We start from the raw sequence: 48,468 nt of genomic DNA, 5'->3' as shown, positions 1-48,468 counted from the left end.
GCACCCCGCTACGACGTCGGCAAGACCGTCAAACGCGCCGAGACCCTCAAGGCCATCGGCAAGCCTGGAAGATCTTGGTAGATAAAGAACAAGCTGAGAACGGGCAGCAGATGTTCACGACTTCGGGATTCGGCATGGCGCGACGAGGATTCGAACGCTGAGTGAGCTTTCTCGTCGACGGGCACCTCGCCGCTGTATCCGAGTGGCAGCTGACCCGCCAACCCGGCGAACCTTCGTGGAGAGAACAGCTAGTCGGTGGGAAGGGTGTATGCGATCTCGGCGTTCAGCGTGAGGTAGTACGACACGTCGGAGGAACGGGCGTAGGAGCACACCAGACACGCACCGATGCCGGTGTCGGGGAAGTCCGCAGGGAACCCGAGTCGGAAGCTGGTGTATCCGCATACCCGGCATTCTTCGAGTTCGGTGCCTTCCCGGTCCGGGTTGTGCTTGGGGTGGTACGGCTCGGTGAGACCGGGGGCCCGTTCGGCGCGTGCGGCTGCTTCGTCGTCGCCGATGAACGCAAGGTATGTCTCTGCCCGCTCCTGTTCGTAGCGGTCTTCGACCTCGGCCTTAATCCACTGGCCATCGCTGTGGACTTCGGTCATCCGACCGAGGGCCGGGTGGCCGTCGAGAGCGAGGAGCGCGTCGATGTGGTGACGCTGCAGGTTGCCGCTCCCCCTGCCGTGGCGGGCAGCCTGGGTCTCATTGATGCCGTCGCAGAGAACTTCCGTATTGACGCAGATCTTCTCGGGGTTCTCGTGTCTGTCCGGCCACGCTATGAGGTAGGTGCCGTCCGGCTGTGCGTCTGCTTGCTTCGTGATGACCTTGAGCAGCTGGCGTGCGGACTTCACGTGGCCCTCCGAGCTCAGCTCTTGGCCAGGCCACTGCTGGGCGACGATGGCGGCGAGCCCGTTGCTGAGGGCCTGGTCGTAGGTCGCCTCGTGGCCGGGGACCTCAGGATCGGCGGCCAAGACGGCCGAACAGCGGGCGTATTGGTAGGCGCGGTTAGTCTGCATCAGACAATCATTGCGGCTGAGCGGCCAGCGCTGGGGGTTTCCGAGGTCTCGCCCTGAGGAACCGCACCGAGCACTGGTCACAGCACTAGCTCCCGCCAGACGTGCGCGATGGCGCGAAGCGCGGAGGCGCGGCGCCCATGGATGCTGAAGCCCGAGTGCCGCTGTCGCAATCGAACAGCGCCAGCCGGGGGTGCCTCCCGAAGTGGGGTTCTGGATCAATTTCTGTGGTCGATTACGTTGCGTGATCCTTCAGGGGCCAGCCAAGCTGCCCGCCAGCAGCGTCATCCTGGTGGTGTCGCACAATGAGCGGATGACGTATACCGAGGATGCGGCCACCGCACACGCCTGGGCGGCCCTGGGGGGCCGGAGCCAACTGGTTCAGAGCGTGTCCTTCGAGGGTGCGGGTGCTGTCCTGCCGTCGCGTCTGCCGGTGAGGGAACTGGCGCGGGCCAGCGTCGGAGTGGCCTCGCTGGCAGCGGCGGAACTGCTGGCGCTGCGCAACCGCGTGCCGGTGCCCGCAGTGCGGGTGAACGAGGCGGCGGTGGCCACCGCGTTCGTCAGCGAACGCCACCTGCGAATCGCCGGCCGGGCCCCGACGTCGTTCGCCCCGCTGTCCGGGTTCTGGCAGGCGGCCGACGGCTGGGTTCGCACCCACGCCAACTACCCGCACCACCGAGCCCGGCTGCTCAGCGCCCTGGATATCGCGGACACAGGAGGGGACCAGGTGCTGGTGGGTGTGCTCTCGAAGGAGCTGGCATCGCGACCGGCCGTGGAGGTCCAGGAGACCGTCTACGCGGCGGGCGGCCTGGCAGTGGCCGTGGCTTCCGCGCCCGCTGCGGCCGGACCCGCCCTGGTCGAGACGCGGCACGTGGGTCAGAGCAGCCCTCGACTGCTGGCGCCCGCATCCGTACCGGCCCAGGACGTGCGGGTCCTGGACCTAACCCGCGTCATCGCCGGCCCCGTCGCCACACGCACACTGGCGCTGCTGGGCGCCGACGTGCTGCGCGTGGACGCCCCCCAACTCCCCGAGGACCCAGATACTCACACCGACACCGGCATGGGCAAACGCTCCACGTTGCTGGACCTCAGCAGCCCCGGTGACCGGCACGCCTTCGAGGACCTTCTCAGCCAGGCGGACGTCGTAGTGACCGGCTACCGCCCCGGCGCCCTGGACCGGCACGGACTGACCCCAGACGTGCTCATGGACCGGTACCCCGGTCTCATCGTGGCCCAACTGTGTGCCTGGGAGTGGTCCGGCCCCTGGGCCGAGCGCCGCGGCTTCGACAGCCTGGTCCAAGCCGGTACCGGTATCGCCGCAATCGAGGCCACGGCCGACGGCCGCCCCGGTGTGCTGCCCGCACAGGCGCTGGACCACGGAACCGGGTACCTGCTCGCCGCCGCCGTCCTACGTGCACTAAGCGACCGCCAGACCACTGGCGGCGGGCGGCATCTTCGCCTCTCCCTGGCAGGAACGGCCTCCTGGCTGCTGCACGATATCCACCCCACCTCCGGGCAGGGCGAAGCCGACCTCTACGACCCCAGATCCTGGCTCACCGAGACCGAATCGCCCTACGGTCTGCTGCGTCATGCTCTGGCCCCGGTCCACTACGACGGCGCACCCGCGAACTGGGACCGTGCCCCGACCCAGTGGGGTACCGATCTGCCGAACTGGGCCTGAACGGGAGCAAGAGGCACGGCCGAGCCGTTGTGGCTTTTGGTCTCACCTTGGCTGGACCCCCTTCACGCCAGGAGGACCCGTTTCCGGAGGAGTGAGAAGCCAGCTCGGCCGTACATCTGACGCTTGATCATTTTGATCCGGTTGACATGGCCTTCAACGATCCCCGAGTTCCAGGGCAGGGTGAGACCCGCGATGACGGCGTCGAGATCACGTTCGAGGCCGTTGACGAAGGTGTGCATGCTGGGCAAGTCGTCGGTTCGGACCGCCGCCATCCATTCGCGGAGTCGACCACCCTGGAGCTGAGTGAGCATCTGGGCGAAGGCACGAACATGCCTGGTCAAAGCGTCCAGTTCAGGGCAGTGCACCAAAACAGACTTGAGTTTGAGCCGTTCAGTCTCCGGGAGGGCATCCGGGTGGGTGAGGATCCACCTGTTGACCGTCCGAGGTGTGGGTGGGCGTGTGTCCGTCGGCGTGGGTCCACGGAAGGAGCGAAGATGTGCGCGCACGGTTCCGTATCCGCCGGCGTATCCATGCTCCTTGATCTCCTCCCAGAGGGTCCACGCGTTCGTGCATCCCTCGGCCCACCGTTCGTGCAGGTACGGCTTGAAGTCGTCGAGTTTCGTAGGCCGGTTCTGCCACTGCCCATGAAAGAGGTCCTCTGGGGCAGCGGCGTCGGCGAGGCGTTTGACCGTCCGGTGAGTCATGTGGAGCTGGCGGCCGATGCCTCGCCTGCTGTGGCCCTCGGCCAGCAGCGCGTGCACGATTGCGTGCTTCTCACGAGTGCGGTCGGCGAACCGGTGCCCCGAAGGCCACGGTGACGTCGTCGACCCATCGGCTGACTGATGAGCCTTGGCGGACTCCTGGCGTGGCAGAGTGAACGGTACCCGCAGGCAGGCCCGATGCCGCGACACGCACCGCTCGGCGGCCTCGCCGAGGTTGTGCCAGAGGTGAAATCGGTCGGCGACCTGAAGGGCGGTCGGTGCCCCGGTTCTGGCGCCTTCGGCGAAGAACGGGGCACGGTCGCGGCAGATCACCTCGATCCCAGGGCGTTCGCTGAGCCAGGCTGCGAGCGTCGCCGATTCACGGTTCGGCAGCAGGTCCACCGGCCGGCCGGTCTCGACATCGACGAGCACGGTCCCGTACACCCGGCCTTTTCGCATCGCGTATTCGTCGACGCCAAGCACGCGCGGAGTCCGTGGTCGCGGGTCCGGAAGGGCCTCGACCAGCCGCAGAACCGTGCTGCGGCTGACCGAGATCCCGAAGACATCCGCGATGCGGGCGCCAGCCCGGCCGGCGAGCGCCAGGCCCACCTCGGCCAGGGCCGATCTCAGCCGTTCGGTCCACCGGCTGTGCCGACGCGTCAGCCCCGGGACCTGTTCGGCGAACGTCCGCCGGCCGCACGAAGCAGCCACGCAGATGAAGCGACGAACACGCAGGCACAGCACCACACGGCGCCCCACGCTCGGCAGATCAGCAGGAAACCGCAGATAGGAACCATGCACCCGGGTCGACCAAGCTCCACAGCCCGGACACACAGCTCCAGTGGCCCGGCATCTGACCCCAATACGAATCACCTCGTCGTCTTCATTCACCGACACCACGGCAACCTCTGGAGCCGACAGGAACAGCAACTCCTCCAAGCGGAGCAGAACCTCGTTCACAGCCGAGAACTGTCAGCCACGGCAGCAATCCCCACGGCTGTTTTCGGGCGACCTCCTGAGAGCCGCCATCAAGATCAACCGTCACGCAGAGTGGGCGCACCACAGAAAATGATCCAGAACCCGAAGTGGTGAACATCTGCTGTCGGTTCTCGCGTGAACAAAGCCAGTCTTATCGACGCGCTGGCGGCAGTAGGAGAGTGCGCCCTGATCAGCGCCGCCGGATCAGAAGCACCGTGGTGCTCACCACCAGGCCGGCGAACGTCGCAATGCCCAGTGCCGTCCCGACCGGCTCCTTGAGCACGGGATAGGCGTGGACGAGGAACGCTCCGAAGGCACACGCCATCAGCACGACCGCTAAAGCGATCACCACCATCGGCGCCACCCACGACTGGCGCTCCGCGCGCTCGGGTGCCGGGACAGGTGTACCGCCGGGCGGCTGCGGGTTCTGCGGAGCAGTGGTCATCAAGGCCCCCTTCGGGGTGGGTGTAATCGCGGTGACTGGTTACGCACGCAACTCCGCTGGGGTGCGGGGTGGCGGATGCCAGGCGGCTAGCTGGCTGAAGGGGCCATCGGCCATGCCATGCCGTCGTGCCGGAAGGAGAGGGCGGAGCGGCGTTTCCGCGAAGTGGAGACGCCGCTCCTGGTTCCCCTTGCCTAACGGGCAAGCGCTTCGGGCAGGTGGTTGCCGGCTACGAAGTGCTTGACCAGGTCCTGGTCGACAGGTGCAGCGTGGGCCGGCTGCCAGGTCGAGGGGGCAGCAGACAGGCGCAGGGGCTCGGGCAGGTGCTGGCCGGCGGTGTAGCCGAGGTACCGGGAGTAGGCGCACCAGGCGCGTGCGGAGGTGAGGGGGCCGGTGGCTGCGTGGTAGACGGCCAGGACGTGGGCGGAGAGCGCGTGATCGGCGCCGGCGGCGTAGCCCCACCAGTAAAGGGCGCTGTCTTTCCGGTCGAGGATGTAGAGGAGACAGGCGAAGGCGCAGGCGCCGGTGGCGTCGTAGTCGTGGTCGAAGGCCTCCATGAGTGCGGTGACGTCGTCCGCGCCCAGGACTGTCTCGCACAGGCGCCGGACGTGGTCGAGGGAGGCGGCGGGCCGGTCGGCGGGATCGGAGTTGGTGAAGGGAGTCGGGCGCCGTCGGGGGCCTCGTCTTGTCGCGGGGCGGGTGGATCGGTGGGGCTGTGCGTCGAAGGAGGGGGGCGCTGCGGCGGAGTCGGCGGGGCCGGTCTGGACCCGCTGTGGGCGGGTGGGTGTCTGGTCGATGCGTGCGAGGAGCCGGCGCATGAAGTCGTCGGTGTCGTGGGTGCTGAGCATGTCGTGCAGTACCTGCGCTTCGGCGTGCAGGGTTTCTTCGAGCATCAGGAATCTCCTCCCTTCCCCGGTTCGGGGAGATCCATGAGGGCGTGCAGGGCTTTGAGTCCGAGCGAGATGTTGGCCTTGGCGGCGTTGGGGGTGATGCCGAGACGTTCGGCGATCTCCGCGGAGTCCTTTCCCTCGAGGTAGCGCAGCCTGACGCACTCGGCCTGCTTGGGCGCGCGTTCCTCGAGGATGGCCCGGGCCTGGTCGAGTGGTTCGTACCCGCGCAGTTCCAGCAGGTCGTCGGCTGTGGGTGTGCGGGGCAGTCCGGATCCCGCTACGGGGATCTCGCGGTCGGCCAGGCGGGCCCGGCGCCGGTAGTAGTCGATGGCGCAGGTGCGCACCATCGTCATCGCGAGAGCCAGTGGGTTGGCGTGGGCTTCGATGACGGTCCACTTGGTGTGTATCTTCACCGCCGCGATCTGGACGACCTCGTCGGCGTCGTGCAGGTTGCGCAGGCGGCCCATGGCTACGCGCATGAACTCGCCCTTGTGTTCGCGGATGAACTCCTGGAAGTCCATCTGTTTCCGGAAGGGCTCCGGGATCTCGCTGGGCTCGGCGAGCTCGTGGCTCTCGTAAGGGCCGTTCACCGGGCCCCCTCGAGCAGTGGGCGGGTGTTCGGCATGGTGCGCGCAGTGCTGCGAAACGCGCGAGCCTGCGAGGCGATGCGGACGGCACAGGAACCAGAGGTCCCGTGGTCTGCGACGGTCAACCGGTAGACGCCGGCGTCTACCGGCGCGTACCAGGCCCTGATAAGCCTCACGGACTCCTCCTCTTCTTCAGGTGGACCCGGCGCGCGTCGTTGCGCTCCTGGGGTGTGTTTCACCCCCTACACCGTTCGGGTGACCGTCCTGAGTTAAGCGTGAGATGCACGTTCCATCATTCAGTGTGACCGTTCGATTACTTTTAGGCACTTGACCTGCGGCTATCAAAAATTCGGTGACGCAGATCACACCTTGCTTGCGCATGAATACGCAACACTTCCCTGACATGCACACTCCGCATTCCCGCCCAGGTCGAACCGTCTGCGAGTGGACCCCGGAGACCGTTCCGCTGCCGGCAGCAGAACGCGTGGGTGGTCTCCCCAACGCAGCCCTGCACCGCACGCCTGGCATGGAGGATGGTCGCGGGCTCTGCACAAGCCGCCGCCTGCCACCGGGTGGTTGCGCTACGAGAAGGCATGGGATGGGTGGGATGGGCTGTCTGGGATGGGAGCAGTGGGCTGCGCTGGGAACCTCCCCCGCTCAGCTACCAGATGACTGAGGGTGGAAGCTGACCCGGCCTTCAGGGCGGGGGTTCGAATTCGAAGAGGACACCGTCGACTGCGCCGCCGTCCTGCGCGATGGACGAACGGTTGTCCTTCAGGAAGCACCGGGGGTTGACCTACGCCGCCGCAAGTGGCCCTGGCACCGTGCGGCGCCGTCGCACTCGAGGACCTCTCCCCCGACCTCGCACACCGGCTCCTTGGCCCCGTGCGTCTCGCACTCGGCGACGTGCACGACTGGCCGGTACCCGCGTGGGCCGACACCTTGTAACAACACGCACGATGCACGCAAGACCAGTCCGGCACCCGGCGGGCAGGTGAGGACGTGGCCCGCCCGCCCTTGTTAGTTCTGTGGGTCCAGGGGACGCCAACAACAGAACGTCTTGTTCAGGCGGCCCAGCCGATGGAGGAGACGTTGCTGTACGCGTCGTACTCGGAGCCGATGTCTTCGATGATCTGATCCCAGATCGCGTCGAGCTCGGCCAGGTCTTCCTCGAGCCAGGCGTCGACGGCGCGGTCCCATACGCCGCGGACGTTGATGCTGCGGCTGGCCACATCGCGCTGGTGCCTGCGCTCGACCCCGGACTGGTCGACCGGGTTGATCTCCACCCGGGTCCCGCGGCCCTCGTTGTTCAGGCGGTGCTTGAGGTCGGTGGCCACGTTGCGGCGCCGCAGATCCCAGTACGCCGCGTCCAGACGGGACCGGTTCGCCTTGTTCGGGGTGCGCTCCTCCGCGAGCCAGGCCATCAGGGTGCGCGGGGAAACGTGGATACCGGCACGGTCCATAGCCTCGTATCCGGCATCGGTCTTGGTGAGGTAGCGCAGGCGGGCGGAAAGCCCGCGGTCGCTGTCCACCGGGGAGGCGATGCCGGTGACCATGTTCTCGATCGCCGCACCCAACGCGTCGGCACCCGGCACCCCGTGGGCGTTGAACATGCCGAGATCCATCCAACGACCCGCCATCAGCTGGTCACCTTGCCGACGGTGTACTCGCCGGACGCCTTCGCGTCACCGTGCTTGATCTTCATCTGTGCCACGCCTCGCCCCTCAGGGAAGACCTGCCGCCAGTCACCGGTGAGGTGGAGTTCATCGGTGCCCATCATCGCAACGACATCGAGACCGGCCTGGCTGGCCTTGTACGCCTTGCCCCACAGGTTCGCGTACGCCTGCGAGTGGATGATGTGCATCCAGTCCGGGCGGACCATCTCGCGGTTGTGGATCGACTCCCCCATGGTGCTGATGAACTTCGAGTACATGGCTTTGACGTACTCCAGCGTCAGCGTGTCCCGGTTCTCGATCGCCTCATCGCGGGCGGCGGAGAGCAGCTTGCGCAGCGCGTCCAGGAAGTTCTCCGTCGCCCCGGACGTCCACGACTCGTGGATGACCGGAGCATCCGTCAGGCCGTACTTCGGGCCGGCCAGGCGCTGGAGGAGGCGCAGGGTGCTGTTGGTGACCCAGAGGGCGCCGGGCTCGTCGCGGTCGCCGATCGGGTCCGGCAGATGCGCGTGCGTCCACTCGGCGGGGGTGATCAGGTGGACCCCGGAGCGCTTCGGCTCGACACCATCACTGCCGGTGCTGTGCTCCAGCTTCCCGATCGGCAGCCAGCACTTAAGCGCCGACAAATAGGCGGCGTTGACGTCCAGGGCGGTGACCTTGATGTCGCCGGGGGCCCGCAGGGAGTAGCCGGGGTGGTGGAAGCGGGGTCGGGCCTCCCAGATCTGGTCCGGGTCCTTCTTGGAGGGCTTCTTCAGGATGTCGGGCAGCGCCGGGTAGGCGGTGTAGTCGTAACGGGCGGTCGCCCGGGTCTCGTTGAACAGGTGCATCACGTCAGGAATCGCCCGCTTGATCAGCGCCTTCAAGGCCGCTTCCTCGTCCCCGCCGGCCCGCTCCGCTTCCTCCTGGACGGCGCGGCTGATGAGGAGATTGGTGTCGGCCTGGGCGCGGGCGGCGCTGCGGGCGCGGCGCTCCGGCCGGTTGTACATGGGCGACGGGGTCGGTGAGACGGGGGCGAGTGCCGCCGGAGCGGCAGCCGGTGCGGGCGCCGCCGTCGGGCTGGCGGCGGCGGGCGCGGTCTGCGGGGCGGCGGGGCCGGCGGGCTGGCACAGGGCGCCGGAGTGCAGCGGGCGGCCGTCCGTCGACTGGTAGGTCGTCTCGACACCGCAGCGGATGCAGGGGCCGGGGTCGCCCTCGATGGCCCGCCCGTTCGGGCCGCGCAGCGTCTCCGGGGCCGCGACAAACGCGGGCGGAACCGGGGCAGCTTCCGGGGCCGGATCCGCGGTGGTTTCGGTTGCGGCTGCGGGTGCGGAGGTGGCCGGGTAGATCTCGGCGAGGCCCTTGAGCAGCTTCAGGTACGGCAGGCGCCCGGGCGGGGTCGGATCCGAGTGCCCGGTCTCCCAGTTGGCAACCGTGGTGCGCCCGACACCGACCGCTGCGGCGACCTGGGCGCGGGACAGGTTCGCGGCCTCGCGCAGACGCTGACGCTCGGACGGAGGCGGGATCGAGGCGTTCAGCCGGGCTTCCTCAAGCAGCGCTTCCACGCTGTTCTCTTGACTCATGCCGCGACCCTAGCGCACTTGGGCGATTTCCGGCGTCAGATTGGGCGTTCAGTGTACATGTATTGTGCGTGTGCGCTACGGTCGTCATCGGCACAACGGGACAGGGGAACGGGAGGCAACGCCTCTCTGCCGCCCGGGCGCGGGCGCTTGGGATGTCGTGGATTCTTGGGGAGTGAGGGAGTGGGCATGCAGAGTGTTATCTCGCTTCGGCCGCATCAGGTCGAAGCCGTGGACGCGATCATCGAGGGCCTCTCGCTCCCCGTGGACGGCTCCGTGCCGGCGCAGGGGCGGCGCGGTCAGGTCCACATGTCCACCGGTTCAGGCAAGACGATCACGGCGGCCGTGGCCGCGCTGCGCATGGTCCCCCGGGGCATGGTTGGCGTCCTGGTCCCGACCCTCGATCTCCTGACCCAGACCGTGGAAGCCTGGCGGGCGGTCGGGCATAAGGCCCCGGCGGTCGCGGTGTGCAGTCTCGGGACCGATCCGCTGCTGGACGCCCTCGATGTGCGGTGCACGACCAACCCCACTCAACTCGCCCTGTGGACCGCTCAGGCCGGTCCCATGCTCGTGTTCGCGACGTACGCGAGCCTGTCCCCGTAGGGCCTCATCGACGACCAGGACGACGAGGAGAACTGCGCGGCTCCGGGAGTGCTGGAACGCGCGCTGCGCGGTTCCTACGGGCAGCAGATGCATCCGTTCGACCTCCTGGTGGTCGATGAGGCACACCGCACCTCCGGCGACCTGGGGAAGGCGTGGGCGTCCGTCCACGACCAGGCGCGCATCCCTGCCGAGCGGCGCCTCTACATGACGGCCACCCCCCGACTCTGGGAAGCAACGCCCGGGAGTGCCGGCGCGGACGAGACCGGCGGGCGCCTGGCCGCCTCCATGGACGACGTCGATCTGTACGGGCCGGTGCTGTTCGAGTTCGGGCTGATGGAAAGTGTCGAGCGCGGCGTCCTCGCGCGGTTCGAGATCGACGTCCTGGAGATCCGCGACCCGCAGGCACCCGGGCCGGACGCGTCGCCGGAGGAGCGGCGAGGCCGGCGCCTCGCCGCGCTCCAGGAGGCGCTGCTCAAGCACGCGGACGAGTCGGGGGTGCGGTCGTTCATGACGTTCCACGCCCGAACCCTGGACGCCATGGCCTTTGCCCGCGCGCTGCCGGAGACGGCGGCCGAGCTCCACGCGACCGACCCTGTCACCTATCCGGGGCGGGGCGGCGCGGAATGGCTGTGCGGCGAACACCCCGCCACACACCGCAGGGCCGGGCTGGACCGGTTCGCGGACGGCATCGACGAAGACGGCTGGATCACCGACCTCGGTGTCCTCTCCAGCTGCCGAGTACTCGGCGAAGGCATCGACATCCGAGGGAAGCGCGGGGTCGGAGCCGTGGTGTTCGCCGACACCCGCAGCTCGCCAGTAGAGATCGTGCAGATCATCGGCCGGGGCCTGCGCCAGAACCCCGGAGAGGGCAAGGTCAGCCGCATCATCGTGCCCGTCTTCCTGGAGGCGGGCGAGGACCCCTCCGACATGATGGCGTCGGCCAGCTACCGCAGCTTTGTCTCTGTCCTCCAAGGGCTCCGGGCACATGATGCCCGGGTCATCGAGCGCATGGCGCTGAGCACCACGACCGCCCGGGGACAGGCCACGTCCGTGGTCGCACTCGATCCCCTCCGCGAGGAAGGCGACCACGACGATGTCCAGGACGACGCCGACCACTACATCGAGGCCGCGGCGGCCGGCACCGAGGGCGGCACGGACGAGGAGACGGCCAAGGCCACCGCCCAGGAGGGCACGGACGACGACGCGACCGAGGAGGAACACCCAGGCGCCAACGTGCCGTTGCTCCGGTCCTCCCTCCCCCGGGACCCCGGAGAGGTCGCACTGTTCCTGCGCACCCGAGTCCTGCACCCCGACTCCGAGATCTGGCTCACCGGGTACAACGCCCTGCGCCACTGGGTACGCGAGCGCGGCGACGCCCAGTTGCCGCTGGACGCGTCCGCGGAGCTCGGCGAGGACCGCATCACGTATGCGCTGGGCGCATGGGTCAGCGAACAGCGCCGCGCCTTCCGGCTCGGCACGCTCAAGGCGTGGCGAGCCGAGCTGCTGAACGAGGTGGGCATGGTGTGGTCGGTCGCAGACGCCGGATTCTGGCGCAACCTCACCGCGGCCCGCACCTACCACTCGGTCCACGGCACACTCGCCGCCCCGAAAGACGCGATAGTGGAGGGGGTGGCGGTCGGTCAGTGGCTGGCCAACCTCCGCAAGGCCGGCGGGCTCGGCAAGGACGAGGTCCGGGCCGGGGAGCGGCGGGCGGCGCTGGAGGCCATCGACCCCGAGTGGAACTCGGACTGGTCGGTGGACTGGCAGCGGCACTACTCCACCGCGCGAGCCCTGCTCTTCGAGGAACAGGGGCTGACCGAGGTGCTGCCGGGGGTCCTCGTCCACGGATGCGACGTCGGCGCATGGATCAACCGCCAGCGCGAACACGCAGTGTGGGAGGGGCTGCTGCCCGAGCAGCGGCAGCGGCTGGAACTTCTCGGACTGGCACCCCTGCCCGCTGCCCCGAGCCCACATCGAAACCGTGGTCGTCGACGGCGAGGAGCACCCCGTGAAGTTGGGGGTATTTCTGACGAATTCCAAAACCCGCAGGGCCAAGCTCGCCGCTGACAAACTCGCTGTCCTCGCCGCCCTCGGACTCGACTGGGCAGCCTGACCACACGACGACGGCGCACGCACCGGAGAATCCGGGCGTGCGCATACGTACGTGGCCGCGTAGGTCGAGGACGGCGCGGCGAGTTCAGAGCCAGGCTCTCAGCTAAGCTCAGCGCGGACGACGAGGCGCAGCGGCCGGCGTCGCAGCCGGAGTAGAACCGCCGCCGCCTGGTCGTCGGTCTCGTCGCCGGTCCGGAGCCCCTGCGACGGGCCGAGAAGAAGGGCCAGCGCAGCGCCGCCCGGTTCCCCGAGACCACGCCCAACACCAGCCCACACCCACCCACCCCCACACAGCAGGACAGGCCAGGTAGAAGAGGGGAAGTCTGAGCACTCACCGCCGGAAAACCAGGGCTTGACCTGCTGTTATGCGAGGCGAGGGCGGAGTCATCGCGCCCGATAGTGCAGGGGATAGGGGAGCCGATAGTGCAGGGGAAAGTGGAGCGGATAGTGCAGGGGATAGTGCGCCCCGCCCGGTGCCTGGTCGCTGCGGCGCCCATCGGCCGCCGCAGTCCCCCGTGAGGCCAGCGCAGTGGCGCCCCGTCTTCCCCGAGACCACGCCCGCCCACCGCCACCACACCCACCACCCCGGAGCCAGGCAGTCAGGTAGACCCCGCGCCGGCCGCGCATGGTCCTCGCTGCGCCCCCCCTGCGGCCGCTGGACCCTTCACCGGCCAGCGCGCTGCGCAGCCGACCGCACCGGACTGCATGCTGCGGCATCGAGGACCAGGAGGAACCGCAGCCCGGCACACGCCGCGGCTTCTGTGTGCCAGAGTGTCCGGGCCCGGAGCGGGAGGCCGGTGTCTGGCACCGGCGACGGAGCACTCATGAGAACCATCTGACCCTCTGTCACCACCTTCCGCATCTCGGGGGAACCTCACTCCGGCCACCGAGCGGGGATGCCGTTTGGGCGCAGACTCACGCAGGTCGATTGCATCTGCGTGTGGGTCCGAAGTGCTGCACACCCATCCCCGTAAGAACTGCGGGCAGACGTACCCGCCATGCCACGCCTACGATCATCTGACCGTCGCTTCGCTAGGCGATGTGTCAGGACGGGACGAGCGGTGTACGTGGCCGAAGTGCTGGTAGAGCGGGTCTGGTTCTGCGAGCGAGTACAGATCCCGCTGCGGCAGGAAGTGACGGTGCTGATCGGGGAGAACAACGCGGGTAAGTCGAGTGTGATCGATGCGCTCCGGCTAATTACGGATCCCTTGGACGGGCGCCGGATGCGGTATTTCGAGGAAGCCGACGTGCTCACGGCTGCGGTTGGCGGCCCGGCTTTGCATCCGTGCTCCCGGTCCTCCTCGGCGTCTCAGAAGCGGCGGATGGGGCCCTGACCAGACATGGTGTGTGGCGGGCCGAACTCACCGCCGGGTGCAGAAACTCACCACGGAGGTCGTGCTCAACCGTGATTTCAACCGGGTTGTCGTGGTGAGTGTTCCGGTGAGTGGTGCCGGGTTCCTTGGAGACAAGATCTGACCGCTTCTCTCCTTGGAGCCCCGGCATGACCGCAGGAACCTCTCGAAGGCGCGCCCCCGCGGCGTCTTCCCCTTCCCCGCTTCGACCGTCTGAGCCGCCCGCGAGTCCTCTGCGGGAGGCGAAGCGACGCGTCTCCCTGGCCCGGATCGGGGTCTGGACGGCACTCGCCGCCGGACCCGTTGCGCTGGTGGTCGCCTGCGCAATGCCGCGCACGGTCGTAGCCGCTGCGCAGCACACTGCCGCCGCGGCCCCGGTACGCACCGCCGATCCGTCCGGTGTGGCGGCGCTGTTCTGTGATCTGTGGCTGCGCAGTGATGACGCAGCACCCGACAGCCAGACGGCTCGCATGGTCCACACGCTGGCCCCCGACGTGGCACTGCCCTCTCATACCGGTGCGGTGAGTGCGCAGCCGTTTCAGTCCGTGATGGCGGTGCGCAGTGAGCATCTGGGGGGTGGTCGCTGGTCGGTGGTGGTCGCTGCGCAGTTCACCGTCCGTGACGAGGATGCCGGTGCCGCAGAGGCTCGGAATGCCTCGCGGGCGGTGAAGTACTTCGCCGTTCCGGTGGTCGCGAAGGAGTCTGCGAGTGGGGCAGGGGCGTTCCGGGTGACGGCTCCCCCGGCGCAGGTCGCCGGTCCGCCGGTGGCGGTGGCCGGTGCCTCGCGGTTCGAGAACCGCCTTCCGGCCGACAGCGAGCTGGTCGCCTCGCTCGGTGAGTTCTTCGGGGCGTACCTCGCGAGGGTCGGTGAAGTGGGCCGGTACCTGTCCCCGGATACGGAGCTCGCGGCGGTAGCGGATGCCGAGTACACCGCGGTCCGAGTCGAGGACGTCTCGGCCGACGCCGAGGTGGCCGCCGGCCCGGTGCCTGAGGACGGGACGAGCGTTCGGGTGCAGGCACAGGTGACCGCTCTGGCCGCGAAGGCGGAGCAGTGGCCACTGGCCTACGAGCTGACGATGACCGCCCGGTCCGGACGGTGGGAAGTCACCGCCCTGCACGCCGGAGCCGACCCGGCGGCCAAACCGTCCGCTGAGAACTCCGCCGCCGGGGGTGAGGAGCAGTGAGCCGCTCTCTCGTGCTGGCCGGAAAGCTCGATTCGCTCGGTGACTCGTGGCTGGGGACGCTGGAGGACTGGGGTGACAAGGGTCTGAAGGTAGCGTTGATCGCCATCGTCGTCATCACCGTCGTCCGCAAGGTCTCCCTCAAGGCGGGCATCGGGGCCCTGATCGGTCTCGTTCTCGCGCTGGGCATCTACAATTCGCGGGATTCGCTGGCGAGCATTTTCGAGGACGAAGTCAACAACCCCGCCAACTCGCAGCCCGCGGCCGTGGTCGTGACTACCGAGCAGACTCCCGCTCCGGTTCCGGGCGGTGTGCTGTGAGCGCCAAGCAGCCCGACCGGCAGCGGGTGGCCCGGGTCTACACGGCTGCACGTCGCCATCCGTGGGTTCTGGGCAAGCTCGGCGACTGGGTCATCTGGTTCGGCCCGTACACGCCCGCGCAGCTGGCGGTGCTCGGCGGCGGTGCGCTGCTGCTGGTAAGGACGTTCGCGTGGTGGTCGTGGACGGGCCCGGTGCCGGTGGTGCTGTGGCTGGTCGCCGTATGGGCAGTGCGCGGGGCAAAGATCAACGGACGCTCCCCTATGACGGCTGCCATGGGCTGGCTGAGCCTGCTGGCCCGCCACCCTGCGGGACGCATCGCCGGGCGCGTGGCCCGCGACCGTTCGTCCACGCTGCTCTCCGGAACGTTCATCGTCGAGCCCGCGGCGGCCGAGGTCGCCCGCCTCGCCCCTGACGCCGCTCCGATCCCCGCGGCACGCCAGCGTACGAAGGCGAAGAGGAAGCCGTCCGCACGGCCCCGGGCGCCGCGGCCGGCACCGCAGGCGCGGCCGGTGCCGGTCACCGGCCTGGCCGGGCTGCTCGCCGGTGCGCAGACGGCGGGGAGGTCCTGATGCGAATTCCGTTCCGGCATATTGCCGGGCATCTGGTCTGGTCGGTGTCCGGCACCGTGTGGGCAGTCTGGCGCGTCGCTCCGGTCGGCGGCCGCTACGTAGCGCCGGCGGTACGCGACGAGCTGTTGAGCCGTGTCACGTCTCTCGTGCGTTCGCTGGCCGGGGCACCCCGCCTGTTCGGGCTGGCGGCCCGGGTCGATCCGGGTGAGGTCGCCGAGCAGATGGTTGAAGGTGTCGACTGGCAGCACCTGCCGCCCTGGGCGGAGACGACCGCGGCCGCTCTGGATCTGCTGGCCAGTCAGGAGATGCACCGGCGCACCCTGTGGCTTGCCGTTCCGCTCACTTCGCCAGGACGCAGGTTCGATCTGGCCGCGAACGGGTCGGCGATGTGGTCGGAGCTGTCCGGTGCGCTCGGTTTGGCCCCGGTGCCGGTTGCCGCGGACGAGGTCACCGAGTTCACCGAGCGGGCGGACCGTGTGCAGGCCGCCCTCGGTGGCGGGCTGTCGCTGCGGCCGGCCCGCCCTGCGGAGGTCGTGTGGATGCTCCAGCACGCGGTGCACCGGGGTCTGGAGGAGCCGCTGCTCGCCGACGCTGAGGAGTCCTCCCTCTACGGCAGCCGGCTGCAGGGTGATGAGCTCCGCTCCCCCTCGTACGCCGACCTGGGCCAGGTCCGGCTCGCAGAAGGCGGCCGCCCCACCACAGACCAGGCCTACACCCGCAAGGAGGCGAAGAAGAGGAAGGGCAGCCGCTCAGGTCAGGGCGGGGATTCGTGGTGGCGTAAGGATGGTGCATCGCCGTTGGCGCGCCGGTGGCTGGAGGTGGAGTGCGAAGCCGGAACCGGCTACCAAGCCCATCTCGCGCTGGCGGAGTTTCCCGCGGTGCAGGCGCTGGAGTCCGCGGATCTCCTGGCGCAGTTGGAGTCGCTGGGCTTCCCGGTCGACTTCACCGTCGACATGCAGGTGGTCCCGTCCGATCGGGCCCGTGAGCAGGTGCGGCGGAAGAAGAAGGAGCTGCTGGACCAGGCCGAGCAGTACGGTGCTCAGCCCACCGGCATGCCGCATTCGCTGCCCGAGGCCGACGGGGTCTTGGCCGAGCAGGACGCCAGGCTGTCCCGGTCGAGCGTTGAGGTGGAGGTCCAGTCCGTCACCGTCCTGACTGTGTGGGGGCCGGATCCGGTGGTGTGTGATGCCCGGGCCCGGGCCCTGGTGGCGCTGCTGTCGGGTGGGGACTACCGGGCGGTGCGCCCGCACGGCATGCAGGAAGCACTCTTCGCCCTGGGCCTGCCGGGGTCGGTGCGTCCGGCCGCGGTGCGGGAGTTCACGCAGCATCAGCTGTCGGAGGACTGGGCCGCCAGCGGTGCGTTCACGAACACCCGGGTCGGGGACCCGAGCGGCATGATGATCGGCGTTGACCTGGACTGCGGGACGATCCGCCCCGTCCTGATCAACCTCGCGGATGCCCCGCAGCGCAACGCGAGCGCCTCGATGGGCATCGTCGGGGACCTCGGCGGCGGCAAGAGTGTGCTGGAGAAACTCCTCGTCGCCGCGGTCGCCGACCGGGGCGGGCGGGCCATCGTCATCGACCGCACCCCGATCCGGGAGTGGGCAACGTTCGCGCAGTCTGCGGCCGTAGGCCGGTGCGAGGTCATCGACGCGGCGAAGGCCCAGCTGTCCATCGATCCGCTGCGTGTGTTCGGCGGACCCGTCGGCGCGCACTACGCCCTGTCCTACCTCACCCTGCAGCTCGGTGTCGGGCCGATGTCCGCGTCCGGTGCGGTGCTGCACCACGCAGTCGAAGAGGCCGCCTCCGGCCCGGAACCGTCCATGGCATCGGTCCTGCGAGCGCTCAACGCTCTGGCGTCGAGCAGCTCGCCCGGCTCCAGCCGCCGCGACGCTGCGACGACCATGTCCGAGCTGCTGTCCATCGTGAGCTCGAACCCGCTGGCGGGAATGGTCTTCGACCCGGGCCTGCCCCCGGTCACGCTGGACGGCGATCTCAGCGCGGACATGGTGGTCATGACGACCACCGGTCTCACGCTGCCGCCGCGCGAGGCGTTCGCCGACATGGAGGTGCTGCGCCAGCAGCCGCTGGAGGCCCTGATCGGCAGGGCGGTGCTCTACCTGATCGCGGCCATCGCCCGCCAGGCCGCGTTCAGCGACCCGTCCCGGTTCTGCACCGTGGCCATGGACGAGGCGTACTGGCTGACCAGCAGCGCCGAAGGCAGCGCCCTGGTCCACGAGATCCTGCACGACGGTCGCAAACACGGCGCCGGCTGCATCCTGGCCGCCCACGACGCCGACGAGCTCGGCAAGGACTCCGGGCTCCTCGCCTACAAGGTCCTGGCCCGCACCAGCGACCAGGCCCGCGCCCGCAAAGGCCTCGCCTTTCTCGGGCTGGACAGCGAGGACGAGGACCTGCTCCGCATGGTCACCACCGGGCTCTCCCCCGTCGGCCAGAAGGGCCGCGAAGGCGAAATGCTGCTACGCGATCCACGCATGCAAGTCGGCCGCATCAAGGTCCACGTCCCCCCGGTCCCCCGCATCGAGAAGGCCATCTACACCACGCCCACGACCGCCACTCCTTCCACGCGGACGATTACCCCCGTCGTCGAGGAGGTCCACCGTGCGGACGTCTAGGGCCGACCGGCTGGCGTTGCTGTTCCTCGTGAGCGTGCCGCTCCTCGGCATGTGCGCTCCGGCCCTGCCTGCGCTCACCTCAGTCGTCGAGCAGGACGTGCTGCCCGAGCAGGCGTGCATGCAGGTACCCGTTCCTGGACTGGTGTACTGCCCGGCATCGTCGGCTCGCCAGAGCCGGGGGCACCAGTGACGTCGCTGACTGCCGCCACCGTTGGTGGGTGGGTCCGCCGGTGGGCCCCGCAGCGCGGCACTGTGCGCCAGGCCGGGTACGTGTGTGTGCTGGTCTTCGTGTTCTTGATGGTCAACGCGTCGGTCGCGCACGCCGCGACCGGTGGCAACGACTCGGCCGATCTCTTGGCCCCGTTGAACATCCGGTCCTCCGAGGGGGTCCCGATCGACGGGTACGAGCTGTCTGCGAACGGCGGGTCGATCGTGTCCCTGAAGTCGCAGGCCCTGGCGTTCGTGTTGTCCGGCCTGTTCACGATCACCCGGGTGTTCGTCGGCCTGGCCTGCTGGGCTGTCGAGTTCGCCTTCCGCTTCCCCCTGCTGCACATGCTGGCCGGTCCCGCGCAGAAGGTGTCGGACGCCTACGAGAGCGCAGTCGTGGACACCCTCGGTCTCAAGGGGCTGCTGCTGTCATGGGCGTTCGTGTTCGGGCTGGTCATGGTCATGCGCGGCAAGGTCGGCAAGGGGCTCGGCGAGATCGTGCTCACGCTGCTGATCGCCGCGTTCGCCGCGTCAGCGTTCGTACGCCCCGACTACTTGCTCGCCCAGCAGGGCCCGCTGGTCGCGACACAGGAAGGAGCCGCGGAGGTCGCGCAGCTGACGGTGAACTCCTACAGCTGGGGCGGGAAGGTCGCCAGTGCGGAGCCGTGCGCGAGCCTGGCGGGCGGGGCTGAGCTCAAGTGCCTCGAGCGTGAAAGGGCGAAGCCGGTCTCGGGGACCGAGGTGGCGCGGCCGATTCATGAGTCGGTGACCAACGCGCTGGTCGTAAAGCCCCACATGCTGCTGCAGTGGGGCCGGACCCTGGACCCGGCGAAGGCCTCCGACAAGAAGGCCTACGCCATCCATCTGCGTCTCGTCTCCGGCAACTACCTCACCGGCCAGGACGGTAAGAACGACCCCTGCGAGGAGATCGACGGCCCGGCGAAGGAGTTCTGTGAGAGCGACGGTCACAAGCGCGACGCAGCGCTGCCGCCGCTCACTCCGGGCAACGCGCTGCTGGAGACTCCCAGCCCGGTTCTGACCGAGGAGGACCAGCAGCTGGCCGCCGCACTCACCGACATGGAGAAGGCAGGGCCGGTCGGCAAGGCAGCTGCGGAGTACGCGAAGAAGCCGACGTGGTGGCGGGCCGGCGGCGCCGTTCTTCTGTTGATCGCCGCGCTGCTGATCTGCGCGATGCTCCTGTCGGCGGTCATCGTGCTGCTGGGCACCCAGGCCGCCGACGTCGCGGCCGCCGCCGGCGGTGTCGTCGCCTTCGTCCTGGGCATACTCCCCGGCCCCGGCCGCCAGGCCGTGTGGAAGTGGCTGGCCGTCTTCGCGATCAGCATGCTGTCCACCTTCGGGATCTGCATGTTCATCCCGTTCTTCGGGATCGCCGTGGACGCGATCCTCACCAACGGCCCGGACCTGATGATCGAGCGGATCCTGCTCCTGGACGTCATGGCCCTGGTCGGACTCGCCTTCCACCGCCAGCTCCTGACCGGTATCACCTCCTTCGGGAACCGCATGGCCATGCGCATGCGCTACGCGAAGATCGGCGGCTCGCACCTGCCCGGCGACTCCTCCGAGATCGGAGCCGCGCTCGCCATGAACCTGGGCGGACAGGCAGGCGCAGGCCTCGGCATGGGCCTGCTCGGCCGCCCCTCGGCCGCGGCCCACATGCTCGGGATGCGCCACGGACTGCTGAACAGCGTGGCCGCGATGGCCGACGGCGCGGGCCAGCCCATCGACGGCAGCCGGCTACTCGGCGAAGCGGCGGCCGAAGGCAGCCGCGGCATGGCCCCGATGATGCTCGGCCTGGCCGGTGGACGCCTCGCTCTGCGCGGCGCCTACGGGGCCCTGATCGGCCGCCCCCCACAGGAAGAGGACGAGTCCGTGAAGCTCTTGCGGCTCATCGCCAAGGAGGGCCCTCAGGGCGCTGGTGCCTCCGGTGCAGGTGGAGCCGGCGACACCATGCGGGTCCACAAGGTGACCGGCGAGATTCTGCCCGACCAGGCGCCCGAACCTGAGCAGCCCCTGGCTGGGACCCGCCTTCACGAAAAGGCGATGCGTTTCCGGGGGTACAGGGTCGCCAGCCGCACCGCTCGCTTCGGCTACGGGGCGACGCTGGGTGCGCCGCGGAACGTCAAGGCTGGGGCCCGGGCGGCTACGGCGGTCACCCGTGATGCCCAGACACAGCTGCGGGCGGCAGCCAGTCAGGTCCGTGAGGACGCCGGTGAGTGGGCTTCGGCCGGGCGTGCCACCGCTGCGGGCATCGACCACGTCTCGCAGAAAGCTGCCGCCACGTGGCAGGCCCACGACCCAAAGGCACCGGTACGCACCGCAGCGCGCAACGCCGCCGCCACAGCGATCATCGCCACAGGTCCGACCAACACCTCGACGACGCCGACCGGCCCGGGCGCAGGCAACACCTCGACCACACGGCAGGAGGATGCGGCTGTCGATGCGCGACGCCGCGTGTTCGACGCACTGATGCGCGCGCAGCGCACCGGGTGGGAGAACGAGCCCTCGTGGGGCCGTGATCTGGAGTGAAGTCCTGGAAGAAGGCGGGTCTCCTCGGTGTGGTGCTGCTGGTGTGTGCTGTGAGCTGCGTCGCCCCGATGAACTCGATGATCTCCGCCGCCACCACGATGAGCGAGGACCAGGGCGAGGACATCGGAGGATCGGCCCCGGGGATCCCGGAGCGGATGCTCGCCGCGTACAAGAACGCGGTCGTCGCAGTGCGGGACGTCGCGCCCCGGTGTCGGGGCATGCGGTGGCAGATCCTCGCCGGGATCGCGCGGATCGAGTCCAACCACGCCGGCGGGCACAGCATCAGCGCGGCCGGGGACATCAGCCCGCACATCCTGGGCCCGGCGCTGAACGGGTCCGGGGTCGGGGGGAACACCAGCGTCTTCCCCGACACCGACGGCGGCGCATGGGACGGCGACGCGGTGTACGAGCGGGCCGTCGGGCCGTTCCAGTTCCTGCCTCAGACGTTTCGCGGGTACGGCGAGGACGCCAACGGTGACGGAGTCATCGACCCGCACAACGCGGACGATGCCGCCCTGGCGGCAGCCTCCTACCTCTGCTGGGAGGGCCAGAACCTCAAGGACGAAGCCCAGCTGAAGAGGGCGATCTTCGTCTACAACCACTCCGACGCCTACGTCGCCGACGTGCTGAGCTGGATCCACCGCTACGACGAAGCCTCCTCCGGAGCAAGTGAGATCGGCCAGGCCGCCGGCACCGCCCGCACCGTCCTGTCCGCCGCCCTCGCCCAGAAAGGCATCGCGTACTCCTGGGGCGGCGGCAACGCCAAGGGCCCCTCCCGCGGGGTCTGCTGCTCACCCGGCGGCCAGGACGGGCGCACCGTCACCGGCTTCGACTGCTCCGGGCTGACCCTCTACGCGTTCGCACGGGCCGGTGTGACGCTGCCGCGCACGGCCGCCGAGCAGGCGGGTGTCGGCAGGCGGATCCCCGCCTCCGCCGGCATCAGCGCACTCAAGCCGGGCGACCTCGTGTTCTACGGCTACGTCCCCACCCGCAACAGCACCATTCACCACGTCGGGATCTACCTCGGAAACGGCCAGATGCTCAACGCCCCAAAGCCCGGCACCCGGGTCCGTGTCGAATCTGTGAGTTCCATGGCCGATTACGCCGGAGGAGCCCGGATCCTGTGACCCGCCCACCCTCCTCGAAAGGCAGCCGCGCCCTGATCGCCATGGCCGGCGTGCTCGCCGCGACCGGCTGCGCCCTGGTGCTCTACGCCATGCCCGCGCCCCACGAAGCCGGTGCGCCACGCACGACTCCGTCCCCTGCATCGGCGCCCCGCCCCGCAGCACTCGCCAGCGCTGATGTAACAGCGCCGGTCACCGCCGAACCGTCTGCCGCTTCCCCCGCAGTCGAGGCAGCGCCTGCAGCGACCCCGTCAGCACCGGCCGCGCGGGCTCTGCCGGAGCCGGGAGCAGGCCCCCGCGCCGACCCTCTCGTCCAGGACGCACTGGAACAAGCACTCCCCTCCGACCTTGCACCGGCCGACGAGGCGCAGCTGACCGCCTTGGGACGCGCGGTGTGGATGGCCGAGCTCACCGGCGCTGGCCGGTCCAAGTGGCCCGACTACTTCCCGGACTCGCCCTCGGCCGCCGTATACTCCCGGGTTCGTATCCAGGCGCTGATCGCTCGCCGCGACGACAGCAATCAGGCCGACGCTGTGGTGCACCTCGTGTGGGCGGGAGCCGACCCCGCCGGCACCTTCATGGATGGGCGCACTGCGACCCTCCGATTCACCCGGCAAGCCGGGGCTTGGACGCCTGTGCGGTGAGCTCCGACCGTGTCTTACCCGGGACTACCCGCGTGGATCTGGCACACGGCCGCAGGTGAACTCTGCAGAGCCGAAGAGCTCAGGCGTCAGGCGTACGCCGGTGAGGCGTTCGGCGAGGGCGAAGGCAGCTTCGGTGTGCCCTTCGTAGTTGCGCTCGTCCGTGTCGTCCAAGTCGAAGCCCGCCTCCTCCATCTCCGTGAGGACCCTGTCGGGGTGGCTCCCGTCGCGCTGGTAGGCGAAGAGAGGCTGGAAGTGCAGGCGGGTGGTTCCGTCCTCGTACCAGCAGAAGTGATCGACAGCGTTGACGTTGCAGAAATGGGAGACCACCTCCCGGCCCTGCGAGATGGGCAGCATGAGCGCGTCCGTGACGCCCACGAAGCCGTTGTACTCGACCATCAGCGACCAGTCACCGACGGCAGCCACTCCTACGAAGTACCCGCCGTCCTCCGACCGTTCGTACGCCGGCACCTCCATGGCGCGCACGCCGGTCACGTGTTCCCAGGAGGCGGCGCCGAGTGCCTTGAGCAGCCCGTCGGGGGGCAGTCCTTGGACGAGGGTGATGCAGTACGCCTCCATGAGGAACGCATACTGCTCTTTGAGCCACCCGTAGTCGGCGGCGGTGCTCGGTTCGGTCATGCCCACAGCATCACAGCCGCCGCTGACACACAGGGCCGTCTGCCCGCGAGGAGTTCCACCGGTCAGCGAGAGCCCTGCGGCATCGCGGCGAGTAAACGGGTGCACGGCCGTGGTGAGAGTTTGCGCGACGGCTCCCCGGTTCTTGTTGCCGGGGACGTCTGCTCCCTGAGTGCTGCATCCCGTGACATGCGCCCTGACCAGCGATGGTGAGTGGCCAACGGGCCGCCACGCACTCACCACGAGGGCTGTTCCTCAACCGTGATTGCAACCGGGTGGCCGTGGTGAGCAAATCGGTGAGTGGTGCCGGGTTCCTTGGAGACAACACCGGATCACCTCCCCCCGGAGTACCTCATGCCCCTACACCTCGTGCTTGCTCCGAGCCCCGCCGGACCGATCAGGCGGGACAGGCCCGTGGGCTCTCTCTCGTCCGAGGGGGTCTGATGGCTCTCCACGGCGTCACCGTGGCTTCCGCTCCCAGCGCGGCATGGGACGTGATGACATCCCTGGGTTCTCTGGCGTGGTCGTGGGCGAACTGGGTCTACGCGACCGCGTGGCTGCTGGGTTTGGTCGGAACGGTGCTGGCATGCGGTTGGACGGTGCTGGAGCGGCGTTTGTCGGCTGCGGCGCTGGAGCGGCGGACCTTTGTGGAGTTGGTGCCGTCGCGTCAGTTCGAGGCGAGCGGTGAGGAGATCAGCCGGTTCGGTGCGCAGCTGATCCGGGCGGCTGGTGCGGGTCCGTGGTGGGCTCCGAGGTCGGCGCGGGCGGTGCGGGTGCGGTTGCGGGCCGATGGCGGTAAGCCGCTGACCTACCTGGTCGAGGCTCCGGCGTCGGCCCGGTACCTGCTGCTGCAGACCCCGTATGCCCGGGTGCGCTCCGAGCCGGTCCGGCCACCGCGGACCAAGCGGAAGCGCAAGGAGCCGGACCACACGATGCGGGCGGTGTTCGCGCTGCATGGGGCTCCGGGGGCGCGGTTGCGGGAGGTTCCGTTGGAGCCGGATCCGTTGCAGCCGCTGATCGACGCCGTCGCCGATCTCCGGGCGGATCTGGGTGATCTGGCGGAGGTGTGCCTGGACATGTCGCCGGCGTCGAAGTGGCGGCTGCGGGCCAGGCGCTGGCAGGTCGTCGACTCCGCGAGGCAGCACGCGCGGCGTGAGTCGCGTCGCGAGGCGAGGTGGATGACGCAGGACGCCGCGACGACGGAGGATGCCCTGGCCTGGCAGGTCACGAAGCTGACCATGCCCCAGGAGCAGCGTTCGGGGTCGGGGCGGAGTCTACTGATGGCGCCGCGGCCGCCGCGGCTGGATCGGGACAAGGCGCTGGGGAAGCTGGCCGAGGACGCGGGGCTGGTGCGGGTGCAGTTGTTGGTGCGGTGCTCCTCGAACGTGGTGGGCCGGGCGGAGCGTCGGCTTCGGCACATCGAGGCGGCGCTGGACGTGTATGCCGCGCGGACCCGGTTGTCGTCGGCCGGCTGGTCGGTGGGGCCGGTGCGGATGGGTCCGGACCGGTGGCCGTGGCGGGACCGGTTCGATGAGCGGTGGGCGAGCGGGCTGATGCGGCCCGGGCGTAATTCGTGGGCGCGGGTCGAGGAGCTCGCCGGGTTCCTGAAACCGCCGACGGTGCACGCCCGGTTGCCGTTGCTGGCCACGGACATTCCCACGTTCGATCCGCAAGAACTCCAGCAGGGGCTGGTGCCGCAGGGCTGGTACCGGGGTCCGGACGGGCGCGAGCGGCTGGTGGCGACCCGCGAGGACGACACCCTGTTCGAGGTGCAGGTCGGCAAAGCCGGATGGGGCAAGACCATGCGCGCCCTGTGCCAGGCCGTCGCCTCCGCCCATGGCGGGCGAGGGCTGGGCTTCGTCGACCCGCACAGCGACTCGTGGACGACGGTCGCCCCCTACCTCGCCCACCCGGAGATCATGAGCCGGGTCTGGCTGTTCGACCTAACCGTGCGCCGGAACCAGGACAAGCTTGCGTGCTGGAACCCACTGGACATGCGGGGCGGGCGTGCCGCTCATGAGGTGACGGCCGCCATGGTCGACGCCTTCGCCACCAGTCTGGGCTGGGGAGACGCGAACGCACCCCGGGCCATCACCATCCTGACCAAGGCCATCGAGGCGCTGGTCGCGGTGAACAGCAAGGCCGTCGCGCACGACGCAGCGCACTGCCAGGCCACCGTCTTCCAGATCCGCTCACTACTGACCGATCCCGGCTTCCGCCATCTCGTAGTCGGCGGACTCGACGCGGAAGCGGCCGCATGGTGGACGACGTCGTTCACCGAGATTCCCAAGGACGCCCTGCCAACCGTTCTCAACCCGCTGGACCGTCTCGCTTCCTCCCCGGTCATCAAGGCGTTCCTGGGGCAGCCGGTCGGCAGCTACGACATCCGCCGGGCGATGGACGACTCGCGTGTGGTGTGGATCTGCCCGGCCGGGACCGGGCCGTCCGACCGGCTGCTGGTGTCGCTGCTGGTGCGGGACATGCTGCGTGCCGGCCTGTCCCGTCGTGACCTGCCCGAGCGGCGCCGGGCAGCGTTCCGGCTGTATCTGGACGAGCTGATCTCCCTGGACGGCTCCGCTTCGACGTCGCTGGCGGAGATCACCGAGCAGCTGCGCAAGTTCGGGGTGCGGATGCACGGCATGACGCAACTCCTGCACCGGCTCAGCGGCGACGTGCGGACCGCGCTGCTGCAGAACGCCTCGTGCTTGTCCACGACCGCCGGATCGGTCGAAGCGGTCCGTCACATCACCAATGAATGGGGCGACCAAGTCAGCCCCGAGGACGCGGCCGAGCTCGACCGTTACCGGCACTGGGCCTCCTTCACCGTCGCCGGCAAACGCGTCGGGCCGCTCCTCATCCGCGGTCCGGAGCTCGGTGAAGTCTTCGGATCGCTCGCCAAGCGCGACAAGGTCCGCGCCCTTACGCGCGCTGCGCATACCAACACAGGCGCCCAGCCACTCGCCACCCTCGCCGCGTCCGCCGCGGCCCATGAGCAGACCGTCCACGGCTTTCTGGCTCAGTCGGGCCCGGAGGCCGCCGGCTCAGACACCACTACTGGAAAGCGGTATCGATGAACACTCGTCCCGAGTCGGCCGAGACCAAGACCGGCACGAAGAGCACTGCCCCAGGTTCACGATGCGTTCCCGGGGACACCGCCGCGCATCGGGTGATGGCCCTGCTCGCGCAGCACCGTGTCATCTCGACTCCGCAGCTGAACCAGATGGTGTCCCCTCAGGCCGATCGGCGGGGGTTGTCAGTTGTCCTGAGCAGGCTGACAGCGGACAAGCTGATTTCGTTTGCGGTCCTCCCCCGTTCCAAGATGACCCGGCTGTGGTTCCTCACCCAGCGCGGCGCCCAGGTGGCGACGCTGTGGCCCGAACTGCGGGGGCGCAGCGTGGTGCCTCCCGGCAATGCCACCAAGGCGAATTTGCGAGCTCCGCACACTCTGGCCGGGATCCGCGCGCACATGACGTTCCTCGAGGAGGCTCGGTCGAGGGGGGATGAGTACGGGGCGTTGGACTGGGTGCCGGAGATTGCTCACCGGCTGCCGGACACCGGGGGTGAGGACCGGCTGATCGCGGACGCGGTGATGCATTACACAGCGTCCTCACCGCGGCGGTTGCAGTTCAGGTCGTTCGTGGAGATCGACCGGGCCACGATGAGTTCGGAGCGCCTGGCGAGCAAGCTCATCTCCTATGCCCGGTTCCACGACTACACCCCGCAGCCGGTCGGGCGCCGGGGGCTGGTCGGGGACCAGGCGGCGATGCTGGCCTGGCAGCGGTTCTACCCGCGTTTCCCACGGATCCTGTTCATCCTCACCGGTGCCTCCGCCCGGACGCTGCAGCAGCGCACCGAGGACCTGCGGGCCATGGTCACCGAGCATCCCCTCGTCGCGACGCTGGCCGCCAAGGTTCCGCTCGGTGCGGCCGTGCTGGAGGACCTGGAGGAACACGGGCCGTCCGCACCGGTGTGGACGCCGCTGTCAGGGCCGGCCGAGCGCCGCTCGTGGATGGACCTCTGATGGCGGCGAAGCCACCGCGGCAGTTCGGCGGCAGCATCCGGCGGGGGCCGATGGCCGCCGACGCTTTCCGGGCCCACTTCACCCAGATCCACAATGCTCTCTTCCGGGACCGGCGGCTGTCTTTCAAGGCCAAGGGCATCTTCGGGCTGATCAGCACCCACCGGGACGGCTTCGGAGTGAACAGGGCATCGATCGCCGGCTTCTCCACCGATGGCATCGCGGCGGTCAGCTCCGGGCTGAAGGAGCTCGTCGCACTGGGCTACCTCCAGCGCGGCCGAACCCGGAACGCAGCCGGCCATCTCGGGGAGGCCGAGTACTTCATCACCGACATGCCCGACGGCCTGATCCTCACCTTCGACCCCGGGTCCGACCCCTTGGACCAGGCACCACAAGCAGGTGATGAAACCTGCAGGTCAAAACCAGGATGCGAAAACCGCACGCAAGTGACTGCGCAGGAAACCCCCAGGTCAGAACGAAGGTGCGATTTCCCTACGTTGGAAAACCCTACGTTGGAAAATCGCCTACATAAGAAGACCACTACTTCTGAGAAGACCAACAAGAAGAACAAGGATGCGGCTGCGCCGCGTAGCGGTGGGACGTCCGGTAGGACTTCAACCTCAGGTAGTAGCGCGCGTGAGGCTGAAGGCGGCTTCGCCACATCCGGAAAGACTCCCTCCTCACCGGGCAACGAGGCAGGCCGCGGACGGCGGAAGGCGGGGCGGGCTGAAGGCAGCCGGAAGGCGCGGCACTCAGCGGTCGAGCTCGCCACCGTACGGAGGGTGCGCGCCTACTTCCCGCCCGCTCTGCTGGAGGTCCTGCCGGAGATCCCGCAGCTGTCCACAGCGATCCTCTCCGCCATGAGGAGCGACGGGCGGAGTGTCGAGCAGCTCGGCGAGCGGATCCAGTACCGGTGGATCCACCACGGCTTCGCCGCGAAATGCACCGCTGGAGAACTGAACAACCCGGTGGGCGCAGCCATCGCGATGGTACGGCCGCTACGGCGCGGAGACCGCTACGCGTGCGCGGACGCCCGGTGCGAGAACGGCCGTGACGTCATCACCGGTGTCGAATGCCGCCTGTGCGAGGTCCGTATCGCCGACCGCCGGGCTGCCAGGACGCCACGTGAGGGACGGGCGGTGAACGCAGACCGCACGGCGCCTCCCCGTGCCGGCGGGAAGGCACGAGGGCGGCTTGTGGACTGTGCGGAGCCCTCGTGCCGGAAGCCGATTCCCGCGGCGAGCGGACCGCTGTGCGCGGGCTGCCTCACCGACGCACAGGAAGCACAAGAAGCCATGAGGAAGGCGGCAGCCCGCTGGGAAGCCGAAGTGAGCAGCCGTCCGCAAGAGTGCGCCGTCAAGGCATCGAGTGAGGAAGTGGAGACCGCGAGGCTACGTGCCCGGATCGCCGACCAGTGGGGAACGCCGGAAGAGCTCGCTGCGTACGGATACGGCTCTGAGCGATGAGTGGAGGTGTAGCAGGCTCTCGACGGTTGCACCCAGACGAGACTGGCTGGACGGTTCCTGACGGGCTGTCCTCGACGCTGAAGAGGGTTGGCATAGCCGCCCGATCGCTGAAGCGACTTACTGACTGGATAATCGCTGGTCAACAGCGATTTCCGTCCAACTCAGTGGAACAACCGTGTGATTCCCTCGTCAGTTCCGACGAATTACGCAGTTATTGGCGGCCTGTGCGGTTTCCAACGCCCTTAACAGGCTGAGTTGTTGAGACGATTTTGCGTAAGGTACGGATTAGACCGCAAAGTTGGTTTCGAGGGCGACCTCTGGTCTTTTCGGGCCGAGCACAGGTCGTACCACTTGTAGGCATATGCATGGGAGACGTAGTGACAAGGACAGGACGGCAGAACCCCTCCTATCTTCGCAAGCGAAACCGTCTGAGGTCGGCGTCCCTACTGCTGACCGCCCTTGCTCTGACGACCGCGGCGGGATGCAGTTCCGGGGATGCAGCCGACCCAAAACCCTCCCCGACGCCACCGGCAAGCCAGTCGGCTACTCCGGCAGACCCTGCGGAGGCGGCCAAGAAGGAAGTCGTTGCCGTCTACCTGAGCTACTGGCAGGAGATGGAGAAGCTGTACGCCGACAGCAGCGGCAAGTCGGCCCACCTCAAGTCATTCGCTGCCTCTGTGGCACTGAGCTCGGCTGAAGCTGACGCGAAGAGCACCCACGCGCGGAAGCTCATTCATACCGGTGAGGTGTCGGTGGGGAGCCCGACGGTCACCAAACTCGACATGGATCGCAAGATCCCCAACGCGAGCCTGTCGAGCTGCCTGGATGTCAGTCAGTGGAAGGTGGTCAATGTCGAGACCAAAAAGCCTGCCGCTCTACCCACAGAGCGTCTGACCAAGTTCGTGGTCAGTACCACAGTGGAGCACTGGCCCGATGGGTGGAAGGTTATCCGCGACGAGCCAACGGACAGGGCATGCTGAGCGCGCGACGTGTCTTGACCTGGCCGCTCGGCCTCGCGATTCTCGCGCTGCCCACGTCCAGCCATGCCTACGCCGATTCTGAGCCCAGCACGGGAGTGACGCCCTGCGGGAAGTGGACCTGCGCCGGAGTCGGTGTTCCTCAAGCGCCTGGAACCGGGAAGCCCGCTCAGGGAGGTGGGGGCGGATCGGGAGGCGGAGCCACCGATGCGGATGATGCCGACGCCGAGGGCGACACCGAGAACCCCTGGCACTGCGTCTACAAGCTTGCCGACCCGCAGCCGCCGGCAGGCAGCCTGGACTGGGAGGGACACGAGCCCGGAGACGGTGCCGTCTACGAGGAGATCTGCGCCTTCGGTGAGGACCCGGAGTCCCACGACTCCGCTTTCCACCGCATGGTCTGGGCCGCTGACCCGCCCACGGCACCAGCCGTCGACCCGGCCGTTCTGGCTCAGCAGGCCGTCGACAAGATGCTGCTGCGCGCCCCGGCGATCGGAATCACACCGAAGCCAGGCGGTAAGGGTGTGGTCGGGATGCCGGTCTACATGTGGACCGAAAAAGGTCCGGAGACATACGGCCCGAACGTGGCCAGCGCCGCCGCTGGCGGCATCACTGTGACCGCCACCGCCAAGGTCAGCAAGATCGTATGGACCATGGGCGACGGCGAAACGGTCACCTGCACCACTGCGGGCACGCCCTACCGCGCCGAGTACGGGAAGAAGCCGTCACCGGACTGCGGTCACCGCTACGAGCAGCCCTCCTCAGCCACGCCGGCCGGCACATTCCACGTCACCGCGACGTCCACCTGGGCGATCAACTGGGAAGCCACCAACGGTCCCACCGGTCAGCTCACCGAAGTCCGTGACAGTGCGGTGGATATCACCGTCACCGAAGTCCAGGTCCTCAATTGACCCGATCACCGATCCACCCGAAGTGATTCGAGAGGCAAACCACCCCATGGAGTCCCCCGCCGCGCCGACGGTGCCCCGACCCACCAGCCCCTCCCGCTCCGACATTCCCATCACGACGGCGGTACCTGCCAAGCGTGAGCGCCGCTGGTCTGTGGCCGCCCTGTGCATCGTGCTCGCCGCAGTCGCCGGGCTCGCGGCCGCCGCAGCGGTCACCTCCGCAGGTGACCGGATGAAGGTGATCGCCATCGCCCGTGACGTACCGGCCGGACAGGCCCTGACCACCGCAGACCTCACGGTCGCCGAAGTGTCGGCCGACGCGCGGCTGACGCCGGTGCCCGCTGCGGAGCGGTCCGCGATGGTCGGTAAACGAACCGCCGTCGACCTGCGCCAGGGCGGACTGCTGACCTCCTCTCAGCTCGCTGCAGGGACAGGCCTGGGCGACGACAGGCAGCAGGTCGGTGTGCAGGTGAAGCGCGGCCAGGCCCCGAGTGGCACCCTTTCCGCCGGAGACAAGGTCCTCGCCGTCACCACACCTGCGCAGGGAGAGCAGACCGAGCCGAACGAGGCGGAGGCCCCCCCGTCCACCATCAAGGGCGTCGTGGTCTCGGTGTCCCGGCCGGACGCCTCCGGAACGGTCGTCGTCAACCTCGCCGTCGCCCCTACTGACGGCCCGCTGCTGGCGACGCGTGCGTCCATCGGACGCATTGCGCTGGTCCGGGAACCGCGGAGCAACTGACCATGCCCGTCACCGCACTCCTGTCCGCCAAGTCATGTGGTGTCACCGCCTCGGCACTGGCCCTCACTCTTGCCTCTAAGCGGCCCTCACTGCTCGCAGAATGTGATCCGGCTGGCGGCACCGTACGCGCCGGATTTCTCTATGGTGAGGTCGCAGCCGGCCACGGGCTCTACCACCTGGCCGCCGCCGAGCGCACGGGACGGGACGCCCTGGCCAACGCCTTCGCCAGCCATCTATGGCCGATGGACGAGGCCGGGCACCGCAAGCTGTTGCCTGGCCTGACTGATCCCGCCCAGGCCGCGGCGCTCAGCCGGACCTGGCCCTCCCTTTCCGAGGTGCTGCATGTCCTGTCCGCCGACGCCGGATATGACGTCCTCGTCGACGCCGGGCGGCTGGCCCTGGAATCGGGACGCCTGCACCCCACCCTCACCCCGGCCCCGCTGATCCACCAGGCCGACCTGGTCCTCCTCGTCGTGCGCAGCACCGAGCAGTCCCTCACCCTGGCCCGGCACGTCATCGACCCGCTGCGCAGGGAGCTGCAGGAACAAGGATCCGGGGCTGATGCCCTGGGCCTCCTCCTCATCGAGGACGGGGCCTACCGGGCCCACCAGGTCGCCGAGGCACTCAAGGTGCCTGTTCTGGCGGCGCTGCCCTGGGATCCGGACACGGCCGGCTACCTCGCGCACGGCGGCCGCCAGCCGCGCGGTTACGGGCGCAGCCCTCTGCTGCGTCACGCCCGTACGGCCACCGAGCAGATCGAGGCGGCTTCCTCGCGTCGGCGTATCCAGCAGGAGTTCCCGGCCCGGCAGGCCAACCCGCAGCTAACCGGGATGCTGCAACGCCTGGTCGAACTGCGAGGAGGGAGAAGCCGTGGCTGACACTCACCAGAGGCCCGGCGTGAACGGTCATCCGGCGATGGGCCGCGAGGAGCTCGCCAGCCTGCTGACCGGACGCCTCGTTCAGCGGCCCGGCGCTCCGGCCGCGCCGGAACGCCCGGCGGCGCCGTCAGCGGTCGCGAGCCCCACCGGTGTGCCACGCCTGGCCGGGCTGCCCGGCGACCTCCCCGTCGAATGGGAGGTGATCGAAGCTCTCCAGGCCGAGGTGTCGAGGACGCTCAGCAGGCGTGACCCCGACAAACTCATGGAGGAGAGCGACCGTCGGGCCCTCGCCCGGTCCTTGGTCACCGCAGCCGTGGCGGAGTGGTCGGCGAAGCACGCTCACGGCAACACCCCGCTTACCGCGGAGCAGGAAGCCGTGATCGGCGGCGCCGTCTTCAACGCGATGTACCGCGGCGGCCGGCTCCAGGCGCTGCTGGACGAGGATGGCGTCGAAGACGTCATGGTCGACGGACTCACCGCCCACGTGGAGTACTACGACCGGCCTCGGCGCACCGTCGACCGTGTCGCCGACTCCCACGAGGACCTCGTCGCCTGGGTCAACCGGATGGCCCGGCTGTCCGGGCACGGCGAACGCGCGTTGACCCAGGCCACCCCGATGGTCGGCTTCCGTATGCCCGACGGGTCCCGCGTCACCGCCTCCACCCTGACCAGCAGGCCCTCTGTCGTCATCCGAAAGCACCGGGTGAGAGACACCGGTATCAAGGAACTCGTCCAGTGGGGCACCCTCAACCCGCTCCTGGAGTCCTTCCTCGTCGCCTGCGTTCGCGCCCGCATGAACATCCTGGTCGTCGGCGACATGGGCTCCGGCAAGACGACGCTTCTGCGGGCCCTCGGTAGGGAGATCCCGACCGACGAGCGGCTCGTCACCCTCGAATCCGACCGGGAGCTCTACCTGGACGAGCCCGGGCCCAAGCCCGGGCCCCTCACCTTCGGGTTCGAAGCCAGGCAGTCCAACGGAGAGCGCCAGGGCGACAAGCTCGCCGGGGAAGTCACCATCAGCGACATGTTCCCCACCGCACTGCGCTACAACGCCTCGCGCGTCATCGTCGGCGAGGTCCGCTCCACCGAGATCCTCCCCATGCTGCAGGCCATGTCCGCCGGCGGATCCGGATCCATGTGCACCCTCCACGTGAGGCGCGCGCACGGGATCATCTCCCGCCTGGTCCAGTTGTGCACGGAGGCAGGGATGGCCACCGAAGCGGCGAACCACCTCATCGCCTCCAGCATCGACGTCGTCGTCTACATCACCTACCTCAACGAGTCAGGCCGCGGGGGCCGCAAGCACCGCTACGCGTCTCACATCTACGAGGTCCACGACGTCGTCGGAGAGGGCGGTCGCCCCGTCACCACCGAGATCTTCGGCCCGCACAGCGGCGAGCCGCGCGCCGCCTACAAGAACATGCCGGGCTTCATCGACGACCTCGAGCGCACCGGCCACTTTCACCGCTCGTGGCTGACCGATAACCCGCACGGCTGGTGGGGGCCGCCCCTGCAGACAGTGAGCACCCCATGACCACCTCTCAACTGGCGCTGGTCGCCGCCTGCTGCACCGTCCTCGCGATCCTCGCCGTCGTCAGCGCGGTCCGTGAACTGCGCGGCCGGGTCCGCGATGCCACAAAGCCGCCTTCGCCGCTGGCGGCTCGTATCCGACGGGCCCAGGCTGAGCTGCCGGCCAAGTGGCGCGAGCGGTGGCGCTACCTGGTCGCCACCGCTGGGGCCGTCACCCTTCTGGTCTGGGCATGGACCGGATGGCCCGTGCACGGCCTCCTCGCGGGAGCTGCCGTTATCGGCGTCCCCTATATCCTCAATCCGGGGACGGCCGCGTCGCTGCGGATCGAGCGCCTCGAAGCGCTCGGCCAGTGGCTTAACCATCTGGCCGGCGTCCACACCGCCGGCATCAGCCTCGCGCAGACGATCCGCGCATCGGCCAAGCACGCCCCTGCCCCGATCGCGGGGAACGTCCGTGGCCTGGCCGACCGGCTCAGCGACGGCACGGAAGCCCACGATGCGTTCGCCCTGTTCGCGGATGAACTCGCTGACGGCGTCTCCGACCACGTGGTGCTTCTCTTTCAGAGCCACGCCGTCTACAAGGGGCCCGGCCTCGCCGACGCCTTGGAAGCCTTGGCCGTCACCATTCACCAGCAGGCCGCTGATGCCCGTGACATCGAGGCCGACCGGGCCAAGGTCCGCAAGTCCTCTCGCATGGTGTCCATGGTCATCTGCGTCGTCGTCATCGGCTGCATGCTCAACGACGCCTGGTCCGGCTGGTACCAATCCGGGGTCGGCCAGCTCGTCCTGGCCGGCATCGGAGCTCTGTTCGCCCGGACCCTGATGTGGCTGCGCAACATCGCCCGCACCCAGCCGGACCCGCGGCTTCTGGACCCGCTGCCCGCCCACCTCACCGCCCTCGGAGACACCCGTTGATCCCCATGGAGGCCGTGCTGCCCGCCGCAGCCGCCGGCGCCCTCATCGGTCTCGGCGTCCGGGCAGCCTGGCCCGCGAAGCCAGACCTGGCCAGTGCCCTGGACCGCCTCGACGCCTCCAAAGCCGCCCCCGTCTTCTCCGCGACCGGCACCCCGTCGACAACGGGAACGTTGCAGGAACGCGTCGGGGCCCGCCTGCTCGGCGAGTTCGGCAGCCGCATCACCCTGCCCGTCAAAGACCTCAGCCTTCTGCGCATCAGCCCGGCTGAACACCTCGGCAAACGCGTCCTGCTCGCCCTGTACGGACTGCTCCTGCCTCAGCTGGTCCAAGGCCTCCTCGCCCTGGCCGGCGTCGCCTTCCCGTACACCGTCCCGGCCATCCTCTCTCTGGCGCTGGCTGCCGTGTTCTGGTTCTGGCCCGGCAAGGACGTCGCCCGGGACGCAGCCGCAGCCCGCCTCATCGTGCGCCACGCCGCCGCTTCTTATCTGGAGCGCGTCGCGCTGGCCCGCGTCGCCAACTCCGGCGCTGCCCAGGCCCTCACCCAGACCGCCGATGTCGGCGACGGCTGGATCTTCGTCCGCATGCGCCAGGTCTTCCACCAGGCCGACCTCGCCGGCGTCACCGTCTGGGACGCCCTGCGCCAGCTCGGCGAAGAACTCGACATCCCCGAACTCGGCCGGCCTGCCGACACCCTGGCCCTGGCCGGGGACGGCGCCGCCGTCTACACCACCCTGCAGGCCCAGGCCCGCCAGCTGCGTATCGCCATGCTCAGCGATGCCAAAGCCAAAGCGAACGAAGCCAGCGAGGCGATGGTCCTGCCCGTCACCTTCGGCGTGGTCCTCATGCTCACCTTTGTCATGATCCCCATCACCGCCACCATCCTCAGCAGCTGAAAGACATCAGGAGACTTCCCATGGACATCCAGACCCTGACCGTGTGGATCCGCGCCCGCTACGCCCACCTGCAGTCACGCCGCGACGCCGGCGCCACCAGCACGGAGATGGCCGTCATCACCGGTGCCCTCCTCCTCGGCGCCGGCCTCCTGGTCGTCGCCGTGCGCAGCAAACTCACCGAGAAGATCGGCATCATCAACGGCGGGTGACCCCAACCTCATCCAGCCAGCCGACGAACCCACGAACAGGACATCGCAGATGCCTCGCACCGCACGATCGGGCGCCGCACGACTGGCTGGCCTTCTCGCAGGGGTCACACTGACCGCCATGGTGGCCACCGGGTGTGGCAGCGGTAGCGATCCCGGGGGCTCAGGAGCAGGGCCGGCCCCGTCGAAGCAGGCGGCTGGCGGACAGGCGTCGCAGGCGGCCCCGCTGAACACCGCCGAGCTCGAAGCCGCCCTGCCTAACCAGCTCAGCGTCCCGGCCGACCTGACCCAGCCTCGCACCAGGAAGGCCTGGGACACCCTGGACGCCACGATCTGCCAGTCCGAAGGGTGGCCGGACTCCTGGTGTGCGAAGGCGGTGGCTGTGGGGCTGGCCGGCTTCACGAACCTCGAAGACCAGGAGCTGACGATCCGGCTTATCTCTTTCCCCGACAGTGACACCGCGGCACAGCTCTTTGAAGGAGAGGGGACCCCTGACGAGATCGGTGAGAACCCGGCGGGCGACGAGATCGACGGGTTCGAGATCGAGGCATCCGATCAGGAGCCGACGTGGAGCGGCAAGGGCATCAACGTCCGCGAAGGATCCGTCAACGCCAAGATCGAATACACGTGGGCGGAAGGCACAGCCATCCCCGCCGAGCGCATGGGGGGACTGGCGGACATGGTCGTTCAGCGCATCCAGCAGGCACAGAACGGCGAACCGCCGACCGCGTCGGCTCGCTGACCCCCGGCCACCCAGGGCACCAGGACGTACGAAATGAGACAACGGCAATGAACCTCCGCACCGCATTGCGGCGCCGTAAACGGCGGCACGACCGCGGGTTCGCCAGCGTGGAGTTCGCTGTCCTCGCCGTCGTCATCCTCGCCCTCGTCTTCACCGCGCTCCAGGTCGGCCTGTACTTCCACGCACGCAAGGTCGCCCAGTCGGCCGCCCGGCAAGGCGTCGAATCTGGGCGCCAATTCGCCTCCAGTCCCAGTGATGGCGTCGCCCAGGCCCAGAACTATCTCTCGCGCTTCGGCAGCAGCGTCCGCGGGGCCAGCGTCTCCTCCTCCGGCAGTAGCGCCGACGAAGTGCGGATCACCGTCCGGGGCAGCGTCGCGACCCTCGTCCCCGGCCTAGAACTGTCCGTGACCCAGCACGCCGAAGCCCCCATCGAACGCTGGACCACCCCTTGACCTCACCACGCACCACGAAAGCCCTGCGGCGAGACCGCGGAAGCTACTCCATCGAGACGGCCGTGCTCGCCCCCGTCGGCATTGCCCTGCTCCTGCTCATGCTCGCCTTCGGCAGGGTGACCGACGCGGAGGGTGCCGTCGACTCCGCCGCCCGCGCGGCCGCCCGCGCCGCATCGCTCGAGCGCGACGCCGGCAGCGCACAGTCCGCCGCACGAGCCGCCGCAGAGCGCAGCCTTCAAGGCGAAGGCATCACCTGCCGCGCCTCCAACGTCACCATCGACACGGCCGGCTACTCCCTCGACATCGGCGTGGAGGCCAACATCCAGGCCTCCGTCGCGTGCACCGCCGGCCTCTCCGACATCGGCCTGCCAGGACTGCCCGGAGCGAAAACCCTCCGCGCCTCCTGGACCAGCCCTATCGACACCTACCGGGGCCGACAGTGACACAACTCCGCACTTTCATCGCCCGGCGCCGTACGGGCGATGACCGGGGCTCGATGTCCCTGTTCTTCGCACTGTGCTGCATCGCGATCCTCATGGTCATGGGCCTGCTCGTCGACGGCGGTGGCGCACTCAACACCGCCAACCGCAGCACCTCGCTGGCGCAGGAAGCCGCCCGCACCGCAGGCCAGCAGATCGACCTTGCCCAAGCCATCGAAGGCACTGCCATCACGATCGACCCCGCAGCCGCAGTCGGCGCGGCACAGGACTACCTCGTAGCGGCCGGCGTCCAGGGCAATGTCCGGATCACCGATGGCGGACGAACCCTCACGGTCACTGTGACCGACACCTACACCACCTACTTCGCGCAGTTCGTCGGGAAGAGCAGCATCACCGTCAACGGCACCGCGCAAGCACACCTGCAGACCCAAGCTGGAGGCTGAGCCACCCCATGGCCCACCGCACCCCCGCCCCCCTGCGCGCCGTCGGCGCTCTACTCGGCCTGGCCCTCCTGGTAGCGCTGGTCGTCGGCGTCCCGTACCTGCTGCTGGCCGTGGGCCACCAGCCCACCGAGCTGACCGGGGGAACCGATCTGCTGATGCAGCAGGACGACGGGTCCCTGTTTCTGGTCGTCCTCACCTGCCTCGGCTGGGCCGGCTGGGCCGCCTTCACCTTCTCCACCCTGCTCGAAATCGTCGCCGTCCTGCGCCGACGCTCCGCACCACGCATCAAGGGCCTGGGCGGACTCCAGTCCCTGGCCAGTTTCCTGATCGGCGGCATCGTGCTGCTCGCCCCCACCGCCGCATCAGCCGCCACCGTGGCACCCGCCGTAGCGGCCACCGCCGTACACACTGCCGGCGAGACAACCTCCGCCGTGACACCGAGCACGAAGTCTGAGGAAGGAGCTTCGCCCCAGCACACAGTCGCCACGGCGACGGAGCTTCCGTGGGATCTCGCTGAGGTGTACCTCGGCGATGGCACACGCTGGAAGGACATCGCAGCTCTCAACCCCGATATCTCGCAGCTGACCGCAGGCGACCAGTTCCTCCCCAAAGGTGCAGTCATCAAGCTGCCGGCCGACGCTCGGTCCATCGAGGCGGCGGCGAGCACCACTCCATCGGCGAGCTCCACACGGACGGCGGACGAAATCCCGGAAGGCGCCCTGCAGACGCAGAGTGGGAGCACTCGCGCGGCTGGGGATGAGTACGTGGTGGAGGCGGGTGACAGCCTGTCGAAGATCGCGAGTGACGAGCTCGTCACTGAGTCGAGGTACTCGGAGATCTTCGAGCTGAACAAGGGCGAAGCCCAGCCTGGCGGAGGTCGCTTCACCGACCCCGACAGGATCTTCCCCGGGCAGAGCCTCACGCTCCCGGCTTCCGCCGCTACACCGGAGCACACGGCCCCTAGCGCCGGTGATCAGCGGCACCCCAACGAAACGCCCGCCCCACATGCTTCGGACGGCGCGGAACAGCACCACAACGACGAGGCACGAAAGGGTGGTCAGGAACGAGAAGACGACCATCCTTCGCCCACTGCGCCAAGTGCCCCGACGGCCGGGCCGAGCACCGCGCCCGGCCCGGCTGCTCCGGCTTCCCCTCCTAAAGAGGGCACACCCCCCGCAAGCAGCACGCCGAGTTCCGTGCCGCCGCAGGCTGCGCCGTCCGCGGCCGTGGATAGGGAGAAAGCCGAGGCCGCGGACAGCTCCGTGCAGCAGGTGGCGTTGGTCGCGGGGATCGGTGCCTTGCTGGCCGCTTCCCTCGCAGGTGCGCTCGGGGTGAAGCGGATCCTGCAGCAGCGACGTCGCCGGGCGGGCGAGAGGATCGCGATCGACTCCGATCCGTCGCTGCTGGAGCAGATCTTCCACACCAGTGGGGAGCCCGCCAGCGGCGCGCTGCTCGACCTCGCGCTGCGGACTCTGGCCGGCCTGGCCGGCGCCGACACCCAGCTGCCGCTCCTTCGCGGAGCCCGCATCACCGGGCGGACCGTACATCTGCTCATCGAGGACAGGTCGGCGGCACCCTTGGCACCGTTCACGGCCGGTGAGGAACCGGGCGTGTGGGTGCTGGATCCAAAGGCCGAACTGCTGGACGAGGAAGCCGCCTCCCAGGTCCCCGCCCCCTACCCGGGGCTCGTGACGCTGGGAGCCACCGAGGACGGCGACCTGCTCCTGGCCAACCTGCTCAACCGGGTACTGCTCCTGGACGGGGAGCCGGACGACATCCTGGCCGTCACCCGGGCGCTGGCGCTGGAATCCGGAACGTGCGGCTGGAGCGATCACACCGAGATCATGACTGTCGGGCTCGGCAGCCGTCTGGCGACCCTGCTGCCCAAGGGCCGGGTGCGGACCATGCCGAAGCTGCAGTCCGTCGTGGCTGATCTCGGCAGCCTGCTCGTCGAAGTCCACCAGCAGGACGAGGACGCGCCCAGCCCGCTGCCCTGGATCCTGATCTGCTCCAGGGACGCTGACGGCGACCAGGTCTGGCAGCTCGCCGACGCGGTCTCCGCGGCACGCAAACTTCCCATCGCTGTGGTCCTGCCCGCCAACGACGCTACCCGCCAGGCCTTCCCCGACGCCGAGACGATCCCGACCGCACCAGGTGCCCCCGTCACGGTTCCTGACCTGGTCGGCACGCCCCTTGTGTTGCAGCGGCTCACCGACGAGCAGTACCTCGAGTTCATTCACGCCCTGGAGGTGACCGAGGAACCCGCCCTGCCCGCCACCGGGGCCTGGAAACTCTCCGAAGACCACACCCACGCCGCGGGCGACCCCCTGACCGGCCCCCACACCCTCTACGTGGACGAGGGAAGCACCGACCCCGGCAACCCGTTCCCCGCGCTCCTAGCCTCAGCCACCAGTGACAAGAGCGACGCCGTGGAGGCCTCCGCCGAAGCCGGGTCGCAGGATGGTCAGGGCGAATCCGGGAGCCCAATGGTGCCGGAGCAGGCAGCGCGGGCGGACGGCGATCACATCGACGACCAAGCCGAAGACCCGGCGGCGCCGGAGATTCGCGTGCTGGGCACGCTGCAGGTCAGCGGGATCAGCAGTTCGGGTCACGGCCCCAAGGTCGGGGCACTCGCCGCGCTGATCTACCTGCGCCCCGGCCGCAGCGCCGAAGCCCTGTGCACGGCGATGGACCCGGTGAACCCGTGGTCGACGCGCACCCTGCAGTCCCGCCTCTCCGAGATCCGCTCCCGTTTCGGTACGGCTGCCGACGGACAGCCGTACCTGCCCCGCCTGAAGAACGGCTACGCGTTCCGCACCGGGATCCGTTGTGACTGGGACCGCTTTCAGGAGCTCGCCACACGTGGCCTGGCCGCCGGCCCCGACACCGGGATCCGGGATCTGGAGAACGCGCTCGGCCTGGTCCGCGGCAAGCCGTTCGAGGGCCAGGACTACCCGTGGGCGGACTCCATCCAGCACGAGATCATCTCCCGCGTCGTCGACACCGCGCACACCCTCGCCGCCTGGCTCTCTGAAGGCGACACCCCCGACATGGACGCCGCACGACACGCCGTACTACGCGGACTGGACGTCGACGAGACGTCCGAGGTCCTCTACCGCGACTGGATGCGCATCGAGTGGGCCACCGGCAACACCACCGGTGTCCGCAAGGCCATCGCCCGCCTCCAGCAGGTCACCCGCACCTACGACATCTCCCTCGACCCCCTCACCGAACAGGTCATCGACCTCGTCCTGTCCCAGGAGCCAGAACACGCAGCAGCAAGGTGACCGGGCGACGCTGACACCGGTGCCATGCTGCCCCATATGGGCCCGCGGCCCCGAGACCGCAGGACCAGCTGGCCTCGCCTCCCCTCTCCGGGAGAGGCGGGGCCTCCTCTCACCACCGCATACAAAGCACGCCGCCGGGCCTGTCCGGGGAGGTGACTTTTGATGGATTGTGCGGAGTTGCCCTCGCATCTGAGTGTCGAGGTCTGTCTCTATCTGGTTCGGTAGGCCGCCGCGCTGCCGGCGATGCCGGTGCCGAATCTGGTGCGGGCGCGATCGAGTGCGGCTTCGAGGCTGCGGGCTTGGTCGTCGCGGGGGTCGAGGGTGAGCTGGTGGGGTGCGTGCTCGGCGGGCTGGAGGCGTTCGGCGCGCAGGGAAATGGCTTGGACGCGGGCTCGTTGGAGACCGAGTCCGGTGAGAAGCTCGCGTCCGGTGTCGACGAGGGCCGGGCTGTGGGCGGTGGGTTCGGTGAGTGTCCGGGTGCGGCTCGTGGTGGTGTGGTCGGCGTAGGTGACCGTCAGGGTGAGGGCGTGGCAGACCGCGTGGGTGTCGCGGAGCTGGGATCCGAGGTGCTCGGCGAGGCCGATGACGGAACGGTGGTGTTGGTCGGGGTCGAGTTCGTCGCGGTCGAAGCGGTGGGTGCGGGTGATCATTCTGGAGGCGGCAGCGGGGATGACGGGGCGGTCGTCGGTGCCGTGGGCTCGGTCGTGTGCCTGGCGGCCGGCGGCGATGCCGAGGATCCGTTGGAGTGTGGCGAGTGGGGTGTCGGCGATGTCGCCGACGGTGTTGATCCCGTAGCGGGTGAGCGTGCGGGCGGTGGCCGGCCCGATGCCTGGGAGTGCGGAGGCGCGTCGGGGGCGGAGGAAGGCGGCGACTTCGAAGGAAGTGTTGCCGACGATGGTGGCGGCGCCGGGTGGGGTGACGGCGGCTGCCATGGCTGCGATCGTTCGCGATGGGCCGACTCCGGCGCTGGTCTGAATCCCGTACAGCGCGAGGACGCGGAGCCGGATGACTGCGGCCAGGCCTTCGGGGTCGCGGTCCCAATACCTCAGGGCACCGGTCAGGTCGACGTCGGCAGACGAGTCGGCAGGATGTGCCTGCACGCGTGGCGTAATGCCTTCGAGGACGGCGAGGAGCTGTTCGTATAGCTCCGCGTCCTGGAGGTGGAAGTAGATGCGCATCACGGTGCGTGGGCTGGTGGTCATCCCGCACTTCCCTGGCTGGTGTGGCCGAGCCGGTTGAGGTCGGCGGAGCGGGTGCCAGCGGGCTGGAGGTCGGCGTACGGGTGGAGCTTTGCCCCGGCGGTCCCGTTGGTGAGCGTCCGGGCCGGAGTGGCGGGCGGCTGGGCGGGGGTGGGTGCCGGGTTGCGGCGGCCGAGGAGGTCGAGAACGGCCTGTGGGCCGTGGTCGCGACGGGCCGAGGCGAGCTCTTCGAGGTTCCAGACCCTCTGCCCCACAACGGTCCGTCGAGGGCCTCGGGCCTCGACGGTGCCGCGGACGAGCAGCAGTCCGTTGTGGAAGATCGTGTGTGCGCAGGCCTCATGGGAGTCTTCGAAGAAAGCGCAGTCGACCAGGCCGAAGCCGTCTTCGAGGGTGACGAAAATGACGCGTTTGCCGGAGGCGATGGGTGGGGTCTGTGTGGACGCGCGTACGCCGGCCACCAGGACCGGCTGTCCGGGGCGCATCGTCTTGAGGTGCTGGGCGTCGGTGGCACCGATCTCGCGCAGCAGGCGGTGGTGGTGCTCCATGAGGTGCTGGGAGACGTCGATCTTCAGCACGCCGAGTTCGGCGTCGAGAATCTCGCGGCTGTTCATCTCGCGGAGTCCGGAGGGTCCGGCGGTGATGAGGGCGTCGTCGATCGGGAGCTGTCCGGCGCCGGGCCGGCTGCGGGTGTGGCGGTGCAGTTCGGCTGCTTGGAGCAGCAGGTCGCGGCGTGTCTGGTTGCCCTTGAGTGGGTCGAGTGCGCCGATCTGGATGAGTCGTTCGGTGATCGGAAGGGCTGGGCGGGCTCGTTGGCAGAGGTCTTGCAGGGAGTTGTAGGGCTGCCCGGCGGTGATCCGGGCGACCTGCTCTTCGCTGATGCCCTTCACGGTGGACAGGGAGAGCCGGACGCCGGGGCCGCTGTCCGTCTGCTCGACCTGGTGGGCGGGGGCGGACTTGTTCACGTCGACGGGCAGTACGGGGACGTTGTGGCGGCGGGCGTCGGCGACGATCACGCGCATCGGCCACATGCCGGGGTCGTGCTCCAGCAGCCCCGCATACAGGGCTGCCGGATGGTGGGCCTTGAGCCATGCCGACTGGAGGGCGGGGACGGCGAAGGCGACGGCGTGCGCACGGCAGAACCCGTACGCGCCAAAGCTGGCGACGATCTCCCAGACGTCATCCAGGACCTTAGTGGTGTATCCGCGGGCGCCGGCCTTCGCCCGGAACCACGCTTCCAGCTTCGGGAGGCGTTTGTCGTCGGCGAGGGCGCGCCGGGCGACTTCGGCCAAGGCGCGGTCGCAGCCGGTCATGACGGCGAGGATGTCGATGATCTGTTCGTGCCAGATCGTGACTCCGTAGGTGTCGCGGAGGACGGGTTCGAGGTCGGGGTGGGGGTAGACGGGGGCGGCGCCGTGGCGGGCGGCGATGTAGAGGGCGGGCATGCCGCCTTGCACCGGTCCCGGCCGGAACAGGGAGATGTCGGCGATGACGTCCTGCGGGTCGCGGGGCTGGAGGCGGCCGACGAGGTCCTGCTGGCCGGGTGATTCGAGCTGGAACATGCCGACGGTGTCGGAGTCCTGGATCAGGGCGAAGGCGAACTGGTCGTCGAGGGGGACGTGGTCGGGGTTGTCGAGGTCGATCTGCCGGCCGGTGGTGCGGCGGATCTCGGCGACGGCATGGGCCATCGCGGACTGCATCCGCACTCCGAGGACATCAAGCTTTAGTAGGCCGAGGTCTTCGACGTCTTCCTTGTCGGCCTGGACCATCGGGTACTGCCCGCCCGGCGTCGGCTGCACCGGCAGCCGGTCCAGCAAAGTGGCGTTCGACAGGATCACGCCGCACGGGTGCATCGCGATGCCCCGCGGCAGGGCGTCCAGACCTTCGGCCAGCTCCCACAACGGGCCGTACGTGTTGGCGTTGGCCGCCAGTTGCCGCAGCTCGGGCAGTTCCTTGAGTGCTCCGCGGATGTCGCAGGCGCGGATGTGCGGGAACGACTTGGCGACCTTGTCGACGACGTGGGGTGGCAGGCCGAGGGCGAGGCCGGTGTCACGCAGGGCGTGCCGGGCCCGGTAGGTCTCCGGCATTCCGGTTACGGCGACGCGGTCGGTGCCGAAGCGTTCGATGATCCGGTCGTAGACCTCCAGGCGGCGGGCGGACTCCACATCGATGTCGATGTCTGGGAGGGAGGCGCGTCGTTCGGATAGGAACCGCTCGAAAAGCAGCCGGTGCTCCAGTGGATTGGCCGTGGCGACGAACAGGCTGTGGTTGACCATGGATCCGGCGCCCGATCCGCGGGCGGCGACTCTGATGCCCATGTCGCGGACGTCGGCGACGACCTGTGCGACGGCAAGGAAGTAGGCCTCGAAGCCGAGCCGGCCGATGATGCCGAGCTCGTAGTCCAGCTGCTCGACCGCCTGCCGGTCACGGTCGAGGCCGCGGGCGGCCATGCCGGCTTCGCACCGCTGGGTCAGCAGCCGCATCGCCCCACCCAGGCCCGGCTCAGCGCCGACGACGGTGGGCTCCGGGAAATGCGGGCGCCCCAGTCCGAGGTCGGCGACCGGATCGATCTCGCACTCCTCGGCCGTCCGTGCGGTCTCGGCGAGCAGCTCGGCTGCCCGGCCCGGACCCGCACCTGCCGACTGGCAGATCAGCTCAGCCGCGGCTGCCATCTGGTCCGGGCCCTTCAGCCAGCGCTCACCGCAGTCCAGGGCCCGAGAGTCGATCGGGCGCAGCCGCCTGGCCGCGTCCAGGACATCCGCTATCCGGTGCTGGGCCGGGTCCGCGTAGCGCACCGCGTTGGTCAGCACCACGGGGACGGAGAGTCGGTCGGCCAGGCCGAGCGTGTGGGCGGCGAGCCGCGACGAGCCGGCCCCGAGACCTTGCAGCCCCCAGTGCAGGACCTCCAGGCGCAGATTCGCCCCGGCGAGCTCCCGCCACGGCTTGAGGAGCTGCTCGGCGGTGTCCGGGCGCCCGGCCGACAAAGCTCTGACCGGCTCCGACGCGGATCCGAGCAGGATCGTGAGCTTGTCGTCCGCGTACGCCTGGAGCACGGGCCAGGACACAACCGGCGGGCCGCCGTCGACGGTCGCATGGGCCGACGAGACGATCCTGCAGAGCCGGGCCCACCCGGCAATGTCCTGAGCGAGAAGAGTGACGCGCAGGAGCGCCTCGGCGACGTGGGCACCGCCGCGCGCCGGTGTCCGCTGCTTGAGTGCGGGGCCGCCCGGGTTGTGCGGTGCGACGGCGAGGTCGACGCCGAAAACCGGACTCACGTCGGCCGCCATGGCGGCTTTGGCGAAGCGGACGACGCCGGTGACGGTGTCGCGATCGGTCAGCGCGAGCGCGGTAATACCGCGCTCGGCGGCACGGGCGACCAGGTCCTGCGGATGAGAGGCGCCGTAGCGGGCGGAGTATCCGCTCGCTACGTGCAGATGCACACCACCGCCCACCACTACCTCCGATAAATACCCCCAAATACGGTCTAACCACCCTGGCTAGATCTCAACAGTACTCGAACGTAAATCGAACAGGCGACCTGGCGCACTGTCCCTGGAAACGCGGTGCACCGGTTCCACGGAGCACTGAGCGCGCATCTGGCCAGACGAGCCACGTAGAGCACCGCGTTCCTGGAGACCGTGCTGTCGGAGGGTGTGCCTCGGTTGATCCGCAAGATCACTGGCGGATGGCGTCAGGGATATGCGGAACGCTCATGGGGGGCGCCGTGCGTTGGTGGGACAGGAAGCCCGAGGAGAGTGCGAAATGGCTGCTTGAGCCATTGGTGAAGGAAGGGCCGCTACGGTTCGATATGGATCCGGACGAAGTGGCGTCAGCCCTGGACGGCGGGTTCGACCGCGTGGTCATGAGAGCCCACTACGCCAGCGGCTTCAGCCGGCCACCCACTCTCGGCGCTGTCACCATTCACGGACGGACCGGACCTCAGATCGAGTTCGTGGGCATCCAGCTGATCGGCAGGACCGTTTCAGCCGTTGACGCAGGCCGCCTGCTGCACGCCGAGCCCACACCTGGCCAGACTGGCCAATCAGTTACACGCGTGTGACTTTGCTGGTCAGAGGGAGCAGTACTGGCTCCGGGCGCTTCCCTGGTGCTACCTGGTTCGCCCCGGAGCGGCGGTCCAGGTCGTCCGGTCCAGTACTTCGCCGCTCCAAAGCCTGGCCGCCGCGATGGGTGGTTCATCAGCCCGTGCCAGGGTTGTCACCCGGTGTGGGGCTGTATGCCCTCGAAGGTGGGCACGTCCCTTGCGGTCATGTCCTGGCGGAGCCTTACGTACCGGACGGGGTGGCGCCAGACGCCCGCGTCCTGGGCGGTGTCCCCGCTGATCTCCGCGACGCACAAGGGCTCGACCAGCACCGGATCGAGACGCTCTCGGCTCCCCCAGCGGGCAGAGAAACGCACGCCGGTCCATGGGTGGTCGGCGTCGGCCGCAGTGAGCTGGCCGGCGACCTCGTTAGCTGCGGTCGGCTTCAGCGGAACCGTCTTTCCGACCAGCCGCAGAGGCCCGCTCATGTCGAAGCGGCCCAGCAGGAGAACTTGAGGGCGAGGGAGGGAGCCGGTGATCCCGCCGATGAGCACTTCTGTTGTGGCTCGTCGACGGACCTTGTACCAGGATCCCCGGATGCCCGGGCGGTACCGCCCGGCCCGGCTCTTGACGACTACGCCCTCCATGCCTGGGACGTCGGTCCATTCGGTCAGCCACTCCTGTGCGACGGCGAGGTCGGTGGTCGACGGGCACAGCGTCCACGGCTGCGTCAGCCGATGGTCGGCGAACAGCGCCTCGAGGACCGCTCGGCGTCGCCACAAGGGCTCGTCCAGAAGTACTCGGCCGTCGGCTTGGAGGATGTCGAAGGCGATGAAGTGCGCGGGCAGCGCCGCAGCCAGGAGCCTGGCTTGGCGGACAGCGGTCGCGCGGCGCTGCAAGGCGGTGAAGCTGAGCTGGCCCTCTTCGAGTACGGCCAGCTCGCCGTCGAGGACCAGGCCTCGGGGCAGCTGGCCGGCCGCAGCGACCAGATCCGGGAAGCGCGCCTGGTACATCGCTCCGCGACGCGTCTGCAGCACCACCGGCTGTCCGTCCTCGACCGGGGTGAACAGCAGGCACCGGAACCCATCGAACTTGGGGTCGATGAGCATGCCCCCTGGCATCGCTCCCGGAAGCGGAATGGTCTCGCGCGACTGGGCGAGCATGGGTTCCACGGGAGGTCGCAGCACCATGCCAGACTCCTTCCCATGACCGGTCAGGCCTGTTCAGGTGTCCGGGTGGGCGTCCGTTTTCAGGGCCCACGCGCTGCCGGGGCAGCCTGCCGGGAACGGCGGGAAGCGGTGGCCCTTCACATCGGTGCTCCAGTGGTGGCCCACGCCGCAGTCACACTCATAGATCCCACTCTCGGGAACGATCTCGCCCGGGTGCCATCTCGTCTGCGCGTCACTCATACCTTCTGGTGTACGTCCCCGCGCGACCGGCCGCGACTCAGGCCGTCGTCGGCCACCTCGCCCCAGTCGGGCCGGGCGGGCCCGTGTGCCGGCATGGGTCCGTGCAGAGGCGCACTGAGTGTCTGGCCCGCAACGGCGCCCATCCCCAGAGAGAGATCCCGAGGGCGCGCCGTCGTGGTGCTGTCAGGCTGCCTTCCCCGGCTTGCGGCCAGGGTGGCTGCGGCCCGGAGGTCAGCCGGGGCTAGGGTGCGGGCTCGTAGGAGAGAGTGGTGCCGGAGCAGTCCTCGGCCGTGCCGAGCAGGGCCTGCCGCTCGGCGTCGTCGACGGCCAGGTCCCACCGGAGTTTCGTCGCGACCCAGGTCGCGGCGTAGGTGCAGTGGTAGGACGCGTCCGTGGGCATCCACTGGGCGGGGTCCTTGTCGCTCTTGGACCGGTTGGATGCGGCCGAGACCGCGATCAGCGTGTCTGCGGATCCCTGGTC

The 48,468-nt window shown here is 69.1% G+C and carries 40 protein-coding genes and 1 pseudogene; 28 read left to right on the top strand and 13 right to left on the bottom strand.

Annotated features, from left to right (window positions below):
• Positions 1-248: 248 nt before the first annotated feature.
• Positions 249-1,016 carry a hypothetical protein gene (locus tag ABT001_RS31730; protein WP_351284723.1) on the bottom strand — a complete coding sequence of 256 codons (768 nt, stop codon included), beginning with the start codon at positions 1,014-1,016 and terminating at the stop codon, positions 249-251.
• 460 nt (positions 1,017-1,476) lie between these two features.
• Here ABT001_RS31730 and ABT001_RS31725 point away from each other — a divergent pair, with 460 nt between their 5' ends.
• Entirely contained in the window at positions 1,477-2,694 is a 1,218-nt protein-coding gene (locus ABT001_RS31725) for a CoA transferase (protein WP_351284728.1), read from the top strand.
• Between the two features lie 62 nt (positions 2,695-2,756).
• Here ABT001_RS31725 and ABT001_RS31720 read toward each other — a convergent pair whose 3' ends face one another.
• The 4 genes from ABT001_RS31720 to ABT001_RS31705 all read right to left on the bottom strand — a co-directional run bounded on the left by ABT001_RS31720 (position 2,757) and on the right by ABT001_RS31705 (position 6,295).
• Positions 2,757-4,355 (bottom strand): ISL3 family transposase, encoded by a 1,599-nt coding sequence (locus ABT001_RS31720; RefSeq protein WP_351284721.1) that lies wholly within the window; start codon positions 4,353-4,355, stop codon positions 2,757-2,759.
• Between the two features lie 208 nt (positions 4,356-4,563).
• Positions 4,564-4,818 carry a hypothetical protein gene (locus tag ABT001_RS31715; RefSeq protein ID WP_351284719.1) on the bottom strand — a complete coding sequence of 85 codons (255 nt, stop codon included), beginning with the start codon at positions 4,816-4,818 and terminating at the stop codon, positions 4,564-4,566.
• A gap of 191 nt (positions 4,819-5,009) precedes the next feature.
• On the bottom strand, positions 5,010-5,708 hold the full coding sequence (locus ABT001_RS31710) for a hypothetical protein (RefSeq protein WP_351284718.1): 699 nt from the start codon (positions 5,706-5,708) through the stop codon (positions 5,010-5,012).
• Positions 5,708-6,295 carry an RNA polymerase sigma factor gene (locus tag ABT001_RS31705; RefSeq protein ID WP_351284716.1) on the bottom strand — a complete coding sequence of 196 codons (588 nt, stop codon included), beginning with the start codon at positions 6,293-6,295 and terminating at the stop codon, positions 5,708-5,710. Before ABT001_RS31705 ends, ABT001_RS31710 begins: the two co-directional genes overlap by 1 nt.
• Before the next feature lie 807 nt (positions 6,296-7,102).
• On the opposite strand from ABT001_RS31705, the gene ABT001_RS31700 reads away from it, so the two are divergent.
• On the top strand, positions 7,103-7,240 hold the full coding sequence (locus ABT001_RS31700) for a hypothetical protein (RefSeq protein ID WP_351284715.1): 138 nt from the start codon (positions 7,103-7,105) through the stop codon (positions 7,238-7,240).
• A gap of 116 nt (positions 7,241-7,356) precedes the next feature.
• Here the strand turns inward: ABT001_RS31700 and ABT001_RS31695 are convergent, their stop codons facing one another.
• Together ABT001_RS31695 and ABT001_RS31690 are read right to left on the bottom strand one after the other, a co-directional pair.
• Positions 7,357-7,932, bottom strand: a complete 576-nt coding sequence (locus tag ABT001_RS31695) for a transcriptional regulator (RefSeq protein ID WP_351284714.1) — start codon at positions 7,930-7,932, stop codon at positions 7,357-7,359.
• Positions 7,932-9,524: a helix-turn-helix transcriptional regulator gene (locus ABT001_RS31690; protein ID WP_351284713.1), complete on the bottom strand. Its 1,593-nt coding sequence runs from the start codon at positions 9,522-9,524 to the stop codon at positions 7,932-7,934. The genes ABT001_RS31695 and ABT001_RS31690 overlap by 1 nt, the downstream gene beginning before the upstream one ends.
• A gap of 186 nt (positions 9,525-9,710) precedes the next feature.
• Here ABT001_RS31690 and ABT001_RS31685 point away from each other — a divergent pair, with 186 nt between their 5' ends.
• The 10 genes from ABT001_RS31685 to ABT001_RS31640 all read left to right on the top strand — a co-directional run bounded on the left by ABT001_RS31685 (position 9,711) and on the right by ABT001_RS31640 (position 22,175).
• Positions 9,711-10,124, top strand: coding sequence for a DEAD/DEAH box helicase family protein (locus tag ABT001_RS31685; protein ID WP_351284712.1), 414 nt, complete (start codon positions 9,711-9,713; stop codon positions 10,122-10,124).
• Positions 10,125-10,172: 48 nt separating this feature from the next.
• A complete protein-coding gene (locus tag ABT001_RS31680; RefSeq protein WP_351284710.1) occupies positions 10,173-12,191 on the top strand; it encodes a helicase associated domain-containing protein in 2,019 nt (672 codons plus the stop codon).
• 1,112 nt (positions 12,192-13,303) lie between these two features.
• Positions 13,304-13,570: an AAA family ATPase gene (locus ABT001_RS31675; RefSeq protein ID WP_351284708.1), complete on the top strand. Its 267-nt coding sequence runs from the start codon at positions 13,304-13,306 to the stop codon at positions 13,568-13,570.
• A gap of 344 nt (positions 13,571-13,914) precedes the next feature.
• Positions 13,915-14,772: a conjugal transfer protein gene (locus ABT001_RS31670; RefSeq protein WP_351284706.1), complete on the top strand. Its 858-nt coding sequence runs from the start codon at positions 13,915-13,917 to the stop codon at positions 14,770-14,772.
• Positions 14,769-15,089 carry a hypothetical protein gene (locus ABT001_RS31665; RefSeq protein ID WP_351284705.1) on the top strand — a complete coding sequence of 107 codons (321 nt, stop codon included), beginning with the start codon at positions 14,769-14,771 and terminating at the stop codon, positions 15,087-15,089. Before ABT001_RS31670 ends, ABT001_RS31665 begins: the two co-directional genes overlap by 4 nt.
• Complete coding sequence (locus ABT001_RS31660) at positions 15,086-15,658, top strand: hypothetical protein (protein ID WP_351284703.1); 573 nt, start codon at positions 15,086-15,088, stop codon at positions 15,656-15,658. Before ABT001_RS31665 ends, ABT001_RS31660 begins: the two co-directional genes overlap by 4 nt.
• Positions 15,658-18,294, top strand: a complete 2,637-nt coding sequence (locus ABT001_RS31655) for an ATP-binding protein (RefSeq protein WP_351284702.1) — start codon at positions 15,658-15,660, stop codon at positions 18,292-18,294. Before ABT001_RS31660 ends, ABT001_RS31655 begins: the two co-directional genes overlap by 1 nt.
• A complete protein-coding gene (locus tag ABT001_RS31650) occupies positions 18,281-18,484 on the top strand; it encodes a hypothetical protein (protein WP_351284700.1) in 204 nt (67 codons plus the stop codon). The genes ABT001_RS31655 and ABT001_RS31650 overlap by 14 nt, the downstream gene beginning before the upstream one ends.
• An 86-nt stretch (positions 18,485-18,570) precedes the next feature.
• Complete coding sequence (locus ABT001_RS31645; RefSeq protein ID WP_351284698.1) at positions 18,571-21,048, top strand: hypothetical protein; 2,478 nt, start codon at positions 18,571-18,573, stop codon at positions 21,046-21,048.
• Positions 21,045-22,175, top strand: coding sequence for a C40 family peptidase (locus ABT001_RS31640; RefSeq protein ID WP_351284697.1), 1,131 nt, complete (start codon positions 21,045-21,047; stop codon positions 22,173-22,175). Before ABT001_RS31645 ends, ABT001_RS31640 begins: the two co-directional genes overlap by 4 nt.
• Before the next feature lie 665 nt (positions 22,176-22,840).
• Here the strand turns inward: ABT001_RS31640 and ABT001_RS31635 are convergent.
• Positions 22,841-23,452 carry a DUF6461 domain-containing protein gene (locus ABT001_RS31635; RefSeq protein ID WP_351284695.1) on the bottom strand — a complete coding sequence of 204 codons (612 nt, stop codon included), beginning with the start codon at positions 23,450-23,452 and terminating at the stop codon, positions 22,841-22,843.
• Positions 23,453-23,892: 440 nt separating this feature from the next.
• On the opposite strand from ABT001_RS31635, the gene ABT001_RS31630 reads away from it, so the two are divergent.
• The 16 genes from ABT001_RS31630 (at position 23,893) to ABT001_RS31555 (ending at position 41,343) form a co-directional block, all read left to right on the top strand.
• Positions 23,893-26,523: an ATP/GTP-binding protein gene (locus tag ABT001_RS31630; protein ID WP_351284693.1), complete on the top strand. Its 2,631-nt coding sequence runs from the start codon at positions 23,893-23,895 to the stop codon at positions 26,521-26,523.
• 95 nt (positions 26,524-26,618) lie between these two features.
• Complete coding sequence (locus ABT001_RS31625) at positions 26,619-27,470, top strand: replication-relaxation family protein (RefSeq protein WP_351284727.1); 852 nt, start codon at positions 26,619-26,621, stop codon at positions 27,468-27,470.
• Positions 27,470-28,933 carry a hypothetical protein gene (locus tag ABT001_RS31620; RefSeq protein WP_351284692.1) on the top strand — a complete coding sequence of 488 codons (1,464 nt, stop codon included), beginning with the start codon at positions 27,470-27,472 and terminating at the stop codon, positions 28,931-28,933. Before ABT001_RS31625 ends, ABT001_RS31620 begins: the two co-directional genes overlap by 1 nt.
• Before the next feature lie 614 nt (positions 28,934-29,547).
• On the top strand, positions 29,548-29,913 hold the full coding sequence (locus tag ABT001_RS31615; RefSeq protein ID WP_351284690.1) for a secreted protein/lipoprotein: 366 nt from the start codon (positions 29,548-29,550) through the stop codon (positions 29,911-29,913).
• On the top strand, positions 29,907-30,821 hold the full coding sequence (locus ABT001_RS31610; protein WP_351284688.1) for an ATP/GTP-binding protein: 915 nt from the start codon (positions 29,907-29,909) through the stop codon (positions 30,819-30,821). The genes ABT001_RS31615 and ABT001_RS31610 overlap by 7 nt, the downstream gene beginning before the upstream one ends.
• 46 nt (positions 30,822-30,867) lie before the next feature.
• On the top strand, positions 30,868-31,557 hold the full coding sequence (locus ABT001_RS31605; protein WP_351284686.1) for an SAF domain-containing protein: 690 nt from the start codon (positions 30,868-30,870) through the stop codon (positions 31,555-31,557).
• Positions 31,558-31,559: 2 nt separating this feature from the next.
• Positions 31,560-32,435, top strand: coding sequence for a MinD/ParA family ATP-binding protein (locus ABT001_RS31600; RefSeq protein ID WP_351284685.1), 876 nt, complete (start codon positions 31,560-31,562; stop codon positions 32,433-32,435).
• Complete coding sequence (locus ABT001_RS31595) at positions 32,428-33,969, top strand: TadA family conjugal transfer-associated ATPase (RefSeq protein ID WP_351284683.1); 1,542 nt, start codon at positions 32,428-32,430, stop codon at positions 33,967-33,969. The genes ABT001_RS31600 and ABT001_RS31595 overlap by 8 nt, the downstream gene beginning before the upstream one ends.
• Positions 33,966-34,880 carry a type II secretion system F family protein gene (locus ABT001_RS31590; protein WP_351284681.1) on the top strand — a complete coding sequence of 305 codons (915 nt, stop codon included), beginning with the start codon at positions 33,966-33,968 and terminating at the stop codon, positions 34,878-34,880. Before ABT001_RS31595 ends, ABT001_RS31590 begins: the two co-directional genes overlap by 4 nt.
• Before the next feature lie 5 nt (positions 34,881-34,885).
• A complete protein-coding gene (locus tag ABT001_RS31585; protein WP_351284725.1) occupies positions 34,886-35,773 on the top strand; it encodes a type II secretion system F family protein in 888 nt (295 codons plus the stop codon).
• A gap of 20 nt (positions 35,774-35,793) precedes the next feature.
• Positions 35,794-35,982 (top strand): hypothetical protein, encoded by a 189-nt coding sequence (locus ABT001_RS31580; protein WP_351284679.1) that lies wholly within the window; start codon positions 35,794-35,796, stop codon positions 35,980-35,982.
• Between the two features lie 118 nt (positions 35,983-36,100).
• Positions 36,101-36,721 (top strand): hypothetical protein, encoded by a 621-nt coding sequence (locus tag ABT001_RS31575; protein WP_351284677.1) that lies wholly within the window; start codon positions 36,101-36,103, stop codon positions 36,719-36,721.
• A 47-nt stretch (positions 36,722-36,768) separates the two neighbouring features.
• Positions 36,769-37,173: a TadE family protein gene (locus ABT001_RS31570; RefSeq protein WP_351284675.1), complete on the top strand. Its 405-nt coding sequence runs from the start codon at positions 36,769-36,771 to the stop codon at positions 37,171-37,173.
• Positions 37,170-37,616 (top strand): TadE/TadG family type IV pilus assembly protein, encoded by a 447-nt coding sequence (locus ABT001_RS31565; protein WP_351284673.1) that lies wholly within the window; start codon positions 37,170-37,172, stop codon positions 37,614-37,616. The genes ABT001_RS31570 and ABT001_RS31565 overlap by 4 nt, the downstream gene beginning before the upstream one ends.
• Positions 37,617-37,669: 53 nt before the next feature.
• Positions 37,670-38,056, top strand: a complete 387-nt coding sequence (locus ABT001_RS31560) for a pilus assembly protein TadG-related protein (protein ID WP_351284672.1) — start codon at positions 37,670-37,672, stop codon at positions 38,054-38,056.
• An 8-nt stretch (positions 38,057-38,064) separates the two neighbouring features.
• On the top strand, positions 38,065-41,343 hold the full coding sequence (locus ABT001_RS31555; RefSeq protein ID WP_351284671.1) for an AfsR/SARP family transcriptional regulator: 3,279 nt from the start codon (positions 38,065-38,067) through the stop codon (positions 41,341-41,343).
• A 209-nt stretch (positions 41,344-41,552) separates the two neighbouring features.
• Here ABT001_RS31555 and ABT001_RS31550 read toward each other — a convergent pair whose 3' ends face one another.
• The 5 genes and pseudogenes from ABT001_RS31550 to ABT001_RS31530 form a co-directional block, all read right to left on the bottom strand.
• The gene (locus ABT001_RS31550) at positions 41,553-42,545 is read right to left on the bottom strand and encodes a DNA polymerase Y family protein (RefSeq protein ID WP_351284669.1); all 993 of its coding nucleotides are present in this window, start codon (positions 42,543-42,545) and stop codon (positions 41,553-41,555) included.
• Positions 42,542-45,991: a DNA polymerase III subunit alpha gene (locus tag ABT001_RS31545; RefSeq protein WP_351284667.1), complete on the bottom strand. Its 3,450-nt coding sequence runs from the start codon at positions 45,989-45,991 to the stop codon at positions 42,542-42,544. The genes ABT001_RS31550 and ABT001_RS31545 overlap by 4 nt, the downstream gene beginning before the upstream one ends.
• 763 nt (positions 45,992-46,754) lie before the next feature.
• Positions 46,755-47,768: an ATP-dependent DNA ligase gene (locus ABT001_RS31540; protein ID WP_351284665.1), complete on the bottom strand. Its 1,014-nt coding sequence runs from the start codon at positions 47,766-47,768 to the stop codon at positions 46,755-46,757.
• Between the two features lie 33 nt (positions 47,769-47,801).
• Entirely contained in the window at positions 47,802-47,987 is a 186-nt protein-coding gene (locus ABT001_RS31535; protein ID WP_351284663.1) for a hypothetical protein, read from the bottom strand.
• 241 nt (positions 47,988-48,228) lie between these two features.
• Positions 48,229-48,468, bottom strand: a pseudogene (locus tag ABT001_RS31530) (HNH endonuclease); the annotation flags it as partial.

This window comes from Streptomyces sp. NPDC002793 (assembly GCF_040295485.1).
Lineage (GTDB): Bacteria > Actinomycetota > Actinomycetes > Streptomycetales > Streptomycetaceae > Streptomyces.
The sequence above is the reverse complement of the archived record's forward strand: the minus strand, read 5'-3'. Positions and strand labels throughout refer to the sequence as shown.

Bases quoted from the DNA above. Each gene is read 5' to 3' on its own strand.
- ABT001_RS31730 (WP_351284723.1), bottom strand. From the start codon at position 1,016: ATGCAGACTAACCGCGCCTACCAATACGCCCGCTGTTCGGCCGTCTTG.
- ABT001_RS31715 (WP_351284719.1), bottom strand. From the start codon at position 4,818: ATGACCACTGCTCCGCAGAACCCGCAGCCGCCCGGCGGTACACCTGTC.
- ABT001_RS31710 (WP_351284718.1), bottom strand. From the start codon at position 5,708: ATGCTCGAAGAAACCCTGCACGCCGAAGCGCAGGTACTGCACGACATG.
- ABT001_RS31695 (WP_351284714.1), bottom strand. From the start codon at position 7,932: ATGGCGGGTCGTTGGATGGATCTCGGCATGTTCAACGCCCACGGGGTG.
- ABT001_RS31690 (WP_351284713.1), bottom strand. From the start codon at position 9,524: ATGAGTCAAGAGAACAGCGTGGAAGCGCTGCTTGAGGAAGCCCGGCTG.
- ABT001_RS31685 (WP_351284712.1), top strand. From the start codon at position 9,711: ATGCAGAGTGTTATCTCGCTTCGGCCGCATCAGGTCGAAGCCGTGGAC.
- ABT001_RS31670 (WP_351284706.1), top strand. From the start codon at position 13,915: ATGCCGCGCACGGTCGTAGCCGCTGCGCAGCACACTGCCGCCGCGGCC.
- ABT001_RS31655 (WP_351284702.1), top strand. From the start codon at position 15,658: ATGCGAATTCCGTTCCGGCATATTGCCGGGCATCTGGTCTGGTCGGTG.
- ABT001_RS31635 (WP_351284695.1), bottom strand. From the start codon at position 23,452: ATGACCGAACCGAGCACCGCCGCCGACTACGGGTGGCTCAAAGAGCAG.
- ABT001_RS31630 (WP_351284693.1), top strand. From the start codon at position 23,893: ATGGCTCTCCACGGCGTCACCGTGGCTTCCGCTCCCAGCGCGGCATGG.
- ABT001_RS31625 (WP_351284727.1), top strand. From the start codon at position 26,619: ATGGCCCTGCTCGCGCAGCACCGTGTCATCTCGACTCCGCAGCTGAAC.
- ABT001_RS31620 (WP_351284692.1), top strand. From the start codon at position 27,470: ATGGCGGCGAAGCCACCGCGGCAGTTCGGCGGCAGCATCCGGCGGGGG.
- ABT001_RS31615 (WP_351284690.1), top strand. From the start codon at position 29,548: ATGGAGAAGCTGTACGCCGACAGCAGCGGCAAGTCGGCCCACCTCAAG.
- ABT001_RS31610 (WP_351284688.1), top strand. From the start codon at position 29,907: ATGCTGAGCGCGCGACGTGTCTTGACCTGGCCGCTCGGCCTCGCGATT.
- ABT001_RS31605 (WP_351284686.1), top strand. From the start codon at position 30,868: ATGGAGTCCCCCGCCGCGCCGACGGTGCCCCGACCCACCAGCCCCTCC.
- ABT001_RS31600 (WP_351284685.1), top strand. From the start codon at position 31,560: ATGCCCGTCACCGCACTCCTGTCCGCCAAGTCATGTGGTGTCACCGCC.
- ABT001_RS31590 (WP_351284681.1), top strand. From the start codon at position 33,966: ATGACCACCTCTCAACTGGCGCTGGTCGCCGCCTGCTGCACCGTCCTC.
- ABT001_RS31585 (WP_351284725.1), top strand. From the start codon at position 34,886: ATGGAGGCCGTGCTGCCCGCCGCAGCCGCCGGCGCCCTCATCGGTCTC.
- ABT001_RS31580 (WP_351284679.1), top strand. From the start codon at position 35,794: ATGGACATCCAGACCCTGACCGTGTGGATCCGCGCCCGCTACGCCCAC.
- ABT001_RS31575 (WP_351284677.1), top strand. From the start codon at position 36,101: ATGGTGGCCACCGGGTGTGGCAGCGGTAGCGATCCCGGGGGCTCAGGA.
- ABT001_RS31570 (WP_351284675.1), top strand. From the start codon at position 36,769: ATGAACCTCCGCACCGCATTGCGGCGCCGTAAACGGCGGCACGACCGC.
- ABT001_RS31560 (WP_351284672.1), top strand. From the start codon at position 37,670: ATGTCCCTGTTCTTCGCACTGTGCTGCATCGCGATCCTCATGGTCATG.
- ABT001_RS31555 (WP_351284671.1), top strand. From the start codon at position 38,065: ATGGCCCACCGCACCCCCGCCCCCCTGCGCGCCGTCGGCGCTCTACTC.
- ABT001_RS31550 (WP_351284669.1), bottom strand. From the start codon at position 42,545: ATGACCACCAGCCCACGCACCGTGATGCGCATCTACTTCCACCTCCAG.
- ABT001_RS31540 (WP_351284665.1), bottom strand. From the start codon at position 47,768: ATGGTGCTGCGACCTCCCGTGGAACCCATGCTCGCCCAGTCGCGCGAG.
- ABT001_RS31535 (WP_351284663.1), bottom strand. From the start codon at position 47,987: ATGAGTGACGCGCAGACGAGATGGCACCCGGGCGAGATCGTTCCCGAG.